The organism is Polaribacter huanghezhanensis, assembly GCF_030444335.1.
Classification (GTDB): domain Bacteria; phylum Bacteroidota; class Bacteroidia; order Flavobacteriales; family Flavobacteriaceae; genus Polaribacter; species Polaribacter huanghezhanensis.
The window spans coordinates 2,041,510-2,099,180 of the sequence record NZ_CP128595.1; the positions used below are offsets into that span (position 1 = coordinate 2,041,510).

The window sequence follows — 57,671 nt, forward strand, 5'->3', positions numbered from 1 at the left end:
ATCAGGTTGTTATTGATTACCTTCTTTTTACAGTTTTTTCCTGAAGTGATCAAAGAAGGACATTTGTATATTTTAGAAACACCATTGTTTAGAGTTCGAAATAAAAAAGATACTTATTATTGCTATTCTGAGGAAGAAAAACGAGAAGCGATAGAAAAACTAAAAGGAAAACCAGAAATAACACGATTTAAAGGATTGGGTGAGATTTCTCCAAATGAATTTGTCCATTTTATTGGAAATGATATTCGTTTAGCGCCTGTAATGCTTGACAAAGAAATGTCAGTTGAAGAAATGCTTTCATTTTATATGGGGAAAAATACACCAGACAGACAGAAGTTTATTATTAAGAATTTAAAAGTTGAATTGGATTTAGTTGAAGAAGATATGAGCTAAGAAAAAGAATTAAAATGGAGGTCGCAATTTGCTTCCTCAAGAGTAAAAAATGCAAGAAGAAAAAGAAAAAAGTATGATTTCTGATGAAATCATCACGAACAAAATTTATTTGATTCGCAATCAGAAAGTAATGTTAGATAGAGATTTAGCGGAATTGTATCAGGTAGAAACAAAGAGGTTAAAGGAGGCAGTAAGAAGAAATTTAAGCCGTTTCCCTGAAGATTTTATGTTTGAATTGACAAAAAAAGAGTTTGAGAATTGGAGGACGCAATTTGCGACCTCCAATTCAGATAAAATGGGTTTGCGTTATGTTCCAATGGTTTTTACAGAACAAGGCGTTGCAATGTTGTCAAGTGTGTTAAATAGCGATAGAGCTATTGTAGTAAATATTAAAATTATCAGAATATTTACCAAAATGCGTCAGTTATTAAGTGATAATTTATCGCTTCAGTTAGAAATAGAAAACATCAAAAAGAAATTAACCAATAATTCTAAAAATATAGAATTGGTTTTTAATTATTTAGATGAATTGATTGAGAAGAAAGAAAATAAATCAGACAGAAATAAAATAGGCTATAAAAAGTAGTTTTTATAAAATAAATAAACTCTTAAACGAATAAACGTTTTTTACATGAGTGAAGAAATAAACGAACACGAAAACGAAGAAATAAATCATCCAGTAGAAAATACTGAAACCATCACTAAAGTTACAGGAATGTACAAAGAATGGTTTTTAGATTATGCTTCGTATGTAATTTTAGAAAGAGCAGTTCCTGCAATTGATGACGGATTTAAACCAGTACAACGTAGAATTTTACATTCTATGAAAGATTTAGATGATGGTCGTTACAATAAAGTAGCGAATATTGTTGGTCATACGATGCAATATCATCCGCATGGAGATGCTTCTATTGGGGATGCAATGGTGCAAATTGGTCAGAAAGAATTGCTAATCGATATGCAAGGAAACTGGGGAAATACCTTAACTGGTGATCGCGCAGCAGCATCAAGATATATAGAAGCTCGACTTTCTAAATTTGCATTGGATGTTGTTTTCAATGGAAAAACTACAAAATGGCAATCTTCGTATGACGGACGGAGAAAAGAACCGATAAATCTTCCTGTAAAATTCCCGATGCTATTAGCTCAAGGAGGAGAGGGAATAGCAGTTGGTTTGTCAACCAAAATATTACCGCATAATTTTATTGAACTGATTGATGCTTCCATCAAACATTTAAAAGGGAAAAGTTTTAAAATTGTTCCAGATTTTTTAACGGGCGGAGTAGCAGATTTTACCAATTACAACGAAGGAAAACGCGGAGGTAAAGTTCGAGTTAGAGCTAAGATTTCTCAACTTGATAAGAAGACTTTAGTAATTACAGAAATTCCGTTTAGTACAACTACTACAACACTAATCGAAAGCATTATTAAAGCCAATGAAAAAGGGAAAATTAAGATTAAAAAAATAGAAGATAACACGGCTGCAAATGTAGAAATCTTAGTCCATTTGCCTCCAGGAATATCACCAGATAAGACCATTGACGCTTTGTTTGCTTTTACCAATTGCGAAAACTCAATTTCGCCATTATGTTGTGTTATTGAAAACAATAAACCTGTTTTTATTGGCGTACATGAAGTGTTGTGTAAATCAACTGACAATACAGTTGAATTGTTAAAACTAGAATTAGAAATTCAGTTAAATGAATTAGAAGAACAATGGCATTTTGCTTCGTTAGAACGTATTTTTATTGAGAATAGAATTTATCGTGATATTGAAGAAGAAGAAACTTGGGAAGGTGTTATTGTTGCAATTGATAAAGGATTACAGCCACATATCAAACATTTAAAAAGAGCTATTACAGAGGAGGATATTGTGCGTTTAACAGAGATCAGAATTAAAAAGATTTCAAAGTTTGATATAGATAAAGCCAAACAACATATTGAAAGTTTGGAAGATAAAATTGCTGAGGTAAAAAACTATTTGGCAAATTTAATTGAATTTGCAATTGATTTTTTCAAACGTTTAAAAACGACGTATGGAAAAGACAAAGAACGCAAAACAGAAATTAGAATTTTTGATGATATTGAAGCTACAAAAGTAGTCATCAGAAACACAAAACTATATGTAAACAGAGAAGAAGGTTTTGTAGGAACATCGCTTAAAAAAGACGAATATGTTACTGATTGTGCAGATATCGATGATATAATTGTCTTTAGATCTGATGGTAAAATGATGGTTACAAAAGTAGATTCAAAAACGTTTGTAGGTAAAGATATCATCCATATTTCTGTATTTAAAAAGAAAGACAAAAGAACGGTGTATAACATGATGTATCGCGACGGGAAAACCGGACCAAGTTATATGAAACGATTTACAGTTACGGGCGTTACAAGAGATAAAGAGTACGATTTAACCAACGGAAACAAAGGTTCTAAAGTGTTGTATTTTACGGCAAATCCAAATGGAGAAGCCGAAGTTGTTACCATCAATTTAAGGGCGGTCGGAAGTGTTAAAAAATTGAAATGGGATATCGATTTTGCAGATTTAGCAGTAAAAGGTAGAGCGGTTAGAGGAAATACAATCACTAAATATTCAATTAAGAAAGTTGAATTTAAATCGGCAGGTGTTTCTACATTAAAGCCGCGTAAAATTTGGTTTGATGACACTGTACAACGTTTAAATGTGGATGGAAGAGGAGAGTTGTTAGGAGAATTTAGAGCAGACGATAAGTTGTTAATAGCATTGCAATCAGGAACTATAAAAGCGGTTACTCCAAATTTAGCAAGTAGGTTTGAAGATGATATGATTGTTTTAGAAAAATGGAATCCAAAGAAACCAATTTCAGCCATTTATTTTGATGGAGAAAAAGAAACCTACTATGTAAAACGTTTTTTAATAGAGCAGGTAGATAAAGAAGAAATTTTTATTTCAGAACACCCAAAATCGCAATTAGAAATAATTGCAACAGATTATAGACCTTTAGCAGAAGTGCAATTTTCTAAACGAAGTTTAGAGAATGTTGAAGTAAATTTTGAAGATTTTATTTCGATAAAAGGAATCAAAGCACAAGGAAATCAATTGACAAAAGAAAAAGTAAAACAAGTTAGTTTGCTAGAATCATTGCCTTTTGAAGAACCAAAAGCTGAAGATATGGAAGTTGTTGAAGAAGAGGTTTTAGATGAAAAACCGGAAGAAATATTGCCTTTAGAAATCACAAATTTGGAAAACTCTCCAGAAAAACCAAGGCCATTAAGTAGTGAAGAAAAAGCAGAAAGAGCTTTGCAAAAAACGATTGAAAAGAAAAAGGCAGATCAGAAAGCAAAAGACGATGAAAGTCAAACAACATTATTTTAGCAATTTATATACATGAAAAAATATATTGACAATTTTTTAGAATTAGATAGTTTTTGGAGTATCTTTTTTTATAGTTTATTTGTTTTTTTTATAACATGGATGATTTCTAGAATTGTTCGTTATTTTCTTGTGATTTATATCAAGTATAGAAAAACAGAGCGTTTTGGAGGTACAAGTGTATTTTTTCTAAAAAACTCTATTAAATTCTTTTTAGGACTATGTGCTTTTGGATATTTAATCTACACTGTTCCGTCTTTAAGAAGTAAAGCAACCATTATTTTTTCTGGAGCAGGAATTTTAGCCGCTATAATTGGTTTTGCAGCCCAAGCAGCTTTATCTAATTTAATTGCGGGTGTCTTTATTGTTGTCTTTAAGCCTTTTAGGGTTGGCGATTATATAAAAATTGACGAAGAAAGAATAGGAATTGTGCAAGATATTACGTTGCGCCATACAATTATTAACACATTCGAAAACAAGCGTTTAATCATTCCAAATTCTATTATTAGTACCGAATCTATATTAAATCATACGATAGAAGATTCGTATATATTAAGTTTTAATAACTTTAAAATTGGTTTAAATGCTGATGTAGACTTGGCAAAAAAAATCATTCGAGAAGAAGCTTTAAAATTTGATCATGTAATTGATAACAGAACTCCAGAAGAAGTACTTACAGAAGATCATCAAATTGTTATTCGTTTTATTGATTTAAATGAGGGTTTTATTCATTTACGTGCCTATGTTTGGGTAGATGAGCCTTTTGAAGAGTTCAAGTTTAAATGCAATCTAAAAGAAGCAGTTCATAAAAGGTTTAAAGAAGAAGGAGTTGATTTACCAATTCTGATGCGTAAAATCTATAACGTTTAATTCATTTTCTCGAAAAAAGTTGGTGTGTAGTCTCTAAGCAATTCTGGATGTGTAATTTTAATAATATCTTTTAGTACTAAATCTGGTCTTGTTGGACCCAATTCAAAATAAAGAACACCTCCAGTTGCTCCAACTTTGGTCGCAAAAGTATATACTTGATTGTTTTTAAATGCTGTAAACTCTTTGTAGTTGATATTTTTTTCTAGCATTTGTTTTTTTGATAAAAAATAACCTGGAGCAATCCAAATATCTGCGGATTTTCCCTTGTCTAAAATGCTTTCAAAACTGATGGATAAACTTCCTTTTCCTTTAGAATCTTTCCATAAATAATTGGTGTTTGCATCATTTAAAAATTGTGCAACAAAGCTTTCTCCTGCTGGTAAATTCCAAATATCTTTGCTCATTATTGCGCCAGATAAAATAGTAGGTTTTGTTTCGGCTTTCTTAGCGATTTCTTTAGCGATGTTGTAATTAGATTCGATCACTTTAAAAATACTGTCTGCTTCTTTTTCTTTGTTGTATAAAACTCCAAAGAATTTAATCCATTCAGCTCTTCCAAGCGGGGTATCTTCTAACCAATCTCCATTTAACACAACAGGAATTCCTGATTTTTCAATTAAACGTAATGATTTGTTTGCTTTTGTCATGCTGTAGCCAATCACAACATCAGGATTTAAATCCAATAATATTTCTGTATTTAACGCAGCTTTTACACCAATTTCTTTTACCAAATTGGCATCAATCAATTTTCTTGTTTTGGTTGATGAAACATATTTTGTATGAGGAAATCCAATCAAAGAATTTTCTACACCAAGCAATTCTAACATTGGTATATGCGTGGTAGAAGTTACCACAACTTTCTGAATTGGAGTTGTAATTTTAGTTCCTAAAACGGATTGTAATTGGTTGTTTTTTAAATTGCTTAGAATGTATTCAAATTGCTCTTTAGAATTTTGATACGGTGATTTTATAATTAGTTTTTTATATTTTTTAAAATACTGAATATCAAATCCTTTAGCGTATTTTATTTCAATTGATTCTTTAGCTATTTGTTTTTTGGTGTTTGAATTATTATTTGGCTTACAAGTAACACATAAAACAGCAATAATTAGTACTCTTAAACTCCACTTCATTGTAAATGATTTCATTCTGCAAGGTTACAAAAATGTTGTGAATAAAATTTTATTAATGATGATAAATCATTTACATTTGTCGTGAAATTTGGTTTTATCAACTCTACGAATTAGTTGATGAATTAAAAGGGAATTTGGTGACACAATTTTATTGTTATCCCAAAGCTGTTCCCGCAACTGTAAGCTTCGTTCTTTTAGAAAGAATGCTTGTAATTATTCTTTAAACCACTGTTAAAATGTTGAAAATTAATTCAGCATAAAATGGGAAGGTAAATTACAAGACGCGAGCCAGGAGACCTGCCATAATCACTGAGTAAAAACTTTCGGGACAAAAGTTTTTGTACAATTCATTTCGTACAAAATTTCCTGATTTATTTGTTAAATTAAATCATTTAAAATGAACAAACAATTAAGTATTGTTGGTTTGCTAGCTTTCTTTTTAGTTGGCACAACTGCGTATTCGCAAAAATCAAAAGAAAAAGAAATTAAGTTAAAAGAAGTTGTTGTAATTGCAACTAAGTTTAAGTTAGAAAAAGAAAAAATCGGAAAAGTAATTACTAAAATTACACAACAAGAAATTCAAAATAATGCTGGTAAAACGGTGTTTGAATTGCTAAACAATGTTTCTGGAATCGAAATTAAAGGAATCAATTCAAATCCAGGAGAAATTAAAAGGATTTACATTCGAGGAGGAAGAAGTAAGCAGGTTTTAGTGCTTATTGATGGTGTTCCTGTTTCTGATCCTTCAGGAATTAGTCAAGAGTACGATTTGCGATTATTATCTTTAAATCAAGTAGAGTCTATTGAAATTTTAAAAGGAGCTTCGAGTGCTTTATACGGTTCTGGTGCAGCAACTGGCGTGATTAATATCATCCTTAAAAAAGGAAATAAAAAAGAGCTTTCTGCAACCTACGAAGTAAGTTTGGGCACAAATAATGAAGCCAATACTAAAAATTTGCGGTTGTTAGATAGAAATCAAAATGTAAGCATAAACGGAAGTTTAAAGAACTTTAATTACTTAGCTACATTCAATATTTCTGGTGTTGACGGAATGTCTTCTGCGAAAAGCAAAACCAATCAATCTTTTTCTACAGATCCTTTTTACAACAAATCTAGTTTGGTGAAATTAGGATATAGGTTCAATAATCAATTTGAATTAGAAACTTTTGTAAACTACGATCATTTTAAATACACTTATGATGCTGGGGCTTACAGCAATTCTGACATCAATAATGGAGAAGATACTCAAGTTAGAGTTGGTGTAAAACCAAGTTTTAAATACAACAACGGAGAAGCGTATCTGCAAGCATCTTTTAATGATGTAAATAGAGTTTTACACACATTTAATTCGTATGCAAATCTTGTAAATAAGTACGATTATACAGGGAAAAGTATCAATATTGATGCAGTAAATAGATTGACTTTTTCTGAAGGAACATATCAATTAATTGCAGGATTAAATTATCAAGAACACAGAAACAATACGCTTTCTGATTTTGGAAATATTGATGATAAGTTGGCAAATTTCAGCAATATAGATCCGTATGCTTCTTTGGTGTATAATTCAACTTACGGATTAAACATAAACGTAGGAGGAAGGTTAAATACTCATAGCAATTATGGAAATCATTTTGTGTACGACACAAATGTTTCTTATAATTTTAATGTAGAAAATGTAAAAATAAAAGCGTTGACATCATACAGTACAGCGTTTATTGCGCCAAGTACATATCAATTATTTTCTCAATATGGTAATTTAAATTTAAATCCAGAAGCGAGTGCTACGTTCGAAGTTGGTTTTGAAGCAACACACAAGCAATTCATTCAATTAGACGCAGTGTATTTTAACAGAGCCGTTGAAGATGCAATTATCTTTGTTTCGTTGCCAGTTGCTCCTTGGACAAGTTCTTATGAAAATGCTACAGGAAAAACCAAGGTAAGCGGAATAGAAACAAACCTAACAATTACGGCTATAGACAATGTAAAACTGCAATTAGGTTATACAAATATCACCAAAGATAGCGACGCAGATTACATTCCAAAAAATAAATTTGTAGCCAATTTAGAAACATCGCCATTTAAAAACACTTTTGTTTCTTTAGTCTACAAAAAAGTTGGAAAAAGAACTTATTTTGATAAATGGGGAAGCTTTGGAGCTGCTGGTACTGATGTAGTTTTACCTTCTTATAATTTATTGGATGTAAATGCCAACTATAAGTTATTAGACGGAACAGTAACATTTTTCGGGACAATATCTAATATTTTGAATGAAGATTACGAAGAGACCTTGGGATATTCAACTAGAGGAAGAAACTTCAAATTAGGAGTTCGTTTACAATTTTAAATTTTAAATCCATTTTAAAACAACTAAAAAACCTTCGGAATTCCGAAGGTTTTTTAGTTAGATAAATTTTTTAATGTCTTTTTTTAAATACGCAATTGCAGTATCTGTTGCGGGTGAACTATTCTGATAAGCAAGCATCATTTTTTCTCTAAAATCTTGCGTGTTTTTACTTGTTGCTGCAATGTGTTTTAATTTGTTGATAATTGCACTTTTAGAAGTGATGATTACATTCCAACATTCATCAGAAATGTATAATTGTTGCACCAAATTGTGTTCAAATTCTTGTTCTATGTTTTGTAATAATAAATATAAATACTCATCTACAACATCAGATTTTGGCTTAACTCTTACCAACATTTTTATTGGATTTATCCGCTCGCAAAACAACAACATTCTCTCGTATGCTTGTAGTTTTATAGGCAATGCTTCTTTTTTTCTATCGGCAAATAACTCAACTTTTTGTTGATCATTTTTTGTCTTTGTGTCTAACTTTAAAAAATAGAAACCAACAATTCCGACAACTAAAATGATGCCAACTATTTCTAAAAAACTAAAATCCATCAATTAAAATTTTATGAATTTATATCCATTATTTTGATATTGTAACAACGCTGTCATCGCAGAAAGAGCAAACTTCACTTCTGGCATCACAACAGTTCTATCCATTTTTCTAAACATGGCAGTTTGTCCACAGATAATAACATCTACACCAGCATTGCTCAATTCTTTAATCAGTTGCGTGTTTGGATTTACAACACCAAATTTCTTTTTATATGCTTCATCACTCAGAACATCTTTCCAAGCACCACCATGAATGGTTACTGCAACTTTTAGTTGACTTGATTTCATTCCTACGTTTGCATGCATATTTAAAAAACGAGCAGCGGTAACAATATTTTTGTTGATGATGTTATTAGCAGACGAAGTAGAAGAAACATCAAAAATTACTTTTAACTCTGCTGAAGTATCCGTTTTAATTTCTGGATTTACAACATTAAAAGTTTCTCCAAAATTTTTAATTATTTTCCCTTTAGCTCTGTTGTTTTGTGATGAAACTAAAGCTGAAAGCATTGTAAATACTAATAAAAATAACTGTTTTTTCATGATAAAAAATTTATTGTTGTAAATGTATTTATAATTTTATGAAACTAATAAATAAAATCGATGAACATTGCCTAAATTTACGCTTTAAAATTTTCCAATTGTCAAACTACTTAGATTCTTTAAATCCTGCTCAAAAAGATGCGGTTTTACAAAAAGACGGACCCATGATTATTATTGCTGGTGCTGGTTCTGGTAAAACGCGTGTGTTAACCTATCGCATTGCACATTTAATGCAACAAGGCATTGATCCGTTTAATATTTTATCGCTTACGTTTACCAATAAAGCGGCTAGAGAAATGAAAGAACGTATTGCAAGTGTTGTTGGCGCAAGCGAATCTAAAAACCTTTGGATGGGAACTTTCCATTCTGTTTTTGCACGGATTTTACGATCAGAAGCTGATAAGTTAGGATTTCCATCAAACTTTACCATTTACGACACACAAGATTCTGTTCGATTAATAACTGCAATTATTAAAGAAATGCAGTTAGATAAAGACAGGTATAAGCCAAAACAAATATTAAGCAGGATCTCTTCCTTAAAAAATAGTTTGATTACCGTAAACGCCTATTTTAATAATGCTGATTTGGTAGAAGCTGATTTGCATGCAAGCAGACCAAAAGTGGGTGATATTTATAAAGAATATGTAGCAAGATGTTTTAAATCTGGTGCCATGGATTTTGATGATTTATTATTAAGAACCAATGAAATATTAGCGCGTTTTCCTGATGTATTAGCGAAATATCAAGACCGATTTAGATATATAATGGTGGATGAGTATCAAGATACAAACCATTCGCAATATTTAATTGTAAGAGCCTTGGCAGATCGTTTTCAGAACATTTGTGTGGTTGGAGATGATTCGCAAAGTATTTATAGTTTCCGTGGCGCAAACATCAATAATATTTTAAATTTTCAAAAAGATTATCCAGAAGTTAGAACCTTTAAATTAGAACAGAATTATCGTTCTACAAAAAACATTGTAAATGCAGCGAACTCTGTTATCGAGAAAAATAAAACTCGATTAGACAAAGTAGTTTGGACTTCTAATGATGAAGGAGAAAAAATTAAAGTAATGCGTACCATTTCTGATGGAGAAGAAGGACGTTTTGTAGCACAATCGATGTGGGAGAATATGATGAACAAGCAGTTGACAGCTGATGCGTTTGCTATTTTGTACAGAACAAATTCACAATCGAGAGCGATGGAAGATGCGTTGCGTAAAAAAGATATTAAGTATAAAATTTATGGCGGAATTTCTTTTTATCAACGAAAAGAAATCAAAGATTTACTGTCGTATTTACGATTATTAATCAATCCAAATGATGAAGAAGCGCTTAAAAGAGTTGTCAATTATCCTGCAAGAGGAATTGGACAAACAACCATTGATAAGTTAACGATTGCGGCAAATCATTATAAAAAATCAATTTTTGAAATTCTAAAACATGTAGATAAAGTTGATTTAAAAATAAATGCTGGAACAAAAAATAAATTGCAAGATTTTGTAAACATGATTTTGCGCTTGCAAATAGAATCGCAAACAAAAAATGCTTTTGAAATTGCAGATGTTGTTGTAAAACAAGTCCGGTTAATCAAAGATTTAGAAAAAGACGGAACACCAGAAGCGGTTAGTAAAGTAGAAAATGTTCAAGAATTATTAAACGGAATTAAAGATTTTATCACTGATAAAATAGAAACAGGAGAAGATGCATCATTAACGTCGTTTTTAGAAGATGTTGCCTTGGCTACGGATTTTGATTCTGATAAAAAAGATGATACTCCGAGAGTTTCTATGATGACCATTCATCAATCTAAAGGATTGGAATATCCGTATGTGTATATCGTTGGTTTAGAGGAAAATTTATTTCCTTCAGGAATGAGCATGAACACAAGAAGCGAGCTCGAGGAAGAACGCAGATTGTTTTATGTAGCATTGACTAGAGCAGAACATCAAGCGTATTTGAGTTATGCACAAACTCGTTATCGTTGGGGAAAACTAACGGATGCAGAACCGAGTAGGTTTTTAGAGGAAATTGATGAAAGCTTTTTGGAATATATATCACAAAAAAAATCTGAACCGTCTGTAAATAGATTTGTAGATGCAAGTTTATTTGATACACCATCAAAAACCATTCGTTTTCAAAAACCAATTCAGCGCAAAAAAATGGAGTTTAAATCGAAGAAAGAAGAATCTTTTACTCCGCCTAAAAAATTGAAAAGAATACCAAATACTACTTCAGAAAACACCAACCTTTTTGATGCTAGCATTACTGTTGGTACATTGGTAGAACACAATAGATTTGGTCCAGGAGAAGTGTTGAGTTTAGAAGGAAATGGCCCAAATAAAAAAGCAGAAATTAAATTCGGAACAGTAGGAAAGAAAAAATTATTATTGCAGTTTGCCAAGTTACAAGTAATCGGATAAAATAGCTGATTATTAATTTTTGATTACTTAAAATTAATCCTTAATTTGCAGGCTTTAAAATACTTCAAAAACAAACAGAGATAAAAAGCGTTATCGCTATATGTTTCAATAAACTTTAGAATGGAATTCGAACTAGAATACAACTCAGCAAGACCGTTAATGATTATACCAGAATACGGCAGACATATCCAAAAATTAGTAGATCATTGCGTAGCTTTAGACGATAATGAAGAAAGAAACATCATGGCAAAAGCTATTGTAGATGTTATGGGAAATTTACAACCGCATTTACGTGATGTTCCAGATTTTAAGCACAAATTGTGGGATCAATTGTTTATCATGTCTAGTTTTAATTTAGAAGCAGATTCTCCGTACGGAAAACCATCTAAAGAAGAATTACAAGAAAAACCTGAATCTTTACCATATCCTAAATCGGCTTCAAGATATCGTTATTACGGTAATAATATTCAAGAAATGATTGATGTTGCGCTTTCTTGGGAAGATGGAGAAAAAAGAGAAGCATTGGTGTATACCATTGCCAATCACATGAAAAAATGTTATTTAAATTGGAATAAAGACACGGTTGATGATGAGGTGATTTTTAAACATTTATTTGAGTTATCAGATGGTAAAATTGATTTAAGAGATTCTGAAGAAGTCCTTTCTGAAAGCAAAAATTTACTTAGAAAGAGAACTTCTCAGCAAGGTAAAAGCAACACAAAAAATTACAAAACAAACAAAACGAACAGAACAAGCAATAATAACAACAATAGAAAGAAATAAGTATGGCATCATTTAAAATTGAAGGTGGTCACAAATTAAATGGTACAATTACTCCGCAAGGAGCAAAAAATGAAGCCTTACAAGTTATTTGTGCAGTATTATTAACTCCAGAAAAAGTTGTTATAGATAATATTCCTGATATTTTAGATGTCAATAAATTAATTTTTATTTTAGGTGAATTGGGCGTTAAAGTAGAGAAACTAGCACCAAATTCATATTGTTTTCAAGCGGATGAAATCAATTTAGAATATTTAGAATCTGCAGATTTTAAAAGAGACGGAAGTTCTTTAAGAGGTTCAATTATGATTGTTGGCCCGTTATTAGCTCGTTTCGGAAAAGGATACATCCCAAGACCTGGAGGAGATAAAATTGGTCGTAGAAGATTAGACACACATTTTGAAGGGTTTATCAGATTAGGTGCAAAATTTAGATACAATAGAGAAGAATATTTTTACGGAGTTGAAGCAGAGGAATTGTACGGAACAGAAATGTTGTTAGACGAAGCTTCTGTAACTGGAACAGCAAATATTTTAATGGCTTCTGTTTTGGCAACTGGAACAACCACAATTTACAATGCCGCTTGCGAACCGTATATTCAACAATTATGTAAAATGTTGAATTCTATGGGAGCAAGAATTTCGGGTGTTGCTTCAAATTTGTTAACGATTGAAGGCGTTAAAGAATTAAAAGGTTGTCGTCATAGAGTTTTACCTGACATGATAGAAATTGGTTCCTGGATTGGTGTTGCAGTAATGACACAGTCTGAATTAACCATCAAAGATGTTAGCTGGAAAGATTTAGGACAAATTCCAAATGTTTTTAGAAAATTAGGAATTGAATTGGAGAGAAAAGGAGACGACATTTACATTCCTGCACAAGAAAGCTACGAAATTCAGAATTATATTGATGGTTCTGTGTTGACAGTTTCAGATGCACCTTGGCCAGGTTTTACTCCAGATTTATTAAGTATTGTTTTGGTGATTGCCACACAAGCAAAAGGAACGGTGTTGATTCATCAAAAAATGTTTGAAAGTCGCTTGTTCTTTGTTGATAAACTGATTGATATGGGCGCAAAAGTTATTTTGTCTGATCCTCACAGAGCAGTTGTTATTGGTCACGATCACAAATCACAATTAAAAGCAACTAAAATGACATCACCAGATATTAGAGCTGGAATTTCATTATTAATTGCAGCTTTATCAGCAAAAGGAACTTCAATCATTAATAATATTGAACAAATTGATAGAGGGTACGAAAATATTGAACAACGCTTAAAATCTATCGGAGCAAGAATTGAAAGAATAGAAGATTAATACTGAACTTGATTCAGTATTTTTTAAAATACAAATAGTGTCAGTTTGACACTATTTTTTTATTGGCAAAATTATTGCCAATAAATTGTTTACAATTTAACGATTATACTATAATGAGTACAGAAGATAATAAGAAAGAAGAAGAGATTTTAAACAACGAAGCAGAAGCGCAGGTTGAAGAAAATCAAGAAGTAGAAGTAAATGAGCCGACAGCAGAAGAAATCATTCAAACAGAGAAAGATAAATATTTGCGTTTGTTTGCTGAATTTGAAAACTATAAAAAAAGAACCACTAGAGAAAGAATTGAATTGTTTAAAACTGCAGGTCAAGATTTGATGACAACTTTACTGCCAATTTTAGATGATTTTGATAGAGGTTTGGCAGAAATCAAAAAAGCCAAAGACAAAGAATTGTTAAAAGGAATGCAATTGATTAATGACAAACTAAAGAAGACTTTAGAGCAAAAAGGGTTGACATTGATAAAAGTAAAAGCAGGGGATGTTTTTGATGCAGACATTCATGAAGCAATTACTCAAATCCCTGCTCCAACAGATAAATTAAAAGGAAAAGTTATTGATTGTATCGAAAACGGATATAAGTTAGGAGATAAAATTATACGTTTCCCAAAAGTAGTTATTGGGCAGTAAAAAAGTCTGCAGTAGCAGTAAACAGTTAACACTGAAGACTGAGACTGAAAACTGAAACTAAAAAATATGGCAAAAAAAGATTTTTACGAAATATTAGGAATAAGCAAATCAGCTTCGGCTGCAGAAATTAAAAAAGCATATCGAAAGATGGCAATAAAGTATCATCCAGATAAAAACCCTGATGATGCAACTGCAGAAACAAAATTTAAAGAAGCTGCAGAAGCTTATGAAATTTTGAGCGACGATAATAAAAAAGCACGTTACGATCAATATGGACATCAAGCATTTGAAGGTGGACATGGCGGCGGCGGTTTTGGCGGCGGCGGAATGAACATGGAAGATATCTTCAGTCAGTTTGGAGATATTTTTGGTGGTGGATTCGGCGGCGGTTTTGGTGGTGGACAGCAAAGACAAGCTAGAGTGAAAGGAAGTAATATGCGAATTCGCGTAAAATTAACTTTAGAAGAAATTGCGAAAGGAGTAGAGAAAAAAGTTAAAGTTCGTAGAAAAATTCAAGCTGATGGCGTAACATATTCTACTTGTTCTACGTGTAATGGAGCAGGACAAGTAACAAGAGTTACCAATACTATTTTAGGAAGGATGCAAACCGCTGCAACTTGTCCAACATGTCAAGGAGCTGGTCAAAGTATCAAATCTAAACCTTCTGATGCAGATGCAAACGGATTGATTGTAAAAGAAGAAACAGTTGCTATTCAAATTCCAGCCGGAGTTACAGAAGGTGTGCAGTTAAAAGTTGCAGGAAAAGGAAATGAAGCGCCAGGGAAAAATTCAATTTCAGGTGATTTATTAGTCTTGATTGAAGAAATTCAGCATGCTACTTTAAAAAGAGAAGGAACCAATATACATTACGATTTATATATTAACTTATCTGAAGCGGTTTTAGGCATCAGTAAAGAAGTTGAAACGGTTACTGGAAAAGTAAAAATTAAGATTGATCCAGGAACGCAATCAGGAAAAATTTTACGATTAAAAGGAAAAGGGTTACCAAGTATTGAGCGTTATGGAAATGGAGATTTCTTAATTCACATTAATGTTTGGACTCCACAAGAGCTAAATAAAGAACAAAAAAAGTTCTTTGAAGACATGCAAAACGATGCTAATTTTAAACCAAGTCCAAATGCATCGGATAAATCTTTTTTTGAAAAAGTAAAAGATATGTTTATGTAACAAATGTTACACTATAATTCAAAAAATAAAGTTATATTTGAGCTATTATTAGTTTTAAAACTAATAATTTCTTTTTCATAGCAATTTTCCCACTTAAGAAATTAAGTGGGTTTTTTTATTTGTACTTTTGCAATATAATTTAGCAGGCCAATCTTATCGCCACGCTTTTAGCGTGGAGGAAAGTCCGGACACCAAAGAGTAGCATAGCGGATAACATCCGTCCAGCGTAAGCTGAGGACAAGTGCAACAGAAAGCAAGTACAGTTCGGCTGTAGTGAAACCAGGTAAACTCTATGCGGTGCAATGCCACGTATATTAGAGATTGAGAACTACTCGTTCGATTCTAAGGGGTGGGCAGATCGATTCTAAGAGTAATTTTAGAACTAGATAAATGATAAGATTTCGTTTTATTACGGAAACAGGATTCGGCTTATAGGCCTGCTTTATTTTTTTCTTTATTATCAATATGATAAAATAGCAGTCTTTTTTAAACGTGTATTTTAGAGATTTAACAATTAAATTTAGTTTAACTATTTATTGTATAATAATTTCTTGATATCACTGTTTATTATGTAATCTCATTATAAAATCGTATTTTTGCAATACAAAAATTAAACAATTACTACCTATGGCTTTTGATATTGAAATGATAAAATCGGTTTATTCAAAAGTAGTTGAAAGAGTAGATGCTGCTCGAGAAATTACTGGTAAACCTCTAACACTTGCAGAGAAAATATTATACTCACACCTTTGGGATGGAAATCCAACCAAAGCATTTGAACGAGGTAAAGATTATGTAGATTTTGCTCCAGACAGAATTGCATTGCAAGATGCAACTGCGCAAATGGCTTTATTACAATTTATGCAAGCAGGTAAAAGTAAAGTTGCAGTTCCTACGACAACACATTGTGATCATTTAATTCAAGCTAAAAATGGAGCAACAATGGATTTACAATCTGCTTTAAACACGAGTAATGAAGTTTTTAACTTTTTAGAATCAGTATCAAATAAATACGGATTAGGATTTTGGAAACCGGGAGCAGGAATTATTCATCAAGTAGTGTTGGAAAATTATGCATTTCCTGGAGGAATGATGATTGGAACCGATTCTCACACCGTAAATGCTGGTGGATTAGGAATGGTTGCAATTGGAGTTGGTGGAGCAGATGCAGTTGATGTAATGGCAGGAATGGCTTGGGAATTAAAGTTTCCAAAATTAATTGGAGTAAAATTAACAGGTAAATTATCTGGTTGGACAGCGCCAAAAGATGTGATTTTAAAAGTTGCTGGAATTGTTTCTGCGAAAGGAGGAACAGGAGCAATCGTTGAATATTTTGGAGAAGGAGCAACCGCAATGTCTTGTACAGGAAAAGGAACGATTTGTAATATGGGAGCAGAAATAGGAGCAACAACTTCTACTTTTGGTTATGACAAATCTATGGAACGTTATTTACGTGCTACTGATAGAAGTGATGTTGCTGATGAAGCAAATAAAGTAAAAGACTATTTAACGGGTGATGCAGAAGTATATGCAAATCCAGAGAACTATTTTGATCAAGTGATTGAAATAGACTTGTCAGAATTAAGTCCGTTATTAAATGGACCATTTACGCCAGATTTATCTACAAAAGCTGGTGCTGATATGACAGAAAAAGCAACTAAAAATGATTGGCCTTTAAAAGTTGAATGGGGATTGATAGGTTCTTGTACAAATTCTTCTTACGAAGATTTATCGAGAGCAGCTTCTATAGCACAACAAGCAATTGACAAAGGGTTAAAAATAAAATCTGAACTTGGAATTAATCCTGGATCTGAAAAAGTAAGATATACCGCAGAAAGAGATGGAATTTTAAGTGTTTTTGAAAAACTAGATGCTAAAATTTTTACAAATGCTTGTGGACCATGTATTGGTCAATGGGCAAGATATAGTGATCCTGCAAACGCCCCTAAAAACTCAATAATCCATTCTTTTAACAGAAACTTTGCAAAACGTGCAGACGGAAATCCAAATACACACGCATTTGTTGCATCACCAGAAATGGTTGCTGCTGTAGCAATAGCTGGTCGTTTAGATTTTAATCCGATGACAGATAAACTAATCAATGAAAATGGAGAAGAAGTAATGTTAGATGAACCAACTGGATGGGAATTACCTCCAAAAGGTTTTGAAGTAAAAGATGATGGATATTTAGCGCCAGAAGAAAACGGAAGTCATGTTAAGATTGCTGTAAAAGAAGATTCTGAACGTTTGCAATTATTAACTCCATTTACTCCTTTAGGAAATGATTTATACGGAGTGAAGTTATTAATTAAAGCATTCGGAAAATGTACAACAGATCATATTTCTATGGCAGGACCATGGTTGCGTTTTCGTGGACATTTAGATAATATTTCTAACAATTGTTTGATTGGAGCTGTAAATGCTTTTAATATGAAAACAAACTTTGTTAAAAGTCAGATTGATGGAGAATACGATGCTGTTCCAAAAACTGCTAGAGCATACAAAGCGGCAGGAATTAAAACGATTGTAGTTGGAGATCATAACTACGGTGAAGGTTCTTCTAGAGAACATGCTGCAATGGAACCAAGACATTTAGGTGTTGCTGCTGTATTGGTAAAATCTTTTGCTAGAATCCACGAAACAAACTTGAAAAAACAAGGAATGTTAGGATTGACATTTGCCAACGAAAGTGATTATGATTTAATCCAAGAAGATGATACGTTTAACTTTGTAGATTTAAATGCCTTTGCTCCAGGAAAACCATTAACATTAGAAGTTGTTCATGCAGATGGAAGTAAAGACATCATCGTTACAAATCATACATACAATCAAGGACAAATTGATTGGTACAATGAAGGTTCTGCACTGAATTTAATTAAAAAAGAAAACGCTGCTTAGAAAGTAGTGTGTTATAAACTTTAAAAAGGTTCCTGAAATAGGAACCTTTTTTTGTAATTAAATTTCTTTTTATCGACAAACAATTTATATTTATAAGATATGAAAATTACTAAAAAACACATTACAAATATTGCTTTTGTAGTTCTAATCGGATTGATGATCTATCCACCAACAAAAGTATTTTTTATCAGATTGATTTCTTTTTCTCCATCAGAAATTAAAGCAGAAAACCAGCAACAAATTAAAAATACAAACTGGCAATTAAAAGGATTGAATACTAAAAACATCAATTTAAAAGAGTTAGATAATAAGGTTGTATTTGTGAGTTTTTGGGCAACTTGGTGCGGACCTTGTTTGGCAGAAATGCCAAGTATAAAAATATTATATGATGATTATAAAGACAAGGTAACTTTTCTGTTTGTAACCAATGAAGATTGGCAAACGGTTTCTAAATTTTACACAAAGAAAAAGTTTGATTTTCCAACATACAACCAATTGACAATGCCGCCAAGTGAACTAGAAAGCTCTTCAATTCCAGCTACATTTATTTTAGATAAAAATAAAAAAATTGTTATTGATAAAAGAGGTCCGGCAGATTGGGACTCATCTGCAACAAGAAAAATATTAGATGATTTATTAAACTAAGAAAGCTCCCAATTTCTTGGAAGCTTTCAAAATCAATCAATCTATAACCAAACTAAATAGACTGAATCATTTTTAATGGAATTCTATATACGATTCCTTTTGCAATTCCTTTTACAGTTACTGTTTTATAGTTTAATTTTTGAGTGACAAAAGATTCTAAATCTTTATCTTTTGTATCTACATCAATAACTACTAATTCATTTTTGTTATTCAATAGTACAGAAATTTCTGCTTCTAATGTTTGATTTTTTAAATCGTAATGGTGATGCCCTAAAAGTTTTACAATTGTAGCATGAAGCGCTTCTTTTGGACTTGTTGGCTCTGTGTTTGTGTTTGCAGCTACTGAAAATACTGAAGAAATACTGATTGCTAAGATTGCAATTACTGTTTTTAATTTTTCATTTTATATGTGGTTTTAAATTAAATGGTATAACTATATAGACCAACATAAAACAAAAAGGTTTCATGTAACATTGAAATTTGGGAGGAACTTAACAGCATTTAACAGATTTTAAGAAGTAGGTGCTAAATTCTAAGAAAAACTTAAGAAGAATAGGAGGGTTTCGCTAACTCTTGATATCGAACGTTTTAATGTTTTATATCAAGAGTTAGCGAAGTTACCGAAAAATGAATTTAGAAACAAACTAAATCATTTCATCAAGCGTTTCTAAAAGTATTGCACAACCTTTTTTAATTTCATCATCAGAGATTGTTAATGGAGGCGTTAATCTAATTGCTTTTCCTTCAAACAATAACCAAAACAGGAGTAAACCCTTGTCTAAACATTTTAAAATGATTTTAGACGCGAGTTCTGGTGTTGCTACAATTGCAGCTAACATCAATCCTTTTCCTCTGATTTCTTTGATTGCAGGATGTTGTAAATAATTTCTAAACAATTGTTCTTTTCTAAGTGTTTCTTGGATAAGATTTGAATTGTGTAATTCTGTAATTGTTGCCAAACCAGCAGCAGCAATTACTGGATGACCTCCAAAAGTAGTAATATGTCCTAACTTCGGATTGTCTTTTAAACAATTCATCATTTCTTGCGAAGCAATAAAAGCTCCAATCGGCATTCCGCCGCCCAAACCTTTTCCGGTTACAATGATATCTGGAACAACCTTATAATTTTCAAATCCCCAAAAAGTTCCTGTGCGTCCAATTCCAGATTGAATTTCATCTAAAATTAATAACGCGCCAACTTCATCGCATGTTGCTTTTACTTTTAGTAAATAGTTATTTGTTGGTTCTATAAAACCTGCGCCACCTTGAATGGTTTCTAAAATAACTGCAGCAGTATTTTTTGTAATCTTTTTTAAACCTTCTTCCAGATTAAATTCGATGAATTTAATTCCCGGAATTAACGGTCTAAATGCTCGGTTTTGTTCTTCTGCTCCGCAAACGCTCATAGCACCTTGCGTATTGCCGTGATAGCCATTTTTCGCTGCAATAATTTCTGACCTTCCAGTAAATCGTTTTGCTAATTTTAATGCTCCTTCAGTTGCTTCTGTTCCAGAATTGGTTAAATAAACAGCGTAGTTTTTAGTCGGAATTGTAGTTGCCAATGCTTTACACAATTCCAATTGTGGCTTCTGAATAAATTCTCCATAGACCATTACGTGCGAATAAGCATCAACTTGATTTTTAATTGCTTCTGAAATTGTAGGATGATGATGTCCTAATGTATTTGCAGAAACTCCTGCTATAAAATCTAAATACGGTTTGTTGTTTGTATCGTATACATAGCTTCCGTTTGCGTGAGAAATTTCTAAAGCAAGTGGGTGAGGAGAGGTTTGTGCTTGATATGTAAAAAAATCAGATTTCATTTATTCTTTTGTTTTTACAACTTTAGAAGTTTTGATTTCCTTTTTTCTTGGAATTTTATCTCCAACAACAAAAATATCTTCCATGGTTTTTGGTTGTTCATCTTCTCGCCAAATAAAACCTTTTAAAGTTCTATCACGTATTGGTAAATCTTTTGGAGGATAGGAAGCCCCTTCAGGTTTCTTAATATATTTTACAGATTCTATATTGTTGGTTGCATCTAGTGTAAACTCGATAGAACTACATTCTTGTTTGGTGATGGTTTCTAAAAAACCTTTTTCATTTCTGTTGTAATACACAACTTGCGCATTTCCTTCTACTAAGAAATGCTTCAGTTTTCCGTCTATAAATTTACCAAACATATCTCTACCTTTAATTTGATTGTAGGTAGAAACGCCATCAATAATAGTATCTAATTGAACAATTAAGGCATTGTTTAAAATTTTTAAAGAATCTAATTTGTCCGTTTTTGCATTGTTTAAAAGCTGAATGCTATCACCCGTAATTTGATTTTTACCTGACCATAGAATCGGATTTTTAAACATGCGTGTTAAACCTGTTGTTTGATTCATATGGATAGAATCTGCTTTTCCTTGCAAGTCAGATTTAAAGATTTTTACGTCGTTGTAAATTCGCATAATTCTCTTTTCTGGTTTTCCTGTAACTAGCAATGTATCTCCGTGAATGTAGAGCGAATCTTTTTCCATCAACGAAATGGCAACTGCTTTATCCACAATAAAAACCGAATCTTTTAACTCAAAAAACTCTGCATAATTTCCTTTTGCAATAAAGTTTTGAATGGTGTCAATTACTTTAATATTATTAGTTGCAGAAGCAAAACCTTTGTATTTATCATAATACAAACTATCTCCTTCAATGGTTTTATCTGTAAAGAAAATTTTAGAATTTTTCACAAAATGAGAAATCTCTGATTTGGTGTTGTAAAATCCTTTTTCGGTATAAATAGTATTGTCTTTACTTTTTATGGTTGATGGACCATACAAATACGCAATGGCAGAATCTGTATAATAATCTAAATGATTGGATTCTAACTCGTGTTCTGGATTTGTTACCGTTACTTTTGTGGAGGCTGTAAACTTTTTATTTTCTAAAAAATAATTCCCAATTTTACTTTTAAGAACATTGGTTTCATCTTGTATAATGGCATGGTTTTCATAGAATAATAATTGCTTTTGCCTATTAAAATGCAACGTATCCGTTTTCAAGGTCATTTTTGGATCTTTCAAAATTACATTTCCCCAAGACAATGCTTTTTTTGTATTTCCATCATAATCTACATAATCGCTAGTTTGTGTAATGGTATCGCCTTGTTTGATTAAAACATTACTAAAAGCTTTAAAAAAGTTTAATTTTTTGTACCACAACGCTTTATCACAAGTAAGAATGATTCCATCATGATAAATCTCTACCAATCGATCTGCATCTCTAGTTAAAATAGTAGCTCCTGGATATTTTTCTTCATCCGCAGTACTAACTCCAGCATAAATAATGTTAATCTTTTTAGCTTGAGAAAAGCTAGTAAAAGAAGTAAATATTAAAAAGAATAGAATAATTTTTTTCAACCGAAATCTGATTTTCAACAAAAATAGTGAAAAGATTACGGCTTCTTATTAAAGAAAAGTGAAATTTAATTCGATTCGTTTTTATTGTTAATAGCTTAAAAGATTCTCTATTTTATCCTAAAAATAAGTTGAAGTTGGCGTATTTTTGCAAAAAACAAGAACTCCATGAAAGCGCCATTTGATTTGACAAAAGAAGAAATGAAAGCCTATGGCTATAAAATTATAGACATTATCGCAGAACATTACGATACAATTGAATCGCAAAAACCTGTAACTTCTGGTACAAGAGCGCAAATGGACAGTCTTTTTTTACAAGAAGCTCCAAATAGTCCGATGCCGGCAAACGAAGTGTTGGATTTTGTAATGCAAAATGTAATTCCGCATAGTAATTTAACTACGCATCCAAAATCGTTTTCATTTGTTCCAGGACCAAGTAATTATATTAGCACATTGGCAGATACGTTGGCAACAGGGTTTAATATTTTTTCTGGCGGATGGATTGTTTCTCCGGCTGCAGCAGAATTAGAAATTGTTACAATGAATTGGTTGTTAAAAATGTTTGATTTTCCTGTTCAAAAAGGAGGTGGAATTTTTACAAGCGGTGGTTCCATGGCCAATTTAACAGCCTTGGTTACTGCAAGAAGAATAAAATGTGGCGACGATTTTTCGAAAGCAATTATTTATTTATCAGATCAAGCGCATTCATCAAACATAAAAGCAATTCGAGTGCTTGGATTTAAAAAAGAACAGATTAGAATTATTCCAACGGATTTAGAATTTAAAATTAGTTTTAACAAGCTTAAAAATGCGATTGCAAAAGATCGTTTAGAAGGAAATCAACCATTTTGTATTATTGCATCCGCAGGAACAACAAATACAGGAACTGTAGATCCGTTAGATGAAATTGCAGATATTTGTGAAAAAGAAAATTTGTGGATGCATGTTGATGGAGCTTACGGTGGTGCAGCAATTTTATCTAAAAAAGGAAGCAGAGTTTTACGTGGAATTGAGCGTGCAGATTCTTTGACTGTTGATCCTCATAAATGGTTTTATCAACCTTACGAAATAGGTTGTTTATTGGTGAAAGATTCGTCTTGGTTAAGCAATACTTTTTCAGAAAAACCTGAGTATTTACGGGATATTGAAGGAAACGAATCTGAAATTAATTTTTACGATTATGGAATTCAATTAACGAGACGTTTTAGAGCGTTGAAGTTTTATATGTCAATCAAAACTTATGGTTTAGATACATTTAAAAAAGCAGTTACCTATAGTATTGATTTGGCGGAACAAACCGAAGATTTATTACGTAAAAGTAAAAATTGGGAAATTGTTTCTCCAGCAACTTTAGCCATCATTAACTACAGATACAATCCGATTGGTTTAAATTTATCTGAGACAGAATTAGACAAATTAAATCAAGAAATATCTGCAAGAGTTACAAAATCAAAAGAAGCATTATTGGTTACTACAGTTTTGCAAAATCAGGTAGTTTTAAGAATGTGTTTGATAAATCCTAGAACCACTTTTGAGCATATTAAAGAAACCTTTACACAATCTGAAACCTTTGCTACAGAGATTCTTGCTGAGTGGAAGAAGTAAAACTTGTTTTTAATAATATTCCAAGAATTCCAATTGGCATTAAAGCGCTACAAATTACCAAATAGGTAAAATAATGATCGATTAAGTACACTTGTTTCCATACAGAAAATCCTTTGTAAATAATTAAGACTTCTGACGAAATAAAACCTAGAATATAAATTCTAATCCAAATTTTTGGGAGGTTTATCAACTTAAAATAATGAAGAAAAACAAATGTTGATAAGGTAACAACACCTAAAAAAGTTAAGTGTAAATATCCAATAACAAAATCCAGCACATAAGTTGTTAGCTCAGAAAAATAAGGAATAGAAGTCAATGCTTGCAAACTAATTTTAATCAAAAATAAAAAGAATACAAACCTTAATAGGGCATAAAATAGTGGTTTTAAAAGCACTTTAAATTTGCTTTTAATTGCTTGTACTTGTTTGTAAAAAAGACCCAATGCTATCAATTGTAAAATAGCTCCTAATTGCGCAGTTGCATAAATTATTGATGGTGGATTATTCCATAAAAAAGACAAACATAAAGTTAGAATACAACTTACAAGCATCAGCTTATAAAATTGATTTGCCAATTTCTTAGAAAACGCAATTTCAGATTTTTCAAGTAGAAAGTAAAAAATACCTATCAAACAAAAAATAAACCAACCATTGTATTGAAAATGCAAATAAAAATAAATGGCATTTTTATACCAAGAAGAAGTGGGGCCAAGTGTATTCATAATAATTCCTATCGCCCAAGGACCAATTGTTGAGATAGTCATCAATAATAGCGAGGTAGCAATAAATTTATATGAAACACTTTTGATATCAAGAATATGATTTTTTTTAAAGAAATAGTAAAACCAATAGGTGCAAATTAAAAATAAGGTAGAAAAAATAATTGAATACAAGGCGTACCCAACAAATGGAAACGTGAATAACATTCCGACAATGGTTATTTGCGTGCTCCAAAAAATAAGGCTGAACTTTCTTTTTTGCTCTTTATCAATTCCAAAATGATAAATGATTGTTATTAATGCTACATAAACCCAGCCTAATAATGCAATATGAGAATGTGTATGAATGATATATTTATACGTTGCATTGATCTTTAAAACAGAAAAAAGGCGTAAAGTAATTCCTAATGCCGCAGCAATAAAAAGGTATATTATTGCAATTTTACTGTATCGTTTTTCGCTATTTTTTGAGTTTGATACCATCTGAAAAGTTAAAGTGTAAAATTAAAGATTATTCAACCCTTTTTAATGACTTTTATCATGTTTTTACATGAAGAATGTAATAATTTTGTATGAATCTTTTAAACATAAAAAATGAAATTAAAAATTATTATAGCAATTCTAGCCATCGGAGTATTGACAAGTTGCAGTAGTGACGAAAAGAAACAATTAATTAAAACAAAAACTGTAAAAAAAGCAGCAGTAAAAACAGCTCCAGAGAAAAAAGAAGTTAAAAAAGAAAAAGTAGTTAGAACAGTTGATTTAAATAATAAAGGAATTGGGTCAATTAAATCCGTGACTTTAGGAAATACAATCGATAAATCAATGGCAGATAATGGTCAGAAAATATTTAAAAACAAATGCTCTGCATGTCATAGAGCCGATAAAAAATTTATAGGACCAAGTCCAACAGGAATCATAGATAGACGTTCTCCAGAATGGATAATGAATATGATTTTGAACCCACAAGAAATGACTGATAAAGATCCAATAGCAAAAGAATTGTTGGCTCAATTTAATGGGGTTCCAATGGCAGATCAAAATATTAAAGAAAAAGAAGCAAGAGCTATATTAGAATATTTTAGAACCTTAAAATAATATACTCTCTTTAATTTTTTTTAGTTGATAAGACTGTTTAAAGCCTAAAATTATACTGATTTTAGCTATAAGCAGTCTTTGTTTTTTGTATTTATTTTCATTTAAATTTAATTGATGTTTTGTGATATTTATCATGTTTTTACTCTCCTTATTGTAATAAATTTGTCTTATAAAAGATAAAAAAGTCTTTTATTATTAAATCTAATTAATTTGTATTTAAGTGAAGTGACTCTTTGTAAATTACATACATAAGAAAAACGAATTAACGAAGCATTGGAGAATTAAAACAATTAAAATAAACTTTAAAACTAAAAAAATGAACTTATTAAAATCACTAAGTCTAATTGTAGTAACAAGTATGTTATTGATGAGCTGTGGCGATAATGACAAAAGAGAAGTAGCTGTAAATACAGCAACAATTCCTGTAATTGGAACAATGCTAGCTGATTTAACTTCACCACCATTTGTGCCTGCTCCAGTTGGAAATAGATCCGCAAAAAAATTATTGGTAAACATGGAGATTCTTGAAAAAGAAGGAGAAATGGCAGATGGTGTAAGATATGTGTATTGGACCTTTGGTGGTTCTGTGCCAGGAAGTTTTATTAGAACAAGAGTAGGAGATGAAGTAGAATTTACGTTGTCAAATCATCCAGATAATAAACTACCGCATAATATAGATATGCATGCTGTTACTGGTCCTGGAGGTGGAGCAACTTCTTCTTTTGTAGCTCCTGGCCACAAAAAAACATTCTCTTTTAAAGCATTAAATCCAGGTTTATATGTGTATCACTGTGCTACTGCACCAGTAGGAATGCATATTGCAAATGGAATGTACGGTTTAATTTTGGTAGAACCAGCAGGAGGATTACCTCCAGTTGATAAAGAATACTACATTATGCAAGGAGATTTTTACACAAGCGGAGAAAATGGAGATAGAGGTTTACAAGCATTTAATATGAAAAAAGCAGTAGAAGAAGATGCAGATTATGTTGTGTTTAATGGTAAGGTTGGATCTTTAACAGGAGACAATGCAATTACTGCAAATGTTGGTGAAACGGTTCGTTTGTTTGTTGGTAACGGTGGACCAAACTTAACATCTTCTTTTCATGTAATTGGAGAAATTTTTGACAAAGTTCATATTGAAGGAGGTTCTGCAATAAATAAAAATGTTCAAACAACTTTAATTCCTGCAGGTGGAGCGACTATTGTTGAATTTAAAGTAGAAGTGCCTGGAACTTTTATTATTGTAGATCATGCTATTTTTAGAGCTTTTAATAAAGGAGCTTTAGCAATGTTAAAAGTAACTGGAGAAGAAAATAAAAGATTGTATTCTGGTGTAAAACAAGAAGGAATTTATTTGCCAGAAGGAGGCTCAATACAATCTATGCCAAAAGATTCTAGTAAAAAAGTTGTTGTAAGTACAAAAGAGAAAACATTGGCACAAAAAATGTCTGACGGGAAGCAAGTATATATGAAAACCTGTTTCGCTTGTCACCAAGCAACTGGACAAGGAATTCCAAATGCATTTCCCCCTTTAGCAAAGTCTGATTTCTTAAATGCGGATGTTGATAGAGCAATAGGGATTGTAAAACATGGAAAAACTGGGGAAATTACTGTAAATGGGAAAAAGTATAACAGTGTAATGACAGCACAGAATATTACTGATGTAGAAATTGCAGATGTTCTAACATACATCTATAATTCTTGGGGAAATAACAAAACGAATGTAACTGTTAATAGCGTTAGTAAAGTTAAATAATTAGATATGAAAACTATTTTAAGATTGACAATTTGCGGACTCATACTACTAAATTCATCTTTAGCAAGTTGTCAATCTAAAATGGTATCCATCAAAGGAGGAAAATATATTCCTTTATATGGAAGAGATTCAATGAAGGTTTCTATTGCTGATTTTCTGATGGATGTATATCCTGTTACAAATGAAGAATATTTAAAATTTGTAAAAGAACATCCCAAATGGAGAAGGTTTAAAGTACTTCGCCTTTTTGCAGATAAACGATATTTATCTAGTTGGAAAAATGATACGGAACTTGGTGAAAAGCAAAAATTAAAATCTCCAATAACAGATGTATCTTGGTTTGCTGCAAATGATTATTGTAAAAGTCAGGGTAAAAGATTACCCACTGTTGATGAATGGGAATATGTAGCAATGGCAAATAAAAAAATACCAGATGCTAGAAAAATTGAATCCTATAATAAATTTATTTTAGGGTGGTACGAGAAACCAAGAACCTTTGACAATGTGATCGGTTCTACCTTTAAAAATTACTGGAGAGTATATGATTTACACGGTTTGGTTTGGGAATGGACATCAGATTTTAATTCGGTTTTAATCACAGGAGAATCTAGAAAAGGAGGAGATAAAGATAGCGAGTTGTTTTGTGGAAGCGCAGCTATAAATGCAACAGATTTAATGAATTATGCAGCCTTTATGCGCTATGCCATTCGAGGTAGTTTAAAAGCAAAATACACGATGAAAAACTTAGGTTTTAGATGTGTAAAAGATGTTAAAAAATCAATATAATGAAAACAACAAAATATGTTTTACTACTATTTGTAGTAGTACTATCATTTGGTTCTTGTAAAGAATCAGTGAAAAAAGAAACTGAAAAAATTGCATATCAATGTCCGATGAAATGTGAAGGAGAGAAAACCTATCACAAAGAAGGAAAATGTCCTGTTTGTAATATGAAGTTGAGACCAATTTCTGCAACAACAAAAGTACTTGTTGATGCTACTACAATCTCTGAAAATTCTATTTTTAATTTAACGACAACATGGAATACACAAGATGCAAAAAGCATTGAGTTAAAAGAGTTAAAAGGAAAAGCATTGGTAATGGTCATGATTTATACAACCTGTAAAGCAGCGTGTCCAAGATTGGTTGCTGATATGCGAAATATTGCTAAAGAAATTCCAGAAGAATATATTAACAAAGTGCAATATGTATTTGTTAGTATTGATCCAAAGAATGATACACCTAAAGTATTAAAAGAGTTTGCAAAAAAGAATTATATGGATGCTGATAATTATACCTTTTTACAAGGAACTGAAAGCGGAGTTAGAGAATTTGCAAATGTATTAGCAGTAAAATACAAAGAAATTTCTCCATTAGATTTTTCGCATTCAAACATAATAAGTGTTTTTAATCCGAAGGGAGAATTGATTCATCAACAAGAAGGTTTAGGAGTTGATAATAAAGAAACAATAGCAAACATTATTGGTATTGCTAAAAATGATTTTTAAAATGAAAAAGACAATTTATATTTCGCTCATAGCGTTAATTTTTTCGACAATAATTACAGCACAACAAGTTGATTTTTCGGCAGAATTAAGACCTCGATATGAAAATAAACACGGGTATCAAACTTTATTGAAATCAGGTGAAAAAGGTGCAAGTTTTGTATCGCAAAGAACAAGATTGAATTTAAATTATCAGCAAGACAACTTTAAAGTTAGAATTTCCTTACAAAACGTTCGTGTTTGGGGAGATGTAGGAACTTTATCGGCTCAAGATAATTTAAATTCATTTCATGAAGCTTGGGCACAATTTTCTGTGGCAGATTCTTTTGATTTAAAATTAGGAAGACAAGAAATTATCTATGACGATAGTAGAATTTTTGGAAATGTTGGTTGGACACAACAAGGGAGAAGTCATGATGCAATTATCGCAAAATTTAAAACATCAGAAAACGGGAAATTAGATGTTGGTTTTGCTTTAAATAATGATTCACAAGCTGGAGTAAAAAGTGTGTATAGCAATGTTGCTGGATACAAAACATTTCAATATTTGTGGTATCACACAAAAATGAACAATCTCGGAATTAGCGTTTTGGCTTTAAATATCGGAATTGAATATGTAGCTGCAAATAATGAAACGGATATTAATTATTCCCAAACATTTGGACCAAGAGTAACGTACAAAAAGAACAATCTAGCGTTTGATGCTGCTGTATATTTACAAACAGGAAAAGTAATTACAAATACACTTTCTGCAAGTTATTACGCAGCCAATGTCAATTTAAAAGCAACACATACATTTAATGTTGGAGTTGGGTTTGAGTATTTATCAGGAAAAGACACTAACGATACAAGTACCAATTTAAAATCGTTCAATCCAATATTTGGTACAAACCATAAATTTAACGGTTGGATGGATTATTTTTATGTAGGAAATCATATCAATTCTGTTGGTTTGATAGATATAAATGCGGTAATTTCTTACTCGAAAGATAAATTTTCTACAAAATTAGTTCCACATTTATTTAAATCTGCAGCAAATATTTATAGCGGAAACCAAAAAATAAAAAATAGTTTAGGTACAGAAATTGATTTTACTTTAGGGTATAAAGTAGCTAAGAATATTCAGTTTAACGCTGGATATTCACAAATGTTTGGAACAACTTCTTTAGAAGCATTAAAAGGGGGTTTAAGTAATAAAACCAACTCATGGGCTTGGTTTATGCTTACATTTAAACCGACGTTTTATACATCAAATTAGTTTTTTTAGTTAACGGAAAAGCCTCTTTAAGAAGTATATGAAAAAGAGGCTTTTTTATATTTTAAAAAGCATAAATACATAGTACTAATATAAATTAAATTAAATTAAATAATGAAAAATAGACACTCGTTTCATATTCCTGTAATGGGAATAGGATTTACAATAGATTCGCCTTTAAAAGTAGCACAATACGGTATTGATTCTGTTATTTCTTTGGTTGATGATATTTTGCTAGAAAAATTACGAAAATTTTATAGTGAAAAATTTGAAATTCCGTATAAAGAGATATCTGATAAAGTAGAAGATTTTAGAGCAAAGAGAATTACATCTTATTTAAATTTAATCCATGAACAAACAGAGAAAAAATTCAATCAACTAAAAAATATAACTTCAGAAAAAAGCAAAGCTTTAAAAGAATATATTGCTATGTTGCCAGAATATTCTACTTTAAAAAAAGAATTTGTAAAATTAACCGAAAGTGGTGTTGATTTTTCAAAGTTAAAAGATTGGGCTAATAAAAATTTAACAATGGGAAGTATTGATGTAAATATAATGACCAAAGTTGATAAAGGAAATTATTTAAATAAAGAATTATTACCAGTAGAATATAACGATGCTCACGCAGCTTTAAGAGGCTACTCTAATAGTAATTTAACTTCTTCATTAGTTCTTTCGGCAGGAATGAACCCGAGATTGTATTCATATATCAGTAATTTTGATGATTTTTTTCCTGATGAAAACGGAAATATTAAAAAGAAAATCATTTTAAAAGTAAGCGATTATAGATCTGCTTTTATACAAGGTAAATTTTTAGCTAAAAAAGGATTATGGGTTTCAGAATACAGGATTGAATCTGGATTAAATTGTGGCGGTCATGCTTTTGCTACTGATGGTTTTTTATTGGGACCAGTTTTAAATAAATTCAAAGAAAATAAAGAAGTTTTAAAAAGTCAAATCCATACATTATTAATTGATGCTCTTAAAGAAACAAACAGAATTGCACCAACAAAAGAGCTAACCTTAAAAATAACAACACAAGGTGGTGTTGGTACAGAAGAAGAACACTCTTTTTTAATTGATCATTACAAACTTGATTCAGTAGGCTGGGGAAGTCCATTTTTATTGGTTCCGGAAGCAACAAGTGTTGATGAAAAAACTATGGAAAAATTGACAAAAGCGAAAGAAGAAAATTTATATTTGAGTAATACTTCGCCATTAGGAGTTCCTTTTAATACACTTAAAGGAAATACAAAAGATTTTGAAAAACAACAATTTATTGATAAAGGAAGACCAGGAAGTTCGTGTCCAAATAAATTTATAGCATTAAATTATGAGTTCAAAGAAACAGGTTTGTGTACCGCTTCTAGAGAATATCAATATTTAAAACTAAAAGAATTAGATGCTTTAGAAATATCATCAAATGAAAAGGAACAAAAACACAATAAAATTATAGAAAAATCTTGTATTTGTGTTGGCTTAAGTACTTCTACGTTAATTTTAAATAAGATGAGCATCAAGAAAATAGGAGATGGTGTTTCTATTTGCCCTGGGCCAAATATGGCTTATTATGATAAAATAATGAGTTTACGAAACATTACAGATCATATTTATGGTAGAAAAAATGTACTGACAAGAACTGACAGACCAAATATGTTTATAAAAGAATTATCTCTTTATATTATACATTTACAAGAAAAAATGGAAAAAGTAAAAGCTACAATTGATAAAAAGCAGTTACGATATTTGTTGAAGTTTAAAAATAATTTAGAAGAAGGTATTCGTTATTATCATGAATTATTTTTAGATCAAAAACAATCTTTTATGGTTTGTAAAAAATCACTTTTAACAACATTAAAGATAGAGCAGAAGAAGCTTGTTTTATTAAGTGTTGAGATAGAAAATCTTTAGTACTTTCTTAAAATTAAAAAACATCTTTCAAAGTTTTGAAAGATGCTTTTTAAATATATTTAATTTAGATAAAGATTATCTAACAATCGTTTGTGTTCTATCTGGTCCAACTGAAACTACTTTAATCGGAATCTCTAATTCTTTTTCTAAGAATGCAATGTAATCATTCAACGCTTTCGGAAACTGGCTTTCGTCAGTCATTTGGGTTAAATCTTCTTTCCAACAAGCAAACTTTGTGTAGATTGGGCTAACATTTTCTGGTTCAATATTATAAGGAAAATGCGTAATTACTTCTCCTTTATATTTGTACGCTGTACAGACTTCTAAGCTATCAAATCCAGAAAGTACATCACCTTTCATCATCATTAATTGGGTAACTCCATTTACTTGACAAGCATATTTTAAGGCCACTAAGTCTAACCAACCACAACGTCTTGGTCTTCCAGTTACAGCACCAAATTCTCTACCAACTTTGGCCATTTCTAATCCAACTTCATCAAATAATTCTGTCGGAAAAGGTCCAGAACCAACACGAGTAGTATATGCTTTGAAAATTCCGTAAACATCATTAATTTTATTAGGAGCAATTCCTAATCCAGTACAAGCACCAGAAGCTGTTGTATTAGAAGATGTTACAAACGGATAGGTTCCAAAATCAATATCTAATAAAGATCCTTGAGCCCCTTCTGCTAAGATGGTTTTTCCTGCTTTTAAAGCTTGATTTAGATATTCTTCACTATCTATGAATTGCAATTCTTTTAAGCGTTCTACAGCAGCGTAAAATTCGGTTTCCATTTCTTGTAAATCGTACTGAACATCTACATTATAAAAGCTAATCATTGCCTCATGTTTGTTGGCAAGATTTCTATATTTTTCTTTCCAGTTTGGCAATTCTAAATCACCAATTCTTATTCCGTTTCTACCCGTTTTATCCATATATGTTGGACCAATTCCCTTTAATGTAGAACCAATTTTTGCTTTTCCTTTAGATGCTTCAGAAGCAGCATCTAACAAACGATGCGTTGGTAAAATAACGTGTGCTTTTCTAGAAATGATTAATTTTGATTTATAATCTAAATCAAATTTATCTAATCCGTCAAGTTCTTGTACAAAAACTACTGGATCAATAACAACTCCGTTCCCAATTATATTTATAGATTTTTCATGAAAAATACCTGAAGGAATTGTTCTTAAAACATGTTTAATTCCATCAAATTCTAAAGTATGCCCTGCATTTGGTCCGCCTTGAAACCGTGCAATGATATCGTATTTAGAAGTAAGAACATCTACAATTTTTCCTTTTCCTTCGTCGCCCCATTGCAATCCTAGTAATAAATCTACTGCCATTCGTTGTTGTTAAGTGTGTTGTTGTTTTGTTTATTTAGTTTGTTTTTTTGTTCCGTAAAAGTAGAGAGAATGATTATGAATATCAATATCAAAAACTTCTTCTATGGTTTTTTTGATAACCTGAATTCTTGGATCGCAAAATTCTTTTACTTCTCCAGTATCCGTTAAAATTACATGATCGTGTTGTTTATCAAAATAACTTTTTTCGTAATGCGCCATGCTTTGACCGCCAAATTGATGTTTTCTAACCAATCCACAATCTAAAAGTAAATCGATGGTATTGTATAAAGTGGCTCTTGAAACTCGATAATTTTTATTTTTCATTTTGATATATAAAGATTCTATATCAAAATGCTCTTCTAAATCATAAATCTCTTGAAGGATAGCATATCTTTCTGGAGTTTTTCTATGTTTTTTAGATTCTAAAAATGTAGTAAAAACATTCTTTACAATGTCTTGATTTTCTTTGGCACCCATTTTTCTGAATTTATCGAAGCAACAAATTTAAACTTATTTATCAATATAATTTATCTTTTTACAAAATGATATCTACATTGTATTAACACGTTCTACTTTTTGGATGCCTTCTACTTTTTTTATGCTTGCAATTAACTTTGTTAATTGTGTTTTGTTTTTAACGCTGATGGATAATTTTCCTTCAAAAACACCATGATCTCCAGATATATTTATGTTGTGTATGTACACATCCATTGTGTTAGAAATGATACGTGTTAAGTTGTTAACAATTCCTTTTTTATCATTTCCGCTTACTTTTAAAATGGTTTTAAAATCTTGTTTAGAAGAATCTATCCAAGTTGCTTTTAACACGCGATAAGCATAGTTTGATTGCATTGATATTGCATTGGGACAATCTTTTTTATGAATTTTTATTCCGTCGTTAATGGTTAAAAATCCAAACACTTTATCACCAGGAATTGGGTTGCAACATTTAGAAAGTGTATAATCTAATTTTTCATCTTCGTTACCAAACACAAGCGCATCATATTTGTTGCTAACTTCTTCTTTATCAAAACTTTCTTTACTTGGAGAACGTTTTAAACGATTCTTAAAAAAACTAATAAAAGCGTTGTTCTTTTGACTTGCAAAAGCTTTTAATTGTTGATTGTCAATCGCGCCATTTCCGATTCTATAAAACAAATCAAAACTTGTTTTTAAAGAAAAATACGCTGCCATTTCGTTAATAACACGATCGTTTAAGGTAATTTTTAAATGACGTAATTTTCGTGTTAAAATGGCTTTTCCTTCTTCTGCAATTTTTTTTTCTTCTTCTTTTAGTGCCGTTTTAATTTTTGTTCTTGCTCTTGCAGTCATTACAAAATCTAACCATCTAACGTTTGGTTTATTTACAGCTGACGTTTGTACTTCTACTTGATCACCACTTTTTAACTCGTAACTTAACGGCACTAATTTCCCGTTTACTTTAGCGCCTCTACATTTTAAACCAACATCTGTATGAATAGAAAAAGCAAAATCTAAAGCAGATGCGCCTTTTGGCAAGGATTTTAAATCTCCGAGCGGTGTAAAAACAAAAATCTCTTTAGAATATAGGTTTAACTTAAAATCTTCGACAAAATCTACAGCATTAACAGTATGATGCTCTAACGTTTCTTTTAATTTGTTTAACCAAACATCTAAACCATTTTCCTTTTCATTTCCTTGCTTGTATTTAAAATGTGCCGCGTAGCCTTTTTCTGCAATCTCATCCATTCTTTCTGAACGGATTTGTACTTCTACCCATTTACTATCTGGCCCAATTACGGTAGTGTGTAAGGCTTCGTAGCCTGTAGATTTTGGTTGCGATATCCAATCTCTTAAACGAGAAGGATTTGGTTTGAAAAAGTCGGTAACAATCGAATAAATTTTCCAAGCATCAAACTTTTCATCATTTGAAATTGGTTTAAAAATAATACGAATTGCAAATTTATCGTATACTTCATCAAAAGAAACATTTTGAACTTTCATTTTTCTACGGATAGAAAAAATGGATTTACTTCTTCCTTTTATTTGGTATTCAAAGTCTTCTTTTTGCAATCCTTCGTGTAAAATTGCTTCGAAAGATTCTATGTATTTTTGTTGTTCTTCTTTGCTGTCTTTTATGTTGCTTAAAATATCAGCATACACTTCTGGTTCTGTATATTTTAAACCTAAATCTTCGAGTTCAGTTTTTATATTATACAAACCCAATCTGTGTGCTAAAGGAGCGTAAATGTATAAGGTTTCTGATGCAATTTTAACTTGTTTGTATTCTGGCATCGAATCCATTGTTTGCATGTTGTGCAAACGATCTGCAATTTTTATTAGAATAACACGCACATCATCATTTAAAGTCAACAGCATTTTCCTGAAATTCTCTGCTTGTATAGAAGCATCTTGACTTTTATTTAAACGAGAAATTTTTGTCAATCCGCTAACAATTCGAGCAATTTTTTGACCAAACAAGCGTTCAATATCTTCAATGGTATAATAGGTGTCTTCTACAACATCGTGCAATAAAGCCGCCGCAATTGAAGTTGCACCTAAACCAATTTCGTAGGCTACAATTTTTGCAACTGCAATTGGATGATAAATATAAGGTTCGCCCGTTTTTCTTCGTTGATCTGAATGTGCTTCTACAGCCAACTCAAAAGCAGCACGAATCATCTTTTTATCTTGCGCAGATAAAGTTTGATACGTTCCCTTTAAGAGATCCTTATATCGCTTAGAAATTTCTTTATTTTCTTCTTCTATGGTTGCCGTATACATCATCATTTAAAAGTAAAACAAATAATGAATTGCGCAAAGTTTTTTTGCTATTTTGATGAGAAGAATTATTTAAGTAAGTTTTGAACTCGTTTTAATAACGTTGGATGCGAGTAATGCATAAAAACATACGCTTTATGTGGCGTTAAATTACTCAAACTATTTTTTGATAATTTTTTTAAGGAAGTAATTAAAGGTTTTGCCGCAAATGTTTCTTTGGCATAATTATCTGCTTGATATTCAAACTTTCTAGAAATGATGTTCATTAACAAACCTGTAATTTCTGAAATAGGCGAATATAAGATTCCGAATACAATCAATCCAATATGAAAACTTGAGATAGAAACATGCAGCGCTTCTGAAAATATTGGTAAGCTTACAAATACGGATAATAACCACAACGTAAATCCTGTTAATAGGGTAGAAGTAATCAAGTTAAAGATGATGTGCTTTCGTTTGTAATGACCAACTTCGTGTGCTAAAACGGCAACAATTTCATCGATTTCTAAATCGTTTATCAACGTGTCGTACAACGTAATTCTTTTCTGTGAACCAAATCCAGAGAAATAGGCATTTGCTTTTGTAGAACGTTTAGAACCATCAATTACAAAAACATTTTTAAGCGTAAAACCAACTTTAGTTGCATATTTTTCGATGGCAGTTTTTAACTCTCCGTCTTCTAACGGAGTTTGTTTATTAAATAATGGAACAATTAGCTGCGCATAAAATAGATTCATCAACAAAGAAAAAATGGCAACTAAACCCCAAGCGTAGATCCAAAAGTGAGTTCCTGCAAACTGATAAAACCAAATAATGAGTGCTAAAATTCCGCCACCAAGTATTGCAGTCATCAATAACCCTTTAATTTTATCAACAATAAAAGTTTTCTTGGTGGTTTTATTAAAGCCAAATTTTTCTTCAATTACAAAAGTTTTGTAATACGAAAAAGGCGTATTAATAATATCTGAACCAATGATAATAATTCCAAAGAAAATCAATGCAATTACAATAGCATTTGAACTGTAACTTCTTGCCAATTCATCCACAAATTGAAATCCATAAAAGAAGAAAAAAGCAAGTGTAAGTGTTAAAGAAAAGATTCCTGTGATGTTAGAAAACTTCGCATTTGTTTTTTTATATGCTTGTGATTTTTCATATTCTTCTTTTTCATACACATCTTTTAATACAGCAGGAATTGCATCATCAAAGTGTTTTGTATTTAAAGTATCGAGTATTTTATCAACAATAAAATTGATTACAAGAATTGTGATTAAAATATAGAAAAGGGTAGTTGAAGTCATAAATAAAATCTAATGTGCAAATGTATTATAAAATCGCTTTTCTAATATAAATCTCTGCAATAATAATATTTGGAACCCAACACAACCATGAAATAATGATATACGCTTCGCTAAAAGAAATTCCTAAAATACTTGGCAATGTTGGTAACCACAATCTCAATGTAACAGCTGCTAACGTAAAAGCATAACTGCGAATCATCCATTTTCTGTGTGCAATAATATTTTTCTTTTTAATTGCTGTGTAGGCATTTAGCGTTGTGTAAAACCAACCAATTGCTAAGGAAGAAAAACCTAATTGCGATACAATTCCGCCATTTGCAAATAAAGCGACATAAAAACCTGTAATTGAACTAAACAACACAGTAATTACATAGATTTTCCCTAAAAACCGATGCAGTTTTAATCTTTTACCTCTAATTCTTTTAGAAAATTGAGACCAACCCACTAATAATGAGATTCCACCAAAATAAATATGTGTAAAAAAGGCTATTCTCCAAACGAAGTTCGTTGCTATAATTTCTGATTTAGAACTCAATAAACCCTGTTGATCCATGTCTATAATCAAATAGATTAAAGGATATAAACCAATAGAAATTGAAAAGACAGCAATAATCCAATATCGAATTTTTTCTTTCATAATTTTCTAGTTAAAATTTCGTTGCCGTTTTGCTTCAAACAGCACAATGGCAGCAGCAACAGAAACATTCATAGAGTCAATTTCGCCTTGCATTGGAATGTTGATGTTTTGAGTTGCAGCAGTTCTAAATACTTCGGATAAACCGGCGTCTTCTGTACCAACAATAATTGCAGTAGCCTTGGTGTAATCTTCTTTATGATATTCGTTTGAGTTTTGTAAAGTAGTTGCAAAAGAATAGATATTTTTCTCTTTTAAAAAAGCAATGATTTCTTCGGATGTTCCTGTGGCAATCTGATTGGTAAACAAACCACCAACGCTAGAACGAATGATATTTGGATTGTACATATCCGTTTTTGGATTTGCAATAAAAACAGCATCTAAATTTGCAGCATCAGCAGTTCTTAAAAGCGCTCCAATATTTCCAGGTTTTTCTGGTGCTTCTGTAATTAAAATAAGTGGAGTAGCAGTAGAGAATTGAATGTCATTTAATGAAAAAATTTTCATTTTTGCAAGTGCGATGATTCCTTCTGTAGAATTTCGATACGCAATTTTTTGATACACCTCTTTAGAAACCGAAAGAAGCTCTGTTTGGCTAGTTGAATAGGTATTGAGTTCGTCTTCGGCAAGAAAATCATCACAAAATAAAAGTGTTGTAATGCTATAATTTCCTTTAATTGCTAAAGAAATCTCTCTTTTTCCTTCAATAACAAAGAGTCCGTTTTTTTTGCGTTCACGAGACTTCTCTTGTAATTTTAAAATGTTTTTTATGGTCGGATTTTGAAGACTTTCAATATATTTCATCATAAAACAAATGTATCTATTTCGCTTTAAAAAGCAAGTCGATTTTTTTTCATAATTTTAGAAAGTCAAAATAAAACAACTACAAGATGAAAAAATGGGGGATTTTTTCATCAATTATTATGTTTGTAATGATTGGTGCAACGGCTTTTACAACAACTTCAGAAAGCCAAAGTGAATGGACACAATGGCAAAGTACAAAATGCTTAAAAGGAATTAATTACAGAGTAAAAATGGACAAATACGATATGTCTCGTAGAGCTCGTAAATGGGAAATTCAATTCAAAAACAGGTACAACGCCACCATTTATTTTAATTACAAAGCAATAAGTACAGCTCAAATTAAAAAAATTAGATCTGCTAGAGAAAGTAGAAATAGAATTACTTTAGAAGGAGACGGTGCAGAAACCAAAGCACTATCAACCTATGTAAAAGCAAATAAAGAGCTTTTTGTAAATATTACTAAAATACGTTTTGGCAAAGAAGATGTTGGTAAGAATTATTACAAATGTGATAAAGTAAAATAAAAAAAGGCTCTGAAATTCAGAGCCTTTTTTATTGTTATTGATTTTTATATTTATTGGAATAGCGTTTCCATAATTTTGTTTGATGTGTTTCTAAACTCAGTTTTCTACCTTGAATAAAAGCATCAGAAATAATATTTGTTCTCATGTCTAATGCATCACCTTTAGAAATAAACAGCGTTGCATCTTTACCAACAGCTAAAGAACCTACTTGATCATCAATTCCTAAAATTTTTGCAGCATTCAACGTAATCAATTTTACAGCTTCTTCTTTGTCTAATCCGTAAGCGGCAAAAGTACCTGCATTAAAAGGTAAATTACGATCGTTCATTCTAACATGACCTTCACCTAATCCTATGGTAACGGTGATTCCTTTTTCAACTAGTTGTATCGCTGTTTTGTATGATTTATCATAATTATCATCGTCATTTCCAGGAATTAAATGTGCTCTTTTAATTACTACTGGGATGTTGTTTTTTAATAAAATGGATGCAACTTTAGATGCTTCATCACCACCAACAATAACAATATTTAATTGGTATTTCTTTGCAAAACGGACTGCATCTGTAATTTCTCTTTCTCCGTTTACATGAATATATAATTTTTGTGATGTATCAAACAATCCTTTCAACGCTTCAAATTCTAAGTTTTTGGGTGATTTTGATCCATTTAAATAATCTTTAGCATCATTTATATACTCTTCAATTTCTTCGATAGATTTTGGATACGTTTTACTAATTTTTGCACCAGTATCTTCTCCTAACCACCATCTGCCAAAAGTAATGCTGTTTGGCCAATTCATATGAATCCCATCATCTACTTTAATAGCTGCATCTTCCCAGTTCCAAGCATCAAACTGTACAATAGAAGATGTTCCAGAAATTCTACCGCCACGAGGTGTTATTTGCCCCATTAAAACGCCATTTGGCCTCATGGTTTCTACAACCTTAGATTCTGTGTTGTAGGCAATTAAACTTCTAATATGTGGATTCATAGTTCCGATTTCTCGTTCATCACTAGATGCTTTTACCGCATTGATTTCTACCAATCCCAAGGTGGTATTAACAGCAATAAATCCTGGATATATGTGTTTTCCTTTTGCATTGATAATGGTTCCTTGCCGTGCAATTTTCATTTTTGCAGAACCTACAAAAGTTATTTTTCCGTCTGCAAACATAATAAGAGAATCATCTATTACCGTTCCATCTCCTAGATGCGCTGTTGCTCCTTCAATTGAGACTGCTTTTGTTTGTTTTGGAGCGGGTGTTTGCTGTGCAAAACTATTTCCTACGAATAAGAAAAGTAGCATTATGCTATGTATAAGTTGTTTTTTCATAATTTCTTAGTTTATTTCAAATGCTTCAGTTTCACAAGTATTCTCTCTTTTAACATTCTTTTTAGGAGCTTGAACTTTGCCGCCATTATTTTTTTCGTTTAGCATCATGTTCATAAGTAAACTACGTTCTTTTTTAACGGCCACTCTTTTTGCTAAATCTTGCTCTAAATCAAAATAAACAGTTCCATCAATAATGGTTGTTTGAGCTTTAGCATAAATAGACAATGGGTTATCTGTCCATAAAACAATGTCTGCATCTTTACCAACTTTTATACTACCAACTCTGTTATCTAAATGCAATAATTTTGCGGGATTGATAGTAACCATTTTCCAAGCCTCGAGCTCTGTCATTCCACCATATTTTACGGTTTTTGCAGCTTCTTGATTTAATCGTCTAGACATTTCTCGATCATCAGAATTGATTGCAACGGTAATTCCAACATCATGCATAATTGCTGCATTGTATGGTATTGCATCGTTTACTTCAAACTTGTATGCCCACCAATCTGAAAAAGTGGAAGCTCCAACTCCGTGAGCTTTCATTTTATCAGCAACTTTATAGCCTTCTAAAATATGTGTAAATGTGTTGATGTTAAAATTGAATTTATCCGCAACTTTCATCAACATATTAATTTCTGATTGTACATAAGAGTGAGAAGTTACAAAACGTTCTTTATTTAAAATTTGAGCCAAAACGTCCATCTCTAGATCTTTTCTATAAGGCTTTCCGCTTTTCTTTAATGCATCATATTCTTTGGCTCTTTGAAAATAATCTGTAAATACTTGTTCTACTCCCATTCTTGTTTGAGGAAAACGAACACCGTTTTGATAACGAGATTGTTTTACATTTTCTCCTAAAGCGAACTTGATAAACTTTGGAGCATTTTTATACACCATATTATCTGCTGTTTCTCCCCATTTTAATTTTACAATTGCAGATCTACCTCCAATCGGATTTGCAGAACCATGTAATAATTGCCCTGATGTAACTCCACCTGCTAAATTTCTATAGATGTTCATGTCATTAGGATTGATATCATCTTCTTCAGTAACTTCAGCAGAAGAATTTTGACCGCCTTCATTTACATCAAACAAAGCAATATGAGTATGTTCATCAATAATTCCAGCTGTTAAATGTTTGCCTGTTGCATCTATAACTTTAGCTCCACGAGCTCTTAAGTTTTGACCTATTTGAGCAATTTTGCCCTCTTTTAATAAAACATCTGTGTTTTTTAAAATTCCTTCTTTTTCACCAGTCCAAACAGTAGCATTTTTAAATAAAATAGTTTCTTGTTTTGGTTTTGATGCAAATCCGTAACCAACATTTGGATAGGTTATAGGAACAACAACTGGAGTCGTTGTTTTCGATTTTTTCTTTTTAGACGATTTCTTTTTAGACGATTTCTTTTTAGACGATTTCTTTTTGATTGCTGTCCATGAAGATTCATTTCCATATTCATCAACAACAGTTCCAGAAAAGGCATTTTTATTGGCATCTAAAGTTCCAATAAAACGGATAAATTTAGAAGCGTCTTTTTGGTTATTCATGGTAATTGAAACCCAATTATCTTTAAAAGAAAATTTAGATTTTAATTTTGTTGCACCATTTTTTAAAGCGCCTTTTTGAGAACCTGGAGTTCCAGAAATACTAAGATTTAAGTTTTTGTTAGTGTATGATAAGGTGTACTCTCCGCTTGCATCAATTGGATTCATCTCAGAAATGACATGTTTGTCTCCTTGTACCCAGTTTTCATAAATTTTTGTAGCAGGATCAAAAAGTGGACCAGAAGCAATTAAAAAGTTTGCATAACGACCGCTTTGTAAAGTTCCAATTTCTGATGATTTTCCTAATAATTTTGCAGGAATTGTAGTTAAAGCTTCTAAGGCTTTTGTTTCGTCTAAACCATATTGAATTGCTTTTTGAATGTTTTTTTGGAAACTAGCAACAGATTTTAAAGAATTCGTTGTAATCGTAAAGTTTACATTGTTTTTTGCTAAAACCGCTAAGTTAGAAGGTTCTTGATTCCATCTTCGCATATCATTTAACTCTAATTGATTTGCTAAAAAAGGATTTGAAACATCATATGCTTTACGGAAATCTACAGGAATGATCATGGTTGCATGCATATTCTTGATCTCTTGAATATTTTCATACTCATGTCCTGAACCCACAAAACTATATTGAATTCCGTTTTCATCACCAACTTTATCTGCTCTAATAGCTCTAAAGTTATCTCCACTAGCATCAAAAATTTGAACCAAATTTTTATTAGCAATTAATGCCTCTAAAGACAGGTCTTTATTTTTAGCATTACCACTTTCATACCATTTTGCATCCATGTATACTTGTCTTAATAAAGCTGTTTTACCCATAAAAGAACTTGGATATGCTTGTCTAGACATGTTACTTTTCTTAAAAGAAAGATATTGTGCAGATTTTGTGTCAATAATTCGATACGCATCTGTAGAGTTTGAATTTAAAGCAACTAAAAGGCCACTTCCTCTTATAATTCCGTCTTCTAAATGCGTGTTTACAACTCCAAAACCAGCTTTTAATAAGTCTTTTGCCTTTTTTTCATCATAAGAAAAATTGAGAAGAGCATTGGTTTCTGGTCTGATATGATCATTCCAATAATAGCCTTTTCTATTGGCTTCGTATTGTCTAACACGACTTGTGTTTTGTGCTGCTTTTGGGGTTTTTACTCCAAAATTAGAATACACTTCTATAAAAGAAGGATAGATTGTCTTTCCTGATAGATCTACAGTTTTAGCTCCATGAGGAATCTTCACATTTTTACCAACAGAAACAACTTTACCATCTTTTACGAGTAAAGTTCCATTTTTGATAATTTGTGTAGGTGTCACATAAATTTTTGCATTGGTAAAAGCTACAGTTGTATTTTTTGTAGTCTTAACACCCAAGTTTGTTGGAAAATATTCTTGTGCTTGTACAACCAAAGTGGACAAAAACAAGAATAATAGTAGTGTTTTTTTCATTAGTTAAAGTTTGTTTTAGTTTATAAATCTATTAAGAACAGAATTATTAAGGTGTAATTAAAAGTACTTTAACATAATTTTAAGAGTCTAACTCTTTTTTTGAATGGTTAGAATAACTGATAATTAAATCAACTACATAATTGTAAGATTGAATTCCGTTTGCTTGATTGTTGGCTTTTAAATATGAATTATAGCCTTTTTTAATCAAGGGTTCAATTGGGTTTTGATATTGATTCCAAAATGCTGAACTTTCTTTAAAATCAGTTAAAACGCCTTTATTAACGGAGTTTATCAATGTATTGAAAATAGTTTTATCACGTTTTCTAACTTCAGAAATTAAATAACCAAAAGCCATTCTGTACGCTGCGTATTTAAAATACACATCATCGTTTGATAAGGCTGCTAAATACCCAACAAAATTGGCTTCATTTTCTGCTGCAATTCCCAATTGATGCGCCATTTCATGACAAACCGTTGTTGGATAACCTGTTTTTGGAATCCGATCATTTACTTGCGCTTCTCCGGTAAACGGATTAAAATATCCTGAAGTTCCGTTATAGGTTTGCAATAAACTCATCAACGAACTTTTTACAGATGAAAAACGATATTCAAATTGCGGAAATGTGATTGCTAAAGTTGCATATCCAGAAAGTGCTTTCTGATACATTTCTTTTTGAGAATATGGATTTTCAACCTTTACAGTATCGCTTTTTGTAATTAAAAACTGTGCTTCGTTTAAATGTTGAATGATGTTTTTAGAAACTTCTGTGAGTTCTTCTGTGGTGTATTTTGTTTGATCATAGCCTAAGTTTTTTGCCAAGGGTTCTCTAAAATAATTGAATCCCCAAAACCAATAAAAACAACTGTACAAAATAGAAATAAAAGCAATTGTTTGCAGTGATTTTTGTTTTAAATTTTTAAATTTACTTGTAAATAAACGATAGATAAATCGGAAACAAACCAACACTAAAAAACCAATCACCAAATCACCAAACGAAAAAGGAATCCAACCAAAAAGAATACGCAGTAATTTACTTGTAAAAAGGTAGATTCCGTTTGAGTAGTATTGCTCAATAAAACGTGGATACTTGCTTATCAATTGTACAAATACAAGTTGAAATACGAGTAAAACAGAAAGATAAATAGTTAATTTTTTGTTTTTCATCGTTTCAAAAATAGGTCTTTTGGATTGATTCTAAAAGTTAAAGAATTGCAAAGAAGTAGCAAAGGTACAGAGTTGCAAAGCTTTAAAGTTAATCAGATAAAATAAAAACCACATTATCCGTTCGAGCGGAGTCGAGAACTATTTACAACCTCTCGACTCCGCTCGAGGAGACAATTTAAAAAATTTATTACATTAAAAATAGACAAATAATTGAATCTTGAGTTGTTGTTAACAGGTTAGTAACATTTTAGTGAACAAAAAATGTGCATAAAGAAATTGAAATTTCAGTTTTAAAGTATCAACCTAAAAAACTACATTTGTTGTTATGGAGGAAACAAAATTTGTACCAGGTAAAAAGGTAGATAAAGCTAGAATTATTAGCTTAGAAAAAGGAAAAATACCACCACAAGCATTGGATTTAGAAATTGCTGTGTTGGGTGCAATGATGATTGATAAAAAAGGAATTGACGATGTGATTGATATTTTACATCCTGATGCTTTTTATGATAAAAAACACCAAGAAATTTACGCTGCTATTTATACCTTGTTTCAAAATTCTGAACCTACAGATTTATTAACGGTTTCTCAACAACTTAGAAAAGACGGAAAGTTAGAATTGGTTGGCGGCGATTTTTACCTCATCAATTTAACTCAAAAAGTAGCTTCTTCTGCACATATCGAATACCACGCTCGTATCATTTTACAAAAATACATTCAGCGTAAATTAATTTCTATCTCTAGTGATATTATAGAAACAGCGTATGACGAAACAGTTGATGTTTTTGACTTATTAGATTTGGCCGAAGGAAAATTATTTGAGGTTACGCAAGGAAACTTAAAGAAAGGTTCTGAAGATGCAGGAGATTTGGTAAAACAAGCGTTGAAGAAAATTCAAGATATTTCTAACCAAGACGGAATGAGCGGTTTAGAAACTGGTTTTTCTAAATTAGATGCATTGACTTCTGGTTGGCAACCGTCCGATTTAATTATTATTGCTGCACGTCCTGGTATGGGAAAAACAGCTTTTGTAATTTCTATGGCAAAAAATATGGCGATCGATTTTGGTCATCCTGTTGCATTGTTCTCTTTAGAGATGTCTTCTGTACAATTAATTACACGGATGATTTCTTCTGAAACCGGTTTAACATCAGAAAAACTGCGTAAAGGAAATTTAGAGGCGCACGAATGGGAACAACTAAATGTAAAAGTAAAGAAACTTTCTGATGCACCTATTTTTATTGACGATACACCATCGTTGTCTATTTTTGATTTGCGTGCAAAAGCACGACGTTTGGTTTCGCAACACGGCGTAAAAATTATTGTGGTAGATTATTTACAATTGATGACTGCTGGTGGTTCTGCCGGAAAAGGTGGCGGAAATCGTGAGCAAGAAATTTCTACCATTTCTAGAAACTTAAAAGCATTGGCAAAAGAATTGGCAGTTCCTGTAATTGCATTATCTCAGTTATCGCGTGCGGTTGAAACACGTGGAGGATCAAAAAGACCCTTATTATCTGATTTACGTGAATCTGGTGCCATTGAACAAGATGCAGATATTGTATCGTTTATTTTTAGACCAGAATATTACGGAGTTACAGAATGGGACGACGATGATCATACACCATGTGAAGGACAAGGAGAATTTATTGTTGCAAAACACAGAAATGGTGGATTGGAAAATATTCGTTTAAAGTTTACAGGACATTTGGCAAAATTCTCAGATTTAGAAGAAGGCTTTAGTTCTGAATTCCAATCGAGCATGAACTCTGTTTCTCCAGATCAATTTATCAGCCCAAAAGATGCTTTTGGTATTGAAGATGATGGTGGAGGCGATGTTCCTTTTTAATTCTGTTGTCATTCCTGCGAAGGCAGGAATCCATAATTAAGAAAGTTTAGATTCCTGTTTTCACAGGAATGACATTTAGGTTTTATTTAAAAAAATAAATTTATTGAAAAAACTCATTTCCATACTCGCTTTTTTATTGATTACCAATTCACTTTGGGCGCAATTTATTTACATCCCAATGAGTGCAGAGAATCAGAAAAATCATTTAAAAGCCTACGGAATTGTTTTCTATTCGCTACAAAACGGCGTCAAAGCTAAATGGTTGTTAAACTATGATGGCGGCGCATTTTTAATAGAAAATAATGAAGCTATTATCAAAGAATGTAAAATTCGTGGCGTTTCGTATCAAATACTTTCAGATGCAAAAGCACAAATCATTTTACAAGACATTTCTTCTCCGTCTAAAAATCAAGAAGCAGTCACCTTAGAAAAAGCACCAAAAATTGCAGTGTATTCTCCGAAAGATAAAATGCCTTGGGACGATGCGGTAACCATGGTGTTGAAATATGCTGAGATTCCGTTTGACGTTATTTACGATGAAGAAGTGTTAAACGATAAGTTATTGTTATACGAATGGTTGCATTTGCATCACGAAGATTTTACAGGACAATACGGACGATTTTACGGAAGCTTTAGAGCAGAACCTTGGTATATTGAAAGAAAACAAAAATCAGAAGCATTGGCAAAGAAATTAGGGTATGACAAAGTTTCTGAAGAAAAACTTGCAGTTGCTAAAAAGATTAGAGATTATGTTGTTGGTGGCGGATTTATGTTTGCAATGTGTTCTGCAACCGATAGTTTTGACATTGCCTTATCTGCCGAAGGCGTTGATATTGCAGAAACCATGTTTGATGGAGATCCGTCAGAACCTAATTACCAAGCTAAAATAGATTTTAAAAAAACCTTTGCGTTCGAGAATTACACGCTGATAAGAAATCCGACAACGTATGAGTTTTCATCCATTGATATGACTCGAAAACGTAGAATCCCAAAAACTTCCGATTATTTTTATTTACAAGAATATTCTGCAAAATGGGATCCTGTTCCGACGATGTTAACGCAAAATCATACGCAATTGGTAAAAGGTTTTATGGGACAAACGACTTCTTTTGATCGAAACACCGTAAAGCCAACAGTTTTGGTGATGGGAGAAAATAAAGTAAACAGAGAAGCGCGTTATATTCACGGAACCAAAGGAAAAGGAATGTTTACCTTTTATGGCGGACACGATCCTGAAGATTATCAGCACAGAGTTGGAGATCCTAAAACGGAATTGGATTTGCATCCAAATTCTCCAGGTTATCGTTTAATCTTAAATAATGTGTTGTTTCCTGCAGCGAAGAAAAAAAAGCAAAAGACATAAAATTGTCAGTTCGAGCGGAGTCGAGAACTATTCTTAATAACTTTTCATTTATGTCAATAAAAAGGTAAAAATGCCATTGTCAAATCGCATTTAAAAAAGTACTTTTGTCAGCAACAAACAAAACACACATGTCTACAACAGTACAACGCTTAGAAATTTTTACACAACAAGTTAGAAGAGATATTTTACGTATGGTTCATGCCGTAAATTCAGGTCATCCAGGAGGTTCTTTAGGATGTGCAGAATTTATTACCTGTCTATATCAAGAGGTAATGGACTATGCTACTGATTTTAAAATGGACGGAATCAACGAAGATTTGTTCTTTTTATCAAACGGACATATTTCTCCAGTTTTTTATAGCGTTTTGGCGCACACAGGATTCTTTAAAGTAGAAGAATTAGCAACATTTAGAAAATTAAATTCGCGTTTACAAGGACATCCAACAACACACGAAGGTTTAGAAGGAATTAGAATAGCTTCTGGTTCTTTAGGGCAAGGAATGAGTGTTGCAATTGGAGCTGCTGAAGCGAAAAAATTAAACAACGATTCGCATTTAGTATACACGTTACATGGTGATGGAGAATTGCAAGAAGGGCAGAACTGGGAGGCAATTATGTATGCATCAGCAAAAAAAGTGGATAACATCATTTCTACGGTAGATTTAAACGGAAAGCAAATTGATGGCGCAACAGACGATGTGTTGCCAATGGGAAGTATCAAAGCAAAATTTGAAGCTTTTGGTTGGGATGTTTTAGAAGTAAAAAAAGGAAACGATATTCCTTCAATCTTAGAAGGATTGGCAGCAGCTAAATCTAGAACAGGAAAAGGGAAACCAGTGTGTATTTTATTATATACAGAAATGGGTAACGGAGTGGACTTTATGATGGGAACTCATGCTTGGCACGGAAAAGCACCAAACGATGAACAATTAGAAAGTGCATTGGCTCAAAATCCAGAAACATTAGGAGATTATTAATCCCCTTTGTCTTTCAGACATTTCCCCAAAGGGGAAAATTTATTTAGGATTAAAATGTAAGAATAGTTTTACCTTTACAACTAAGAAGTTGAAGTTTTTGTAGCTTTCATTTTTTTAAATCATTTAATCTTTCAATTATTAATATGAAAATAGGTATTGTTTGTTATCCAACTTTTGGAGGAAGTGGAGTAGTTGCAACAGAATTAGGTATGGCATTGGCAGATAAAGGACATGAAATCCATTTTATCACCTACAATCAACCAGTTCGATTGGATTTTATTTCGCACAATTTACATTTTCATGAAGTAATGATGGAAGAATATCCATTGTTTCAATATCAACCATACGAGTTGGCCTTGTCATCAAAAATGGTGGAAGTTGTAGAAAAATATCAATTGGAAGTTTTACATGTGCATTATGCAATTCCGCATGCCTACGCTGCCTATATGGCAAAGCAAATGTTAAAAGAAAAAGGAATTGACATCAAAGTAGTAACTACTTTACACGGAACAGATATTACGCTTGTGGGAAGTCACCCAACCTATAAAACAGCAGTAGAATTTAGCATCAATAATTCTGATGTTGTTACAACGGTTTCTAAGAGTTTAAAAGAAGATACATTACGTTTATTTAATATTAAAAAAGACATTCATGTAATTCATAATTTTATTGATACGGATAAATATGAAAAAGCGCATGAACAAGAATGTCAGCGAATTGCATTGGCACAACCCAACGAACGTATTTTTACACACATCAGTAATTTTAGACCCGTAAAAAGAATTGAAGATGTGATCAGAACTTTTGAAATTGTACACAGAACAATTCCGTCTAAATTATTAATGGTTGGTGATGGTCCAGAAAGAAGAAGTGCAGAATTATTGGTAAAAAGATTGGGCATAAAAAAGGATGTATTGTTCTTAGGAAACAGTTCTGAAGTAGCAGAAATTTTATGTTATACGGATGTGTTTTTATTGCCTTCTAAAACAGAAAGTTTTGGATTGGCAGCCTTAGAAGCAATGGCAGCAGAAACGGCAGTAGTCTCTACAAATTCTGGAGGATTACCAGAAGTAAATGTGCATGGAGTTACAGGATATTTAAGTGATGTTGGTGATGTAGAAGACATGGCGAATAATGTATTAAAAATTGTAAAAGACGATGTCACTTTATTGCAATTTAAACAAAATGCAAAAGCACACACCAAGCAGTTTTCTATCAAAAATATTTTACCTGTTTACGAAGATATTTATGAATCGTTAAGAGTAAAAGTGAGTTAAGAATTGTAAAATTGAATACTTTTTATAATCATTTCGGTAGCAACTTTACAATCAATTTTTGTGTGTTCTAAAGCGGTTAATAATACAAAATTAACTTGTCCACCAACATTCTTTTTATCGTGTTTTAGGTATTCTAAAATTCCGTTAAAATCGTTTTCTAAAATTTTAGTTTTTCCGTAAATGTTTAGCACGAGTTGTTTGATGTTTTTTAATTCATTTTTAGGAAACCCAAGCGATTCCGAAGACACATAACACTCAGCAACCATTCCGATTGCAATCGCTTCTCCGTGTGTTAAGTTTTCTTTTATTTTGGATTCTAAAAAATACGATTCTATGGCGTGCCCAATTGTGTGACCAAAATTTAAAATTTTACGCAAACTTTGTTCTTTTGGATCTTGTAGAACAACTTCGTTTTTAATTTCTATTGAACGATGAATTAACTCCGTAATATCTAAGTTTTGAGTATTTTTAATTTTTTCGTATAAACTTACATCATAGGTCAGTCCATATTTGATGATTTCTGCAGTACCAGATCTAATTTCTCTTGGAGTTACCGTCTCTAAATATGCTGCATCTACGAGTACCATTTCTGGATTTGCAAACAAACCAATCTGGTTTTTTAGAACACCTAAATCAACGCCTGTTTTTCCGCCAACAGAAGCATCAACCATACTTAATAAAGTTGTCGGAATGTTTACAAAATCGATTCCGCGTTTAAAAGTTGCAGCTACAAATCCGCCTAAATCGGTAATCACTCCGCCGCCTAACGTAATCAGTAAACTTTTACGATCAGCATTTAGTTCGGTCAACACGTTCCAAACCCCAGTACACGTTTCTAAGTTTTTATGAATTTCACCAGATTCAATTTCTATGAGTTCAATCGGGCAATCAACAGCTAATTTTGATATAAATTTCGGATAGCAGTGGGTATGTGTAAACTCATCCACCAAAATAAATATTGAAGAGTACGCTTTTGAAGCTATTAATGTGTTTAATTCGGTGTATCCATTTTCTTCAAAATGAACAAAATAGGTTGCTGCTTTAATTGATTTCATTCTTTACTTATTATAGGTGCAAATTAAGTAGAAAAAATTGAAATACTTATACATTAAAACTATCTTTGTTATAATAAATGACAACTGTTTATCTATGAAAATTTTTGAAAATACGGAAGTAGCATTTTCTTTAAAATCTGACTCTCAATTAGAACGTGCTTATTTTTTATTTAAAATGATACAGAATCAACCAATGGTTCGTATTGGAACTGCGGTTACAAACTTTGCATTAAAAGCACATTTACCTGTAGAAGGTTTAATTCGCTCTACTGTTTTCGATCACTTTTGTGGCGGCGTAACAGAAGAAGATTGCATGCCAAACATAGATAATATGTTTACAAAAAAAGTGAGTTCTGTTTTAGATTATTCTGTTGAAGGCAAAGAAAGTGAAGAAGAGTTTGATAAAACCTTGCATAAAATACTTCGTATTCTTGATTTTTGTGAAGAAAAAGAATCGATTCCGTTTGCTGTTTTTAAACCAACCGGATTTGGACGTTTTGCGTTGTATCAAAAAATTACAGAAGGAGCGGAGTTAACTGTTGATGAAAAATCGGAATGGTTGCGTGTTGTAGAACGTTATCACGCAGTTTGTAAAGTTGCGGTAGAAAAGGATGTTCCGTTGTTAATAGATGCAGAAGAAAGCTGGATGCAAGGTGCAGCAGATCATTTAATTGAAGAATTGATGGAAGTTTACAACACAAAAAAAGCCATTGTTTTTAGTACTTTACAAATGTACCGCCACGATAGATTAGCATATTTAAAAGAATTGCATCAAAAAGCGCATCAAAAAGGATTTTATATCGGAATGAAAATTGTTCGTGGTGCATATATGGAAAAAGAAAGAGAAAGAGCAGAAGAAAAAGGATATGAGTCTCCAATTTGTGCTGATAAATTAGCAACTGACGAGAATTACAATGCAGCCATTGTGTACATGATGGAACACCCGAAAATGGCATTGTTTGCAGGAACACACAACGAAGAAAGTTCTTTTTTAGTGATGGATTTAATTAAAAAACACAACATCCAATTAAATGACAAACGTGTTTGGTTTGGACAGTTATATGGAATGAGCGATCACATCAGTTTTAATTTAGCAGACGAAGGATATAATGTTGCAAAATATGTTCCTTTTGGTCCCGTTAGAGATGTGATGCCATATTTAATTAGAAGAGCAGAAGAAAACACTTCTGTAGCCGGACAAACAAGTAGAGAATTGAACTTAATAAAAACAGAAAAAAAACGTCGTAAACTATAGTGAGTACTACCCTTCAAGAAATAAAAGCAAGTATTTACAAGAATAAGAAACGACTTGCAAATGAAATCAGAGAAAGCAAAGAGTTGCTATCATTGTTAACAAAATCTACGCATAAAAAACTTACCTCAGAAGAAAAAAAGAAAGTAAAAGAGCAGTTGTTAGATATTTGTAAAAGCATCCCAGCTTTGGCTGTTTTTATGCTTCCTGGCGGAGCCTTATTATTGCCCCTTTTAATAAAATTGATTCCAGATATTTTACCAAGTTCATTTAGAGAAGATGATTCTATAGATATTGATTTAAAATAAAACAAAAAATTCAACTTTTAACTTCTTTATATTCAACGAAAAAACACTACTTTTGCACGAAATTTAAGAAGCAAGTATGCAATCAATTAGAAATATCGCTATTATAGCCCACGTCGATCACGGAAAAACAACCTTGGTTGATAAAATTATAGACCAAGCTAAAATCTTAGACGATCGTAAAGAACGTACAGATTTGTTATTAGATAATAATGACTTAGAGCGTGAAAGAGGAATTACCATTCTTTCTAAAAACGTATCTGTTAATTATAAAGGTGTAAAAATCAATGTAATTGATACTCCTGGTCACGCCGATTTTGGTGGAGAAGTAGAACGTGTATTAAAAATGGCTGATGGTGTGTTATTATTGGTTGATGCTTTTGAAGGACCAATGCCACAAACACGTTTTGTATTAGGAAAAGCACTAGAATTAGGATTGACTCCAATTGTAGTTGTAAATAAGGTAGACAAAGAAAACTGTACTCCAGATTTAGTGCACGAGAAAGTGTTCGATTTAATGTTTGCATTAGAAGCAACTGAAGAGCAATTAGATTTTGTAACTATTTATGGTTCAGCTAAAAATGGTTGGATGAGTACAGATTGGCAAGATCCTAAAGATAATATCTTAGATTTATTAGATGCTGTATTAGAGTCTATTCCAGAAACAAAATACAATCCAGGAACACCACAAATGCAAATTACTTCTTTAGACTTTTCTTCATTTACAGGAAGAATTGCTATCGGACGTATTTTCCGTGGAGATTTAGAAGCGGGTAAAGATTACATGTTATGTAAAGCTGACGGTTCAACTAAAAAAGTAAGAATTAAAGAATTGCACGTATTCGAAGGAATGGGTAAAATTCAAGTAGATAAAGTGCCTTGTGGAGATATTTGTGCTATTACAGGTATTGAAGGATTCGAAATTGGTGATACGATTGCTGATTTAGAAAACCCAGAAGCGTTGCCAAGAACAGAAATTGATCAACCTACCATGAGTATGTTGTTTACGATTAACAATTCTCCTTTCTTTGGTAAAGAAGGAAAATATGTTACTTCTCGTCACATTCGTGACAGACTGTTTAAAGAATTAGAGAAAAACTTAGCATTAAAAGTTGAAACAACTGATAGTGAAGATAAATTCAACGTTTATGGACGTGGAGTTTTACACTTATCTGTATTGATTGAAACTATGCGTAGAGAAGGATATGAATTACAAGTGGGAAGACCTCAAGTAATTATTAAAATGATTGATGGTAAGAAACATGAACCAATGGAAACATTGTCTATAGATGTACCAGAAGAGTCTGCTTCTAAAGCGGTAAACTTAGTTTCTTTACGTAAAGGTGACTTAATGATTATGGAGCCTAAAGGAGATTTACAACATTTAGAATTTACAATTCCTTCAAGAGGATTGATTGGATTGCGTAATAGAATTTTAACTGCAACAGCAGGTACAGCAATTATCAACCATAGATTTAGTGAATACGGACCTTATAAAGGTGATTTTACCGAAGATATTAAAGGAGCAATTGTTTCTTCTGCAGCTGGTAAAGCAACTGCATACGCGTTAAACCGTTTACAAGATAGAGGACGTTTCTTTATTGATATCAATCAAGAGATTTATATTGGTCAGGTAATTGGAGAAAATTCGAAGTCAGAAGATATGGCTGTAAACTTGATTAAAGGAAAGCAATTGACAAACATGCGTAAATCTGGTACAGATGAAGCGATGAAAATTGCACCGAAAGTTGATTTCTCTTTGGAAGAAAATATGGAATACATCAAAGAAGATGAGTACTTAGAGGTAACTCCTTTAAGTTTACGTATGCGTAAAATTGTATTTAAAGCATAATTATTTGTCATTCCTGCGTCCGCGTGCCGCTCGAAGCTTTAGCGGAGGAGCAAGGCAGGAATCTTATAAAATAAATAAATAAATAAATATAAAAACGCCACTTTTAAGTGGCGTTTTTTTGGCTTAAACAATATATCTTTGCAGCATGACTGAATTTAACCATTTTTTTGAAACATTGCAACAAAGCGTTATAAAGGACGAATTTGTAAAGCTAACGTTGAGTAAGCCTGTTAGAAAAAGCTTAGGGTTACAAAATATATATATGCGTTTGTTTTTGGTTGATAATAAAGAAATTTTTCAGTTCAAATACCGCTATGCAACCGAAAACCAATACAAACAATTTTCTTTAAACGAGGCAATTTCTGAATTGGAAATTCTGCTTATGGATTCTTTTAGAGTAGGGACTCTATTTACCTTAAACGAAGATTTATTGGTAACGGTTTCTAAAAAGAAAGTAGTTTCTTACAGAGATAATGCGCCAAGTTTTAAAAATAAATTGCCTGAAATTCCGCTAGAATCGTAATAATTCTAGCGATTAAAAAAAGCGGTTTTAGTCAAATTTTTTGTCAATAAATTTTGAGTTTAACAATCTTGCTACTGCCATATAATTGGGTTTAAACGGAATTTTATCTCCAATACTATATTTCTTTTTTCCGTCTTTTGTTTTGTTATTCCCGATATCAACAACCAGCATATCTGAAGTGATTCCAACAAACTTTAAGCTTTCATCAATAGGATTGATATCTTCTTTATCAACATCTATAATACCAAAATCAAGAATTGCTTTGATAGAAGTTTCGCTAGTACCTTTTGCATTAAAATCGGCAGAGTGGCCAATACTTCCATCGCTTATAACTCCTTCTGGAACGATGTTTTTTTCTTCCAACTCAATTATATTTGCATTAAATTCAAAAGTTTCTGTAGAAAGCTCTTTAAATTGCTTGTTATTTAACGGACTCGTTCCAAAAAAAACAGCTTCTCCAACTCGAAAGTGATTGATGTCTTTCGGAATTGTTTTACTCTCAACTAAAGGCAATGTAATTGAAGTTCCGCCAGAAACATATTTCAATTCTCTATTGAATTTTGCAGAAATCATCTCTTTATAAAGTGATAGTTGTAACAATTTATCATACGTGGGTTCAACACCATACATACACCCTAAATTAGATCCAACGCCAACAACTTCAATATGAGAAAGCTGAAACACTTTTTCATAAAAACTCATTAATTCAGCTCTTTTTACACCTTCTCTCAGCTCTCCAAGTTCTACCATAATAATTATTTGATGAATGGTATTGGCTTTTTTAGCAGCTTCATTTAAAGCCATAATAGTTGTAAAAGAACTGTTTAGAGAAATCGTAGCATATTTTATAATATCATCTGCATATATTTTAGCTGGAGGCTTGATGTATATGGTTTGCATTTTTGGATTTACTTCTTTTAAATTTTTTAAGCTTGTCAATCTAGAATCTCCAATGGAATCTATTTTCTGAATAATTTCATCAGTAAGAACATGTTTCAAAAACTCTTTATCTCCTGAAAAAACCTTTGTAATTAAACTCCAAGTAATATGATGCGCTTTAAAATAAGCACTTAAATACTTGATGTTTCCTTGGATTTTTTTTGTGTGAATTAATAGCTCAGCCATAATTTATTTCTTTAATCTCATTTTTAAATACGGGTTTGTAAATCCAAGTTTTTCATACAATTTTATAGCAGGATTATTTGCTTCTACGTGTAATGCGATATCTCCTTTTGCGTGATCAATAGCATTTAGCATTAACATTTTTCCGAGTCCTTTTTCTCGATACTCTTTATGTGTAGCAATATAAACAAGTATATTTTCTGGAATATAACCACCCATTCCGGTTTCGTTAATTACTGTAACTCCAGCAATTTGATCATCCTCTAAAATTAACATGGTAAATCCGCCAAACGAAATAAACTCATTGATAGAATAGTCGATTGCTTTTTGAATATCTTTTTTCGAATCTCCATATTCTTGGAGATGTTCAAAGAGAAAATTTACTATTTCTGCTTTTTCTGGTTCTGTTGGTTTGTGTACTACATCAAAAACTTTTGTTTCAATCATAAAATGGTTTATTTTCCCATAGTATAAGGCTTTTAAGATGATTGTAGCGTTTATTTTAAAAAAATGTAGAAATCATTTGTATATTAAAAAATAAAATCACAATATTTGCAGAGTTAAAAACAACGACATGACATTTATTCAAAACCATCATCATCATTTTTACAATTCGACTCAAGCGAAGTGAAAGTGTATTGAATAAATTCAACATATATTTTAAACCCGTTTGAGTACATCGAACGGGTTTTTTCTTACACAGATATTTCCTTTCGGTTTACTCAAACAAATTTCAAACAAAATGAGTAAACTAAGAATAGCCATTCAAAAATCAGGAAGATTAAACGAAGATTCCTTACAGATTTTAAAAGATTGCGGTATTTCCATCGACAACGGAAAAGATCAGTTAAAAGCAATTTCAAGTAATTTTCCCTTAGAAGTTTTTTAC

General features: G+C 31.8%; 48 protein-coding genes, 1 other RNA gene and 1 riboswitch (2 of these 50 only partly in view). Of the genes, 30 read left to right on the forward strand and 19 right to left on the reverse strand.

What is annotated here, in order from left to right:
- The 4 genes in view from KCTC32516_RS09640 to KCTC32516_RS09655 are tightly spaced (at most 49 nt apart) and all read left to right on the forward strand, a layout consistent with a single transcriptional unit that may run on beyond the window.
- Positions 1-393, forward strand: the 3' end of a protein-coding gene (locus KCTC32516_RS09640; RefSeq protein WP_301400207.1) for a DNA topoisomerase IV subunit B. 1,470 nt of this gene lie to the left of the window's left edge; only the last 393 of its 1,863 coding nucleotides appear in the window; its start codon lies off the left edge, out of view; its stop codon occupies positions 391-393.
- A gap of 49 nt (positions 394-442) precedes the next feature.
- Entirely contained in the window at positions 443-979 is a 537-nt protein-coding gene (locus KCTC32516_RS09645) for an ORF6N domain-containing protein (protein ID WP_301400208.1), read from the forward strand.
- 45 nt (positions 980-1,024) lie between these two features.
- Positions 1,025-3,748, forward strand: a complete 2,724-nt coding sequence (locus KCTC32516_RS09650; protein ID WP_301400209.1) for a DNA gyrase/topoisomerase IV subunit A — start codon at positions 1,025-1,027, stop codon at positions 3,746-3,748.
- 12 nt (positions 3,749-3,760) lie between these two features.
- Positions 3,761-4,615 carry a mechanosensitive ion channel family protein gene (locus KCTC32516_RS09655; RefSeq protein ID WP_301400210.1) on the forward strand — a complete coding sequence of 285 codons (855 nt, stop codon included), beginning with the start codon at positions 3,761-3,763 and terminating at the stop codon, positions 4,613-4,615.
- On the opposite strand, the gene KCTC32516_RS09660 is transcribed toward KCTC32516_RS09655, so the two are convergent.
- Positions 4,612-5,763, reverse strand: coding sequence for an ABC transporter substrate-binding protein (locus KCTC32516_RS09660; RefSeq protein WP_301400211.1), 1,152 nt, complete (start codon positions 5,761-5,763; stop codon positions 4,612-4,614). The genes KCTC32516_RS09655 and KCTC32516_RS09660 overlap by 4 nt on opposite strands.
- A gap of 57 nt (positions 5,764-5,820) precedes the next feature.
- Positions 5,821-6,067, forward strand: a riboswitch (cobalamin riboswitch).
- A 78-nt stretch (positions 6,068-6,145) separates the two neighbouring features.
- Between KCTC32516_RS09660 and KCTC32516_RS09665 the strand changes: the two genes are divergently transcribed.
- Positions 6,146-8,092, forward strand: a complete 1,947-nt coding sequence (locus KCTC32516_RS09665; RefSeq protein ID WP_301400212.1) for a TonB-dependent receptor plug domain-containing protein — start codon at positions 6,146-6,148, stop codon at positions 8,090-8,092.
- A gap of 57 nt (positions 8,093-8,149) precedes the next feature.
- Here KCTC32516_RS09665 and KCTC32516_RS09670 read toward each other — a convergent pair whose 3' ends face one another.
- Together KCTC32516_RS09670 and KCTC32516_RS09675 are read right to left on the reverse strand one after the other, a co-directional pair.
- Complete coding sequence (locus tag KCTC32516_RS09670; protein WP_301400213.1) at positions 8,150-8,653, reverse strand: DUF7935 family protein; 504 nt, start codon at positions 8,651-8,653, stop codon at positions 8,150-8,152.
- A 3-nt stretch (positions 8,654-8,656) separates the two neighbouring features.
- On the reverse strand, positions 8,657-9,196 hold the full coding sequence (locus KCTC32516_RS09675; RefSeq protein WP_301400214.1) for a DsrE family protein: 540 nt from the start codon (positions 9,194-9,196) through the stop codon (positions 8,657-8,659).
- A gap of 98 nt (positions 9,197-9,294) precedes the next feature.
- On the opposite strand from KCTC32516_RS09675, the gene KCTC32516_RS09680 reads away from it, so the two are divergent.
- The 8 genes from KCTC32516_RS09680 (at position 9,295) to KCTC32516_RS09715 (ending at position 19,093) form a co-directional block, all read left to right on the forward strand.
- Entirely contained in the window at positions 9,295-11,619 is a 2,325-nt protein-coding gene (locus KCTC32516_RS09680; RefSeq protein ID WP_301400215.1) for an ATP-dependent helicase, read from the forward strand.
- Positions 11,620-11,739: 120 nt separating this feature from the next.
- Positions 11,740-12,402: a DUF4290 domain-containing protein gene (locus tag KCTC32516_RS09685; RefSeq protein WP_301400216.1), complete on the forward strand. Its 663-nt coding sequence runs from the start codon at positions 11,740-11,742 to the stop codon at positions 12,400-12,402.
- A gap of 2 nt (positions 12,403-12,404) precedes the next feature.
- A complete protein-coding gene (gene murA, locus KCTC32516_RS09690; protein ID WP_301400217.1) occupies positions 12,405-13,715 on the forward strand; it encodes a UDP-N-acetylglucosamine 1-carboxyvinyltransferase in 1,311 nt (436 codons plus the stop codon).
- Between the two features lie 113 nt (positions 13,716-13,828).
- On the forward strand, positions 13,829-14,362 hold the full coding sequence (locus tag KCTC32516_RS09695; RefSeq protein WP_301400218.1) for a nucleotide exchange factor GrpE: 534 nt from the start codon (positions 13,829-13,831) through the stop codon (positions 14,360-14,362).
- Between the two features lie 66 nt (positions 14,363-14,428).
- Entirely contained in the window at positions 14,429-15,550 is a 1,122-nt protein-coding gene (gene dnaJ, locus KCTC32516_RS09700; protein WP_301400219.1) for a molecular chaperone DnaJ, read from the forward strand.
- A 139-nt stretch (positions 15,551-15,689) separates the two neighbouring features.
- An RNA gene (gene rnpB, locus KCTC32516_RS09705) (RNase P RNA component class A) lies at positions 15,690-15,998 on the forward strand.
- A gap of 179 nt (positions 15,999-16,177) precedes the next feature.
- Entirely contained in the window at positions 16,178-18,448 is a 2,271-nt protein-coding gene (locus KCTC32516_RS09710) for an aconitate hydratase (RefSeq protein ID WP_301400220.1), read from the forward strand.
- A 99-nt stretch (positions 18,449-18,547) separates the two neighbouring features.
- The gene (locus KCTC32516_RS09715; RefSeq protein WP_301400221.1) at positions 18,548-19,093 is read left to right on the forward strand and encodes a TlpA family protein disulfide reductase; all 546 of its coding nucleotides are present in this window, start codon (positions 18,548-18,550) and stop codon (positions 19,091-19,093) included.
- A 52-nt stretch (positions 19,094-19,145) separates the two neighbouring features.
- Here the strand turns inward: KCTC32516_RS09715 and KCTC32516_RS09720 are convergent, their stop codons facing one another.
- The 3 genes from KCTC32516_RS09720 to KCTC32516_RS09730 all read right to left on the reverse strand — a co-directional run bounded on the left by KCTC32516_RS09720 (position 19,146) and on the right by KCTC32516_RS09730 (position 22,497).
- On the reverse strand, positions 19,146-19,307 hold the full coding sequence (locus KCTC32516_RS09720) for a hypothetical protein (RefSeq protein WP_301400222.1): 162 nt from the start codon (positions 19,305-19,307) through the stop codon (positions 19,146-19,148).
- A 430-nt stretch (positions 19,308-19,737) separates the two neighbouring features.
- Positions 19,738-20,916 (reverse strand): aspartate aminotransferase family protein, encoded by a 1,179-nt coding sequence (locus KCTC32516_RS09725; protein ID WP_301400223.1) that lies wholly within the window; start codon positions 20,914-20,916, stop codon positions 19,738-19,740.
- Positions 20,917-22,497, reverse strand: coding sequence for an OstA-like protein (locus KCTC32516_RS09730; protein ID WP_301400224.1), 1,581 nt, complete (start codon positions 22,495-22,497; stop codon positions 20,917-20,919).
- 165 nt (positions 22,498-22,662) lie between these two features.
- On the opposite strand from KCTC32516_RS09730, the gene KCTC32516_RS09735 reads away from it, so the two are divergent.
- Positions 22,663-24,099: a pyridoxal phosphate-dependent decarboxylase family protein gene (locus tag KCTC32516_RS09735; protein ID WP_301400225.1), complete on the forward strand. Its 1,437-nt coding sequence runs from the start codon at positions 22,663-22,665 to the stop codon at positions 24,097-24,099.
- Here the strand turns inward: KCTC32516_RS09735 and KCTC32516_RS09740 are convergent.
- Positions 24,068-25,300 (reverse strand): hypothetical protein, encoded by a 1,233-nt coding sequence (locus tag KCTC32516_RS09740; protein ID WP_301400226.1) that lies wholly within the window; start codon positions 25,298-25,300, stop codon positions 24,068-24,070. The two genes, KCTC32516_RS09735 and KCTC32516_RS09740, sit on opposite strands and share 32 nt — an antisense overlap.
- A 111-nt stretch (positions 25,301-25,411) precedes the next feature.
- On the opposite strand from KCTC32516_RS09740, the gene KCTC32516_RS09745 reads away from it, so the two are divergent.
- From KCTC32516_RS09745 to KCTC32516_RS09770, 6 genes are all read left to right on the forward strand, one after another.
- The gene (locus KCTC32516_RS09745) at positions 25,412-25,915 is read left to right on the forward strand and encodes a c-type cytochrome (protein WP_301400227.1); all 504 of its coding nucleotides are present in this window, start codon (positions 25,412-25,414) and stop codon (positions 25,913-25,915) included.
- 358 nt (positions 25,916-26,273) lie between these two features.
- The gene (gene nirK / locus KCTC32516_RS09750; protein WP_436410111.1) at positions 26,274-27,674 is read left to right on the forward strand and encodes a copper-containing nitrite reductase; all 1,401 of its coding nucleotides are present in this window, start codon (positions 26,274-26,276) and stop codon (positions 27,672-27,674) included.
- Positions 27,675-27,680: 6 nt separating this feature from the next.
- The gene (locus KCTC32516_RS09755; protein ID WP_301400229.1) at positions 27,681-28,460 is read left to right on the forward strand and encodes a formylglycine-generating enzyme family protein; all 780 of its coding nucleotides are present in this window, start codon (positions 27,681-27,683) and stop codon (positions 28,458-28,460) included.
- Positions 28,460-29,182: an SCO family protein gene (locus KCTC32516_RS09760; protein WP_301400230.1), complete on the forward strand. Its 723-nt coding sequence runs from the start codon at positions 28,460-28,462 to the stop codon at positions 29,180-29,182. The genes KCTC32516_RS09755 and KCTC32516_RS09760 overlap by 1 nt, the downstream gene beginning before the upstream one ends.
- Before the next feature lies 1 nt (position 29,183).
- Positions 29,184-30,437: an alginate export family protein gene (locus KCTC32516_RS09765; RefSeq protein WP_301400231.1), complete on the forward strand. Its 1,254-nt coding sequence runs from the start codon at positions 29,184-29,186 to the stop codon at positions 30,435-30,437.
- A 111-nt stretch (positions 30,438-30,548) separates the two neighbouring features.
- Positions 30,549-32,345 carry a hypothetical protein gene (locus tag KCTC32516_RS09770; protein ID WP_301400232.1) on the forward strand — a complete coding sequence of 599 codons (1,797 nt, stop codon included), beginning with the start codon at positions 30,549-30,551 and terminating at the stop codon, positions 32,343-32,345.
- Between the two features lie 75 nt (positions 32,346-32,420).
- On the opposite strand, the gene KCTC32516_RS09775 is transcribed toward KCTC32516_RS09770, so the two are convergent.
- The 6 genes from KCTC32516_RS09775 to KCTC32516_RS09800 all read right to left on the reverse strand — a co-directional run bounded on the left by KCTC32516_RS09775 (position 32,421) and on the right by KCTC32516_RS09800 (position 39,191).
- Positions 32,421-33,692, reverse strand: a complete 1,272-nt coding sequence (locus KCTC32516_RS09775; protein WP_301400233.1) for an adenylosuccinate synthase — start codon at positions 33,690-33,692, stop codon at positions 32,421-32,423.
- Positions 33,693-33,722: 30 nt separating this feature from the next.
- A complete protein-coding gene (locus KCTC32516_RS09780; protein WP_301400234.1) occupies positions 33,723-34,169 on the reverse strand; it encodes a Fur family transcriptional regulator in 447 nt (148 codons plus the stop codon).
- A 72-nt stretch (positions 34,170-34,241) separates the two neighbouring features.
- Positions 34,242-36,458, reverse strand: a complete 2,217-nt coding sequence (locus tag KCTC32516_RS09785) for a RelA/SpoT family protein (RefSeq protein WP_301402755.1) — start codon at positions 36,456-36,458, stop codon at positions 34,242-34,244.
- A gap of 62 nt (positions 36,459-36,520) precedes the next feature.
- The gene (locus KCTC32516_RS09790) at positions 36,521-37,753 is read right to left on the reverse strand and encodes a M48 family metallopeptidase (RefSeq protein WP_301400235.1); all 1,233 of its coding nucleotides are present in this window, start codon (positions 37,751-37,753) and stop codon (positions 36,521-36,523) included.
- A gap of 25 nt (positions 37,754-37,778) precedes the next feature.
- Entirely contained in the window at positions 37,779-38,390 is a 612-nt protein-coding gene (locus KCTC32516_RS09795) for a DUF2306 domain-containing protein (RefSeq protein ID WP_301400236.1), read from the reverse strand.
- Positions 38,391-38,396: 6 nt separating this feature from the next.
- Positions 38,397-39,191, reverse strand: coding sequence for a TrmH family RNA methyltransferase (locus KCTC32516_RS09800; protein WP_301402756.1), 795 nt, complete (start codon positions 39,189-39,191; stop codon positions 38,397-38,399).
- A gap of 86 nt (positions 39,192-39,277) precedes the next feature.
- Here KCTC32516_RS09800 and KCTC32516_RS09805 point away from each other — a divergent pair, with 86 nt between their 5' ends.
- The gene (locus KCTC32516_RS09805; RefSeq protein WP_301400237.1) at positions 39,278-39,715 is read left to right on the forward strand and encodes a hypothetical protein; all 438 of its coding nucleotides are present in this window, start codon (positions 39,278-39,280) and stop codon (positions 39,713-39,715) included.
- A gap of 34 nt (positions 39,716-39,749) precedes the next feature.
- Here the strand turns inward: KCTC32516_RS09805 and KCTC32516_RS09810 are convergent, their stop codons facing one another.
- The 3 genes from KCTC32516_RS09810 to KCTC32516_RS09820 form a co-directional block, all read right to left on the reverse strand.
- Entirely contained in the window at positions 39,750-41,048 is a 1,299-nt protein-coding gene (locus KCTC32516_RS09810) for an amidohydrolase family protein (RefSeq protein ID WP_301400238.1), read from the reverse strand.
- A gap of 6 nt (positions 41,049-41,054) precedes the next feature.
- On the reverse strand, positions 41,055-44,045 hold the full coding sequence (locus KCTC32516_RS09815) for an amidohydrolase family protein (protein ID WP_301400239.1): 2,991 nt from the start codon (positions 44,043-44,045) through the stop codon (positions 41,055-41,057).
- A gap of 79 nt (positions 44,046-44,124) precedes the next feature.
- Positions 44,125-45,210: a DUF3810 domain-containing protein gene (locus tag KCTC32516_RS09820; protein ID WP_301400240.1), complete on the reverse strand. Its 1,086-nt coding sequence runs from the start codon at positions 45,208-45,210 to the stop codon at positions 44,125-44,127.
- A gap of 325 nt (positions 45,211-45,535) precedes the next feature.
- Here KCTC32516_RS09820 and dnaB point away from each other — a divergent pair, with 325 nt between their 5' ends.
- The 4 genes from dnaB to bshA all read left to right on the forward strand — a co-directional run bounded on the left by dnaB (position 45,536) and on the right by bshA (position 50,673).
- The gene (gene dnaB, locus KCTC32516_RS09825; RefSeq protein ID WP_301400241.1) at positions 45,536-47,056 is read left to right on the forward strand and encodes a replicative DNA helicase; all 1,521 of its coding nucleotides are present in this window, start codon (positions 45,536-45,538) and stop codon (positions 47,054-47,056) included.
- 103 nt (positions 47,057-47,159) lie between these two features.
- Positions 47,160-48,419 carry an asparagine synthetase B gene (locus KCTC32516_RS09830; protein WP_301400242.1) on the forward strand — a complete coding sequence of 420 codons (1,260 nt, stop codon included), beginning with the start codon at positions 47,160-47,162 and terminating at the stop codon, positions 48,417-48,419.
- Positions 48,420-48,547: 128 nt separating this feature from the next.
- Positions 48,548-49,396, forward strand: coding sequence for a transketolase (locus KCTC32516_RS09835; protein WP_301402757.1), 849 nt, complete (start codon positions 48,548-48,550; stop codon positions 49,394-49,396).
- Between the two features lie 143 nt (positions 49,397-49,539).
- The gene (gene bshA, locus KCTC32516_RS09840) at positions 49,540-50,673 is read left to right on the forward strand and encodes an N-acetyl-alpha-D-glucosaminyl L-malate synthase BshA (protein ID WP_301400243.1); all 1,134 of its coding nucleotides are present in this window, start codon (positions 49,540-49,542) and stop codon (positions 50,671-50,673) included.
- Here the strand turns inward: bshA and aroB are convergent.
- On the reverse strand, positions 50,670-51,728 hold the full coding sequence (gene aroB / locus KCTC32516_RS09845; RefSeq protein ID WP_301400244.1) for a 3-dehydroquinate synthase: 1,059 nt from the start codon (positions 51,726-51,728) through the stop codon (positions 50,670-50,672). The two genes, bshA and aroB, sit on opposite strands and share 4 nt — an antisense overlap.
- Positions 51,729-51,822: 94 nt before the next feature.
- On the opposite strand from aroB, the gene KCTC32516_RS09850 reads away from it, so the two are divergent.
- The 4 genes from KCTC32516_RS09850 to KCTC32516_RS09865 all read left to right on the forward strand — a co-directional run bounded on the left by KCTC32516_RS09850 (position 51,823) and on the right by KCTC32516_RS09865 (position 55,660).
- Positions 51,823-52,983, forward strand: a complete 1,161-nt coding sequence (locus tag KCTC32516_RS09850) for a proline dehydrogenase family protein (protein WP_301400245.1) — start codon at positions 51,823-51,825, stop codon at positions 52,981-52,983.
- On the forward strand, positions 52,983-53,288 hold the full coding sequence (locus KCTC32516_RS09855; protein WP_301400246.1) for an LETM1 domain-containing protein: 306 nt from the start codon (positions 52,983-52,985) through the stop codon (positions 53,286-53,288). Before KCTC32516_RS09850 ends, KCTC32516_RS09855 begins: the two co-directional genes overlap by 1 nt.
- 76 nt (positions 53,289-53,364) lie before the next feature.
- A complete protein-coding gene (typA, locus tag KCTC32516_RS09860) occupies positions 53,365-55,137 on the forward strand; it encodes a translational GTPase TypA (RefSeq protein ID WP_301400247.1) in 1,773 nt (590 codons plus the stop codon).
- 145 nt (positions 55,138-55,282) lie between these two features.
- Positions 55,283-55,660, forward strand: coding sequence for a hypothetical protein (locus KCTC32516_RS09865; protein ID WP_301400248.1), 378 nt, complete (start codon positions 55,283-55,285; stop codon positions 55,658-55,660).
- 27 nt (positions 55,661-55,687) lie between these two features.
- On the opposite strand, the gene KCTC32516_RS09870 is transcribed toward KCTC32516_RS09865, so the two are convergent.
- Both KCTC32516_RS09870 and KCTC32516_RS09875 read right to left on the reverse strand, forming a co-directional pair.
- Positions 55,688-56,785, reverse strand: coding sequence for an alanine racemase (locus KCTC32516_RS09870; RefSeq protein WP_301400249.1), 1,098 nt, complete (start codon positions 56,783-56,785; stop codon positions 55,688-55,690).
- Positions 56,786-56,788: 3 nt separating this feature from the next.
- Complete coding sequence (locus tag KCTC32516_RS09875; protein ID WP_301400250.1) at positions 56,789-57,229, reverse strand: GNAT family N-acetyltransferase; 441 nt, start codon at positions 57,227-57,229, stop codon at positions 56,789-56,791.
- A gap of 295 nt (positions 57,230-57,524) precedes the next feature.
- On the opposite strand from KCTC32516_RS09875, the gene hisG reads away from it, so the two are divergent.
- Positions 57,525-57,671 carry the beginning of an ATP phosphoribosyltransferase gene (hisG, locus tag KCTC32516_RS09880; RefSeq protein ID WP_301400251.1) on the forward strand. 711 nt of this gene lie beyond the right edge of the window, so the window shows 147 of its 858 coding nt (coding positions 1-147); the start codon lies at positions 57,525-57,527; its stop codon lies off the right edge, out of view.

Bases quoted from the DNA above. Each gene is read 5' to 3' on its own strand.
- KCTC32516_RS09710 (WP_301400220.1), top strand. From the start codon at position 16,178: ATGGCTTTTGATATTGAAATGATAAAATCGGTTTATTCAAAAGTAGTT.
- KCTC32516_RS09675 (WP_301400214.1), bottom strand. From the start codon at position 9,196: ATGAAAAAACAGTTATTTTTATTAGTATTTACAATGCTTTCAGCTTTA.
- KCTC32516_RS09745 (WP_301400227.1), top strand. From the start codon at position 25,412: ATGAAATTAAAAATTATTATAGCAATTCTAGCCATCGGAGTATTGACA.
- KCTC32516_RS09875 (WP_301400250.1), bottom strand. From the start codon at position 57,229: ATGATTGAAACAAAAGTTTTTGATGTAGTACACAAACCAACAGAACCA.
- KCTC32516_RS09775 (WP_301400233.1), bottom strand. From the start codon at position 33,692: ATGGCAGTAGATTTATTACTAGGATTGCAATGGGGCGACGAAGGAAAA.
- KCTC32516_RS09800 (WP_301402756.1), bottom strand. From the start codon at position 39,191: ATGAAATATATTGAAAGTCTTCAAAATCCGACCATAAAAAACATTTTA.
- aroB (WP_301400244.1), bottom strand. From the start codon at position 51,728: ATGAAATCAATTAAAGCAGCAACCTATTTTGTTCATTTTGAAGAAAAT.
- KCTC32516_RS09735 (WP_301400225.1), top strand. From the start codon at position 22,663: ATGAAAGCGCCATTTGATTTGACAAAAGAAGAAATGAAAGCCTATGGC.
- KCTC32516_RS09820 (WP_301400240.1), bottom strand. From the start codon at position 45,210: ATGAAAAACAAAAAATTAACTATTTATCTTTCTGTTTTACTCGTATTT.
- nirK (WP_436410111.1), top strand. From the start codon at position 26,274: ATGTTATTGATGAGCTGTGGCGATAATGACAAAAGAGAAGTAGCTGTA.
- KCTC32516_RS09645 (WP_301400208.1), top strand. From the start codon at position 443: ATGCAAGAAGAAAAAGAAAAAAGTATGATTTCTGATGAAATCATCACG.
- KCTC32516_RS09755 (WP_301400229.1), top strand. From the start codon at position 27,681: ATGAAAACTATTTTAAGATTGACAATTTGCGGACTCATACTACTAAAT.
- KCTC32516_RS09785 (WP_301402755.1), bottom strand. From the start codon at position 36,458: ATGATGTATACGGCAACCATAGAAGAAGAAAATAAAGAAATTTCTAAG.
- bshA (WP_301400243.1), top strand. From the start codon at position 49,540: ATGAAAATAGGTATTGTTTGTTATCCAACTTTTGGAGGAAGTGGAGTA.
- KCTC32516_RS09835 (WP_301402757.1), top strand. From the start codon at position 48,548: ATGTCTACAACAGTACAACGCTTAGAAATTTTTACACAACAAGTTAGA.
- KCTC32516_RS09815 (WP_301400239.1), bottom strand. From the start codon at position 44,045: ATGAAAAAAACACTACTATTATTCTTGTTTTTGTCCACTTTGGTTGTA.
- KCTC32516_RS09780 (WP_301400234.1), bottom strand. From the start codon at position 34,169: ATGGGTGCCAAAGAAAATCAAGACATTGTAAAGAATGTTTTTACTACA.
- KCTC32516_RS09760 (WP_301400230.1), top strand. From the start codon at position 28,460: ATGAAAACAACAAAATATGTTTTACTACTATTTGTAGTAGTACTATCA.
- KCTC32516_RS09765 (WP_301400231.1), top strand. From the start codon at position 29,184: ATGAAAAAGACAATTTATATTTCGCTCATAGCGTTAATTTTTTCGACA.
- KCTC32516_RS09650 (WP_301400209.1), top strand. From the start codon at position 1,025: ATGAGTGAAGAAATAAACGAACACGAAAACGAAGAAATAAATCATCCA.
- KCTC32516_RS09810 (WP_301400238.1), bottom strand. From the start codon at position 41,048: ATGAAAAAACAACTTATACATAGCATAATGCTACTTTTCTTATTCGTA.
- KCTC32516_RS09685 (WP_301400216.1), top strand. From the start codon at position 11,740: ATGGAATTCGAACTAGAATACAACTCAGCAAGACCGTTAATGATTATA.
- KCTC32516_RS09655 (WP_301400210.1), top strand. From the start codon at position 3,761: ATGAAAAAATATATTGACAATTTTTTAGAATTAGATAGTTTTTGGAGT.
- KCTC32516_RS09850 (WP_301400245.1), top strand. From the start codon at position 51,823: ATGAAAATTTTTGAAAATACGGAAGTAGCATTTTCTTTAAAATCTGAC.
- KCTC32516_RS09870 (WP_301400249.1), bottom strand. From the start codon at position 56,785: ATGGCTGAGCTATTAATTCACACAAAAAAAATCCAAGGAAACATCAAG.
- KCTC32516_RS09805 (WP_301400237.1), top strand. From the start codon at position 39,278: ATGAAAAAATGGGGGATTTTTTCATCAATTATTATGTTTGTAATGATT.
- dnaB (WP_301400241.1), top strand. From the start codon at position 45,536: ATGGAGGAAACAAAATTTGTACCAGGTAAAAAGGTAGATAAAGCTAGA.
- KCTC32516_RS09665 (WP_301400212.1), top strand. From the start codon at position 6,146: ATGAACAAACAATTAAGTATTGTTGGTTTGCTAGCTTTCTTTTTAGTT.
- KCTC32516_RS09790 (WP_301400235.1), bottom strand. From the start codon at position 37,753: ATGACTTCAACTACCCTTTTCTATATTTTAATCACAATTCTTGTAATC.
- KCTC32516_RS09865 (WP_301400248.1), top strand. From the start codon at position 55,283: ATGACTGAATTTAACCATTTTTTTGAAACATTGCAACAAAGCGTTATA.
- KCTC32516_RS09695 (WP_301400218.1), top strand. From the start codon at position 13,829: ATGAGTACAGAAGATAATAAGAAAGAAGAAGAGATTTTAAACAACGAA.
- KCTC32516_RS09715 (WP_301400221.1), top strand. From the start codon at position 18,548: ATGAAAATTACTAAAAAACACATTACAAATATTGCTTTTGTAGTTCTA.
- KCTC32516_RS09725 (WP_301400223.1), bottom strand. From the start codon at position 20,916: ATGAAATCTGATTTTTTTACATATCAAGCACAAACCTCTCCTCACCCA.
- KCTC32516_RS09670 (WP_301400213.1), bottom strand. From the start codon at position 8,653: ATGGATTTTAGTTTTTTAGAAATAGTTGGCATCATTTTAGTTGTCGGA.
- dnaJ (WP_301400219.1), top strand. From the start codon at position 14,429: ATGGCAAAAAAAGATTTTTACGAAATATTAGGAATAAGCAAATCAGCT.
- KCTC32516_RS09660 (WP_301400211.1), bottom strand. From the start codon at position 5,763: ATGAAATCATTTACAATGAAGTGGAGTTTAAGAGTACTAATTATTGCT.
- KCTC32516_RS09795 (WP_301400236.1), bottom strand. From the start codon at position 38,390: ATGAAAGAAAAAATTCGATATTGGATTATTGCTGTCTTTTCAATTTCT.
- typA (WP_301400247.1), top strand. From the start codon at position 53,365: ATGCAATCAATTAGAAATATCGCTATTATAGCCCACGTCGATCACGGA.
- KCTC32516_RS09770 (WP_301400232.1), top strand. From the start codon at position 30,549: ATGAAAAATAGACACTCGTTTCATATTCCTGTAATGGGAATAGGATTT.
- murA (WP_301400217.1), top strand. From the start codon at position 12,405: ATGGCATCATTTAAAATTGAAGGTGGTCACAAATTAAATGGTACAATT.
- KCTC32516_RS09740 (WP_301400226.1), bottom strand. From the start codon at position 25,300: ATGGTATCAAACTCAAAAAATAGCGAAAAACGATACAGTAAAATTGCA.